General features: G+C 55.3%; 48 protein-coding genes, 1 tRNA gene and 1 pseudogene (1 of these 50 running past the window's edge). 20 read left to right on the top strand and 30 right to left on the bottom strand.

Annotated elements, in window-relative coordinates; translation table 11 throughout:
• The 5 genes from D6851_RS15090 to D6851_RS15070 all read right to left on the bottom strand — a co-directional run.
• Positions 1-629 carry the 5' portion of a histidine kinase gene (locus D6851_RS15090; RefSeq protein ID WP_120325738.1) on the bottom strand. 397 nt of this gene lie to the left of the window's left edge, so the window shows 629 of its 1,026 coding nt (coding positions 1-629); it begins with the start codon at positions 627-629; its stop codon lies off the left edge, out of view.
• Positions 630-1,048: 419 nt separating this feature from the next.
• A complete protein-coding gene (locus D6851_RS15085; protein ID WP_120325737.1) occupies positions 1,049-2,101 on the bottom strand; it encodes an FUSC family protein in 1,053 nt (350 codons plus the stop codon).
• A complete protein-coding gene (locus tag D6851_RS15080; RefSeq protein ID WP_120325736.1) occupies positions 2,098-3,540 on the bottom strand; it encodes a helicase HerA domain-containing protein in 1,443 nt (480 codons plus the stop codon). Before D6851_RS15080 ends, D6851_RS15085 begins: the two co-directional genes overlap by 4 nt.
• Positions 3,541-3,680: 140 nt before the next feature.
• Positions 3,681-5,306, bottom strand: coding sequence for an alkaline phosphatase D family protein (locus tag D6851_RS15075; RefSeq protein ID WP_120325735.1), 1,626 nt, complete (start codon positions 5,304-5,306; stop codon positions 3,681-3,683).
• A gap of 28 nt (positions 5,307-5,334) precedes the next feature.
• Positions 5,335-7,701, bottom strand: a complete 2,367-nt coding sequence (locus D6851_RS15070; protein ID WP_120325734.1) for a TonB-dependent receptor — start codon at positions 7,699-7,701, stop codon at positions 5,335-5,337.
• Positions 7,702-8,002: 301 nt separating this feature from the next.
• Between D6851_RS15070 and D6851_RS15065 the strand changes: the two genes are divergently transcribed.
• The 5 genes from D6851_RS15065 (at position 8,003) to D6851_RS15045 (ending at position 13,282) form a co-directional block, all read left to right on the top strand.
• The gene (locus D6851_RS15065) at positions 8,003-8,701 is read left to right on the top strand and encodes a response regulator (protein WP_120325733.1); all 699 of its coding nucleotides are present in this window, start codon (positions 8,003-8,005) and stop codon (positions 8,699-8,701) included.
• Positions 8,698-10,080, top strand: a complete 1,383-nt coding sequence (locus D6851_RS15060) for a sensor histidine kinase (protein ID WP_120325732.1) — start codon at positions 8,698-8,700, stop codon at positions 10,078-10,080. Before D6851_RS15065 ends, D6851_RS15060 begins: the two co-directional genes overlap by 4 nt.
• A 76-nt stretch (positions 10,081-10,156) precedes the next feature.
• On the top strand, positions 10,157-10,837 hold the full coding sequence (locus tag D6851_RS15055) for a carbonic anhydrase (RefSeq protein WP_120325731.1): 681 nt from the start codon (positions 10,157-10,159) through the stop codon (positions 10,835-10,837).
• A 2-nt stretch (positions 10,838-10,839) separates the two neighbouring features.
• Entirely contained in the window at positions 10,840-12,366 is a 1,527-nt protein-coding gene (locus D6851_RS15050; protein ID WP_120325730.1) for a SulP family inorganic anion transporter, read from the top strand.
• Positions 12,367-12,739: 373 nt separating this feature from the next.
• The gene (locus tag D6851_RS15045; protein ID WP_120325729.1) at positions 12,740-13,282 is read left to right on the top strand and encodes a MarR family winged helix-turn-helix transcriptional regulator; all 543 of its coding nucleotides are present in this window, start codon (positions 12,740-12,742) and stop codon (positions 13,280-13,282) included.
• Between the two features lie 427 nt (positions 13,283-13,709).
• Here D6851_RS15045 and D6851_RS15040 read toward each other — a convergent pair whose 3' ends face one another.
• The gene (locus D6851_RS15040) at positions 13,710-14,261 is read right to left on the bottom strand and encodes a MarR family winged helix-turn-helix transcriptional regulator (RefSeq protein ID WP_183030125.1); all 552 of its coding nucleotides are present in this window, start codon (positions 14,259-14,261) and stop codon (positions 13,710-13,712) included.
• A 159-nt stretch (positions 14,262-14,420) separates the two neighbouring features.
• Here D6851_RS15040 and pobA point away from each other — a divergent pair, with 159 nt between their 5' ends.
• Positions 14,421-15,590 (top strand): 4-hydroxybenzoate 3-monooxygenase, encoded by a 1,170-nt coding sequence (gene pobA, locus D6851_RS15035; protein WP_120325727.1) that lies wholly within the window; start codon positions 14,421-14,423, stop codon positions 15,588-15,590.
• Positions 15,591-15,594: 4 nt separating this feature from the next.
• On the opposite strand, the gene D6851_RS15030 is transcribed toward pobA, so the two are convergent.
• Positions 15,595-16,743 carry a GGDEF domain-containing protein gene (locus D6851_RS15030; RefSeq protein ID WP_120325726.1) on the bottom strand — a complete coding sequence of 383 codons (1,149 nt, stop codon included), beginning with the start codon at positions 16,741-16,743 and terminating at the stop codon, positions 15,595-15,597.
• 173 nt (positions 16,744-16,916) lie between these two features.
• The gene (locus D6851_RS15025; protein WP_120325725.1) at positions 16,917-17,687 is read right to left on the bottom strand and encodes a siderophore-interacting protein; all 771 of its coding nucleotides are present in this window, start codon (positions 17,685-17,687) and stop codon (positions 16,917-16,919) included.
• Between the two features lie 594 nt (positions 17,688-18,281).
• On the opposite strand from D6851_RS15025, the pseudogene D6851_RS15020 reads away from it, so the two are divergent.
• Positions 18,282-19,063 (top strand): annotated as a pseudogene (locus D6851_RS15020) (IS5 family transposase).
• 10 nt (positions 19,064-19,073) lie between these two features.
• Here D6851_RS15020 and D6851_RS15015 read toward each other — a convergent pair.
• Positions 19,074-22,157, bottom strand: coding sequence for a glycoside hydrolase family 2 TIM barrel-domain containing protein (locus tag D6851_RS15015; RefSeq protein ID WP_120325759.1), 3,084 nt, complete (start codon positions 22,155-22,157; stop codon positions 19,074-19,076).
• 273 nt (positions 22,158-22,430) lie between these two features.
• Between D6851_RS15015 and D6851_RS15010 the strand changes: the two genes are divergently transcribed.
• On the top strand, positions 22,431-24,710 hold the full coding sequence (locus tag D6851_RS15010; protein ID WP_120325724.1) for a S9 family peptidase: 2,280 nt from the start codon (positions 22,431-22,433) through the stop codon (positions 24,708-24,710).
• 53 nt (positions 24,711-24,763) lie between these two features.
• Here the strand turns inward: D6851_RS15010 and D6851_RS15005 are convergent, their stop codons facing one another.
• Together D6851_RS15005 and D6851_RS15000 are read right to left on the bottom strand one after the other, a co-directional pair.
• Complete coding sequence (locus tag D6851_RS15005; RefSeq protein ID WP_120325723.1) at positions 24,764-25,432, bottom strand: RlmE family RNA methyltransferase; 669 nt, start codon at positions 25,430-25,432, stop codon at positions 24,764-24,766.
• A gap of 64 nt (positions 25,433-25,496) precedes the next feature.
• Entirely contained in the window at positions 25,497-26,669 is a 1,173-nt protein-coding gene (locus tag D6851_RS15000) for a Ppx/GppA phosphatase family protein (protein WP_120325722.1), read from the bottom strand.
• Positions 26,670-26,843: 174 nt separating this feature from the next.
• On the opposite strand from D6851_RS15000, the gene D6851_RS14995 reads away from it, so the two are divergent.
• Together D6851_RS14995 and D6851_RS14990 are read left to right on the top strand one after the other, a co-directional pair.
• Positions 26,844-26,917: transfer RNA gene (locus tag D6851_RS14995), tRNA-Gln, on the top strand.
• 107 nt (positions 26,918-27,024) lie between these two features.
• Positions 27,025-27,918: an LOG family protein gene (locus tag D6851_RS14990; protein WP_120325721.1), complete on the top strand. Its 894-nt coding sequence runs from the start codon at positions 27,025-27,027 to the stop codon at positions 27,916-27,918.
• A gap of 41 nt (positions 27,919-27,959) precedes the next feature.
• On the opposite strand, the gene thiD is transcribed toward D6851_RS14990, so the two are convergent.
• Positions 27,960-28,733, bottom strand: coding sequence for a bifunctional hydroxymethylpyrimidine kinase/phosphomethylpyrimidine kinase (thiD, locus tag D6851_RS14985; protein ID WP_120325758.1), 774 nt, complete (start codon positions 28,731-28,733; stop codon positions 27,960-27,962).
• A gap of 111 nt (positions 28,734-28,844) precedes the next feature.
• On the bottom strand, positions 28,845-30,185 hold the full coding sequence (gene glmM / locus D6851_RS14980; protein ID WP_120325720.1) for a phosphoglucosamine mutase: 1,341 nt from the start codon (positions 30,183-30,185) through the stop codon (positions 28,845-28,847).
• A 108-nt stretch (positions 30,186-30,293) separates the two neighbouring features.
• Here glmM and D6851_RS14975 point away from each other — a divergent pair, with 108 nt between their 5' ends.
• Together D6851_RS14975 and D6851_RS14970 are read left to right on the top strand one after the other, a co-directional pair.
• The gene (locus D6851_RS14975) at positions 30,294-31,553 is read left to right on the top strand and encodes a dicarboxylate/amino acid:cation symporter (RefSeq protein ID WP_120325719.1); all 1,260 of its coding nucleotides are present in this window, start codon (positions 30,294-30,296) and stop codon (positions 31,551-31,553) included.
• An 84-nt stretch (positions 31,554-31,637) separates the two neighbouring features.
• A complete protein-coding gene (locus D6851_RS14970) occupies positions 31,638-32,249 on the top strand; it encodes a superoxide dismutase (protein WP_120325718.1) in 612 nt (203 codons plus the stop codon).
• A gap of 62 nt (positions 32,250-32,311) precedes the next feature.
• Here the strand turns inward: D6851_RS14970 and D6851_RS14965 are convergent, their stop codons facing one another.
• The 3 genes from D6851_RS14965 to D6851_RS17820 all read right to left on the bottom strand — a co-directional run bounded on the left by D6851_RS14965 (position 32,312) and on the right by D6851_RS17820 (position 34,460).
• Positions 32,312-33,556 (bottom strand): AI-2E family transporter, encoded by a 1,245-nt coding sequence (locus D6851_RS14965; protein WP_238474136.1) that lies wholly within the window; start codon positions 33,554-33,556, stop codon positions 32,312-32,314.
• A gap of 92 nt (positions 33,557-33,648) precedes the next feature.
• A complete protein-coding gene (locus D6851_RS14960) occupies positions 33,649-34,287 on the bottom strand; it encodes a sigma-70 family RNA polymerase sigma factor (RefSeq protein ID WP_238474135.1) in 639 nt (212 codons plus the stop codon).
• Complete coding sequence (locus D6851_RS17820; RefSeq protein WP_183030124.1) at positions 34,287-34,460, bottom strand: NepR family anti-sigma factor; 174 nt, start codon at positions 34,458-34,460, stop codon at positions 34,287-34,289. Before D6851_RS17820 ends, D6851_RS14960 begins: the two co-directional genes overlap by 1 nt.
• 291 nt (positions 34,461-34,751) lie before the next feature.
• On the opposite strand from D6851_RS17820, the gene D6851_RS14950 reads away from it, so the two are divergent.
• Positions 34,752-36,422 carry a CHASE domain-containing protein gene (locus D6851_RS14950; protein WP_120325715.1) on the top strand — a complete coding sequence of 557 codons (1,671 nt, stop codon included), beginning with the start codon at positions 34,752-34,754 and terminating at the stop codon, positions 36,420-36,422.
• 111 nt (positions 36,423-36,533) lie between these two features.
• Here D6851_RS14950 and D6851_RS14945 read toward each other — a convergent pair whose 3' ends face one another.
• The 3 genes from D6851_RS14945 to D6851_RS14935 form a co-directional block, all read right to left on the bottom strand.
• Positions 36,534-37,334 (bottom strand): response regulator, encoded by an 801-nt coding sequence (locus tag D6851_RS14945; protein WP_120325714.1) that lies wholly within the window; start codon positions 37,332-37,334, stop codon positions 36,534-36,536.
• A gap of 410 nt (positions 37,335-37,744) precedes the next feature.
• Positions 37,745-38,176 carry a response regulator gene (locus tag D6851_RS14940; RefSeq protein ID WP_120325713.1) on the bottom strand — a complete coding sequence of 144 codons (432 nt, stop codon included), beginning with the start codon at positions 38,174-38,176 and terminating at the stop codon, positions 37,745-37,747.
• Positions 38,177-38,306: 130 nt separating this feature from the next.
• Positions 38,307-39,458, bottom strand: coding sequence for an N-acetyltransferase (locus D6851_RS14935; protein ID WP_120325712.1), 1,152 nt, complete (start codon positions 39,456-39,458; stop codon positions 38,307-38,309).
• Positions 39,459-39,742: 284 nt separating this feature from the next.
• Here D6851_RS14935 and D6851_RS14930 point away from each other — a divergent pair, with 284 nt between their 5' ends.
• A complete protein-coding gene (locus D6851_RS14930) occupies positions 39,743-40,045 on the top strand; it encodes a hypothetical protein (RefSeq protein WP_238474134.1) in 303 nt (100 codons plus the stop codon).
• Between the two features lie 101 nt (positions 40,046-40,146).
• Here D6851_RS14930 and D6851_RS14925 read toward each other — a convergent pair whose 3' ends face one another.
• From D6851_RS14925 to D6851_RS14895, 7 genes are all read right to left on the bottom strand, one after another.
• Positions 40,147-40,431 (bottom strand): hypothetical protein, encoded by a 285-nt coding sequence (locus tag D6851_RS14925; protein ID WP_120325710.1) that lies wholly within the window; start codon positions 40,429-40,431, stop codon positions 40,147-40,149.
• Between the two features lie 93 nt (positions 40,432-40,524).
• Entirely contained in the window at positions 40,525-40,761 is a 237-nt protein-coding gene (locus tag D6851_RS14920; protein WP_120325709.1) for a nitrite reductase, read from the bottom strand.
• Between the two features lie 62 nt (positions 40,762-40,823).
• Positions 40,824-41,924, bottom strand: coding sequence for an LPS export ABC transporter permease LptG (gene lptG / locus D6851_RS14915; RefSeq protein ID WP_120325708.1), 1,101 nt, complete (start codon positions 41,922-41,924; stop codon positions 40,824-40,826).
• A complete protein-coding gene (locus tag D6851_RS14910) occupies positions 41,914-43,146 on the bottom strand; it encodes an LptF/LptG family permease (protein ID WP_120325707.1) in 1,233 nt (410 codons plus the stop codon). Before D6851_RS14910 ends, lptG begins: the two co-directional genes overlap by 11 nt.
• A gap of 103 nt (positions 43,147-43,249) precedes the next feature.
• Positions 43,250-43,642, bottom strand: a complete 393-nt coding sequence (gene clpS, locus D6851_RS14905) for an ATP-dependent Clp protease adapter ClpS (RefSeq protein ID WP_238474133.1) — start codon at positions 43,640-43,642, stop codon at positions 43,250-43,252.
• A gap of 297 nt (positions 43,643-43,939) precedes the next feature.
• Entirely contained in the window at positions 43,940-44,797 is an 858-nt protein-coding gene (locus D6851_RS14900; protein ID WP_120325706.1) for a phasin family protein, read from the bottom strand.
• Positions 44,798-44,969: 172 nt separating this feature from the next.
• A complete protein-coding gene (locus D6851_RS14895; protein ID WP_238474132.1) occupies positions 44,970-46,877 on the bottom strand; it encodes a PHA/PHB synthase family protein in 1,908 nt (635 codons plus the stop codon).
• 156 nt (positions 46,878-47,033) lie between these two features.
• Between D6851_RS14895 and D6851_RS14890 the strand changes: the two genes are divergently transcribed.
• A complete protein-coding gene (locus tag D6851_RS14890) occupies positions 47,034-48,233 on the top strand; it encodes an LL-diaminopimelate aminotransferase (RefSeq protein ID WP_120325704.1) in 1,200 nt (399 codons plus the stop codon).
• A gap of 120 nt (positions 48,234-48,353) precedes the next feature.
• Positions 48,354-49,784 (top strand): MFS transporter, encoded by a 1,431-nt coding sequence (locus D6851_RS14885; RefSeq protein WP_183030123.1) that lies wholly within the window; start codon positions 48,354-48,356, stop codon positions 49,782-49,784.
• A gap of 6 nt (positions 49,785-49,790) precedes the next feature.
• Here D6851_RS14885 and D6851_RS14880 read toward each other — a convergent pair whose 3' ends face one another.
• The 3 genes from D6851_RS14880 to D6851_RS14870 all read right to left on the bottom strand — a co-directional run bounded on the left by D6851_RS14880 (position 49,791) and on the right by D6851_RS14870 (position 52,564).
• Positions 49,791-50,414, bottom strand: a complete 624-nt coding sequence (locus tag D6851_RS14880; RefSeq protein WP_120325702.1) for a glutathione S-transferase — start codon at positions 50,412-50,414, stop codon at positions 49,791-49,793.
• Positions 50,407-51,375 carry an oxygen-dependent tRNA uridine(34) hydroxylase TrhO gene (trhO, locus tag D6851_RS14875; protein WP_120325701.1) on the bottom strand — a complete coding sequence of 323 codons (969 nt, stop codon included), beginning with the start codon at positions 51,373-51,375 and terminating at the stop codon, positions 50,407-50,409. Before trhO ends, D6851_RS14880 begins: the two co-directional genes overlap by 8 nt.
• Before the next feature lie 157 nt (positions 51,376-51,532).
• Positions 51,533-52,564, bottom strand: coding sequence for a zinc-dependent alcohol dehydrogenase family protein (locus D6851_RS14870; protein ID WP_120325700.1), 1,032 nt, complete (start codon positions 52,562-52,564; stop codon positions 51,533-51,535).
• A gap of 264 nt (positions 52,565-52,828) precedes the next feature.
• Between D6851_RS14870 and D6851_RS14865 the strand changes: the two genes are divergently transcribed.
• Complete coding sequence (locus tag D6851_RS14865) at positions 52,829-53,824, top strand: HNH endonuclease (RefSeq protein WP_238474131.1); 996 nt, start codon at positions 52,829-52,831, stop codon at positions 53,822-53,824.
• A 185-nt stretch (positions 53,825-54,009) separates the two neighbouring features.
• Here the strand turns inward: D6851_RS14865 and D6851_RS14860 are convergent, their stop codons facing one another.
• On the bottom strand, positions 54,010-54,921 hold the full coding sequence (locus D6851_RS14860; RefSeq protein WP_120325698.1) for an SMP-30/gluconolactonase/LRE family protein: 912 nt from the start codon (positions 54,919-54,921) through the stop codon (positions 54,010-54,012).
• Between the two features lie 687 nt (positions 54,922-55,608).
• Here D6851_RS14860 and D6851_RS14850 point away from each other — a divergent pair.
• The 3 genes from D6851_RS14850 to D6851_RS14840 all read left to right on the top strand — a co-directional run bounded on the left by D6851_RS14850 (position 55,609) and on the right by D6851_RS14840 (position 57,525).
• On the top strand, positions 55,609-56,385 hold the full coding sequence (locus tag D6851_RS14850; protein ID WP_120325696.1) for an SDR family oxidoreductase: 777 nt from the start codon (positions 55,609-55,611) through the stop codon (positions 56,383-56,385).
• Positions 56,386-56,393: 8 nt separating this feature from the next.
• Positions 56,394-57,176 carry an SDR family NAD(P)-dependent oxidoreductase gene (locus tag D6851_RS14845; protein ID WP_120325695.1) on the top strand — a complete coding sequence of 261 codons (783 nt, stop codon included), beginning with the start codon at positions 56,394-56,396 and terminating at the stop codon, positions 57,174-57,176.
• Between the two features lie 136 nt (positions 57,177-57,312).
• Positions 57,313-57,525, top strand: coding sequence for a hypothetical protein (locus D6851_RS14840; RefSeq protein WP_120325694.1), 213 nt, complete (start codon positions 57,313-57,315; stop codon positions 57,523-57,525).
• Positions 57,526-57,671 lie beyond the last annotated feature (146 nt).

The following is a 57,671-nucleotide window of genomic DNA, read 5'->3' as shown; positions in this document are numbered from 1 at the left end:
TGATAGGATCGATTGCTTGTCGCCAGAGACATACCGCGACGATCTGCCAGCGGACCGGTACGTGCAATAACGGTTTCAAGCAGAGGGAATAGGGAAAAGGGACGGTGTAGGACTTCGAGAGTCTCGCCTTCCAGTTGAGCGTGCAGTCTTGCGTCTTCCAAAAGACGCAAAAGGTGTCGGGTGGTTAGTTCGAGCTGATCAATATTTCGATCTCGCGCTACTTTACGAGTTTCCTGCCGCATTTGATCGAGCATTTCAGTTATGCCGCTCAGTGGAATGTGTAGCTCCTCATATATCTCTGACATGAGCCTGAGCCGGCGTTGGGCAGTGTCTTGTGCGGTATCGCGTGCCGCATCCATTTGATCTGCGCGCTTATCGGCTTTTGTCAGCAGGCGTTCCCGTAAAGCTTTGTCCTGTTCGATGAGCATCAGAGAGCGAGAAGTCCGAATTGTCGGATCGCCAGGTGCAGAAGTCTTGGCTAGCCCCGCAATGTGTTCTGCATGCTGGGCGATGGCTTCCCACTTACATGCATTGCGGCGAACCAGTCGCATAACGGGAACAAGAACGAAGAAGGACAGCAGAAATATTGTCGCAACGGCAATGAGGAGCGGTGTGGCGCTATTCTGCATTGAACTTCTCAATCCGCCAAACACGATATTTGAAATTGGTTGAACGAGGTGGAAAGCGAAATGTCTGCTAGCTTTGTCATGAAGTATGCGCTGGATCGAAAGGGAGTAAATTCAACCGCAATAGGGTGAGCAGTTTTTCTGAAAAAACGAAACTAGAGATAAAATTCCCACCAATGTTGCCTCTTCCATCTGAATGGCTTGGTTCGATGCATATTCTTTCATTTTCAATTATTTAGAACTTTTTCATTGAGGATGGCATAGTTTGCAACGGATCGATGGATATTTATTAATCAATCGTTACTTTTAAATAAACAACGAAAGTTATTTAAATAACTGATTTTTATCGTATTTCGTGAGATTGCTGCGCGCTTACGGATGAGCACCGCGATAAAAGGTAACTTATCCCGCTGATCAATATGTCAGTTCAGGAAGTGTAAGCGGCGTTTGACAGTGTCATTGTGCATGACCATTGCTCCGGCAAAGCCGATCACTGCCCCAATTAGTGTATCGAGTAGCCGGTCAAACATCAGAGTGGTGATATGGCTGTCATGTAAATTGGGTGCATCGGCCAACAGAATGGTTAGCGGTGTGATGAAGATGACAGCGAAACCATAATGACGCACCACTGCTGTTTCGATACAGAAATTAAGCGCCGCAATGGCGAAGACGATAGCCCATGGATTACTGGCAAAAGGGGCCATCATCCATGTCGCCCCAATACCGATAAGAGTGCCTGCGCTGCGTTGAATCTGCCGATTCCAGACCTTGCGCAGATTGATGCCTTGCATCACTGCAAGGCAACTCACTGGCACCCAATAGGCACGCCCCAGCCCGAACAGTTCGGCAATCTGCAGCGAAAGCGCTACAAACAAACCAGTGAGTAGCGGGATGAACCATGTGATGCGTTGTTCCGTCTTGAGAAAAGGGGTTGCAGGAATGATGCGTTTCACCTGCAGCACATACAGGCTGTAAAGCCAGGCGATGAGACAGGCAAAAACCGCACTGCCGGCGAAAACGGCCACTTTCAAAGGAGTCTGAGCGAGGTCGTGCGGTGCATAGGCGCCGATGGCAGTCGCCATCATAAAAAACAGACTGCCAGGTGGGATCAGCTGGAAGTGGCGGCATAAGGCTGTGGTGACGATTGCTACCAGCGTGATGACTGGTAACGTAAAGTTTGGAACCAGATGGCAGACAAGGCCAAGCGTGTAGCAGAATGTCAACATAGCCGCACAACCGGCGACCGACAGCATTCGGCGGCGCAGATCGAACCTGGGCAGATACAGAAAGGTTAGGGCGCCAAGCGCTCCAACCACGCCCAGATCAAGCCGTTCTAACCAAGCGCCAAATGCTATGGGAACGCCGCTGGCAATGGCTGCACTAACGGGCATTTGCCAGGGGCGATCACTGGGGTTGAAAATGAGCAGCTCCCGGCATTCATGCATTAGCCGTTCAAGAATCACTGTGCGGTTCATCCCGCTGCGGTGGTGACACCGAGTTGCGGTACAGTGATGGTTCGCCGTCCACCAAAATCGGTTCGCATAACGATCAGTCCGTTCTTCTCGAAATGGTCGAGCAGGCGACGGATGCGGCCAGAAGAGCTTGTGCCATAGGCGTAGGCAAGCCGATCGTCATCGGGGCAACTTTCTTCAAGCAATGCTGCTTTTACGATCAGCATGAAGGGAGCAAGCAGGTCTTCCGGCACCGCTTTGCCTAGTCGTTTGGCGCTGTCCTGCCGTGCTTCGTCCAGTTCATGCAGGCCGCCCACTGCATAGGCGAAACGACGATGAAATTCGGTCATGCCCAGCTTGGTACCAGAGACGCGGCGCATCCTGCACCTTACAGTGAAATCCTGATAGAGACCCGATGCTGCCTGATAAGTCGCTCCCTCCTCCTGTGCGAGTTCGCGCAGAACATCGTCTATAATAGACTGGCTTTCCTCGGGCGAAGGCGCGGGACTCTCGGGGTCTTCTTCAATTTGGGCAAAAGAGGTGATGCGCTCCTCCAGTTTCTCGCGGCTTTCCTGCGGTGGCAGTGGCGGAGGAGGCGGTGTAAGTTCTTCCAGTTCGGCCATCAGCAGCGCTTCCATGTCCTTGGTGGAGGAAGAAGGAGGCGGGATAAGGCTTGATGCTACAGCGCGGGAAGACGTTCGTACATCGCCAATCTTTACCGCGACCGGGCGGCGGCAGATGGCCGGCCCGAGTGCGAGGAAACGTCCGCGTTCGAGATCGCGGATCTGTTCGGCCTGTCGCCGTTCCATACCCAGCAGATCGGCAGCGCGCACCATGTCGATATCGAGAAAGGTCCGGCCCATTAGAAAGTTAGAGGCTTCGGCCGCAACATTTTTGGCTAGTTTCGCGAGTCTCTGAGTAGCGATAATTCCGGCCAGTCCGCGCTTGCGCCCGCGGCACATAAGGTTGGTCATCGCAGAAAGCGAAAGCCGCCTGGTTTCTTCGGCCACTTCCCCTCCTGATGCCGGAGCGAACATTTGCGCTTCGTCCACCACCACCAGAACCGGGAACCAATGTTCGCGCGGGGCATCGAACAAAGCGGACAGAAATATCGCTGCACAGCGCATCTGCTGTTCGATTTCCAGTTCATCGAGTGCCAAAATCACGGAAGCGCGATGTTCGCGTATCCTTACGGCCAGCGCTGCAATTTCCCTATCGCCATAGGTTGCGCCGTCGATGACCACATGGCCGAAGGGGTCAGCCAGCGTCACGAAATCACCTTCCGGATCAATCACGACCTGTTGGACCATTTCGGCGCTTTCTTCGAGTAGGCGACGCAGGAGATGCGATTTGCCCGACCCGCTATTGCCCTGGACAAGCAAGCGTGTAGCCAGCAGTTCTTCGATATCGAAGGTGACCTGCTTGCCAGAATTATCCGCACCGATGACGATCGAGGTATCCACGCGAAGCTGATAGCGGCCAATTCGGTCAGGCCCAAGCCACTCCTTGCGGTTTTCCGGAAAAAACGACCGCTCGGGTGTATTAAATAAAGGCGGCCCGTCCTGCGGGAGGAAAGGCCGCCCAGTCTTCAGGGGGATGGGAATCAGATTTCTTCGAGCATGCGGACACCGGGGCGCACGCGCATATTTTTACTGGTATCCAGCGCCAGGTTGTGTTCACGGATAGTGGACATGAAGTGCCAAGTGCCGTCCACTGCGTCGGGTTTGACATCGAGCGAGACATAGCCGCGGCGGCTGGTATCGCAAAAGGCGAGGCCGGGATTGGTTTCTATCAGAGCCTTGGCCGTACGGGTGGGCGAGACCGCTTGGAAGTAAGCTTCATAACCCGGCGATGTGACGCTGTGTCCGGCAAATTCGACACCCACTCTATCCGTGCCGTGAAGGAGATTGTTACCCCATGCGTTATGGCTATCCCCAGCTAGTACGATCAGATCGGCATCAGCGCCCAGTGCTGCTTCATAGAGCCGGTTGCGATCAACTGGATAGCCGTCCCAAGAATCGAAATTGAAAGGCAGTCCGGCTTTGGCTGCTGCTAGGCCGACCATTGCACGCTGGCGCACATAGGCTGGGGCATCGGCAGGCAACCAGTCGGTCAGCGCCGACGGTGCGGAAAGCGGGCCCATTACCACCTGTTGTGCCAATATCTGCCATTGGGTCCCCGACTTTTTGGATTGGGCTAAACCGTCAAACAGCCACTTTTCCTGATCCGCTCCCATTAGTCGATGCGACGGATCAAGCCAGACCGTGTCGCGGAAGCGCGTGAGTGCGGCCTGAATATCGCTTTTACCCTTTAGGGCGGATGCCAGATCGACCTGTTGTGTCCGTGCAGTGAGGCGCGTTTCGGGCAGAAAAATCGTGGCTAGCGTTCCGATCTGATAGCTGTCCCAAGGTCTGTCTGAGACGGGCAGCCATTCACGATAGGCTCTTTCGGCGGCTGCTTTGCGAACTGACCATCCGCCTTCGCTGTCCGGCTGGTGATTTTCGGCACCGCCTTTCCAGCTGTCATTAGCGCTTTCATGATCGTCCCAACGTGCAATCATCGGGAATGCCGCATGGAGCGCTTGCAAATCCTCATCGAGACGATAGGCGGCGTAACGCAACCGATAATCGGCCAGTGTCACCGTTTCATGATCGGGTTGTAGTATGCGCCCCGGAACGGCTTGCGAAGGGTCGGGATATTTGCCGGGATTATATTCGTAAAAGTAATCGCCGACATGAATCATCAGGTCGATATCGTTGCGTTTTGCGGCATGCCCATAGGCGTTGAACCAGCCAAAGCCCATATTGGAGCATGAAAATAAGCCGATGCCGAAGCGACTGACATCGCCTTGCGGCAGGGTACGGGTGCGACCGATACGGCTCATCGATCCGTCGGGCGCGACAAAGCGATAATAGAGCCAGCTATTGGCAGGTAAATCGCCAATCGTGATCTTGGCTGTATGATCGGTTTCGCCACGTGCGGTGACATCGCCGCCGCCAACGATATGCGTAAAGTTTATATCGCGAGCCAATTCGGCACGTAAGCGCGTATCGTTAGCGGCGGCATAGCGCGTCCAGAGAAGCACGCTGTTCTGACTCGGTTCCCCGCTCGCAACACCGTGGGTGAAGCCCTGTGCGGTGAGGATCGCTGCAGTGCCGGGCATGGAAAGCGCTCCGAGTCCCAGAAGACCGGTTTTGACCAGCGCTCTGCGGTCTACCGAGAAATTCATGATTTAGATTCCTTCTGCTCGACAGAATTCAGAAACGCGCGGTCAGTTCTACGCCATAGAAGCGCGGCTCGGCCGGGATAAATGTAGGTACGCCGAAGCTACCGCCAGTATTCCCTGCATCGAGCAGATAGTCCTTATTGGTGATATTGCGTCCGAAAGCGGCCAGTTCGAAACGGTCTTCGGCGAAACTAACCCCTGCACGTGCATTGACGAGTGTCACAGCATCCTGACTGATAAGTTCTGAATTGGGCACTTCGAAGTAAATCTTGCTACGATAGGTGACGGAGGGTGTGGCGAAGAAGCGCATGCCGTTGCCGAGTGGAGCATTGACAGTGAAACCGGCGGCCCATTGCCATTCCGGCTGAAGGCGGAAATGATCACCGGCATAGACGCCGTTTTCCTCCTTATTGTCGATTCCGCCGTCAATATAGCCGAGATTACCGAACAGATTCAGCCACTCAGTCGGGCGGACGGACAATTCGGCCTCGACGCCGAAATTACCTGCTGAGCCGGCACTCTCGGTGATCGAGCGTCCATCAATGATCCGGCTCACCTGGAAATTGTCATACTTCTGGTAATAGACACCAAAGGACGCTGAAACACGTTGGGTTGCTAGTTTAATGCCGCCTTCATAATTCCATACGATTTCTGCGGGAACTTCGTCGAAGACGGGTGTGCCTGAACTGGTCGCTGAGACACTCACTGTGGGCGAACGGCGACCCTTCGAAATTGTCGCATAGACATTCACATCCGGCGTGATGTGATAAAGCGCATTGAAGCGCGGGAGAACTGCCCAATAGCCATCTTCATCGCCGAAAGTGCTGCCTGCTGTATCGCCTAGGCTGGGAATTAGCGGCAGCGGCATGCCCATCGCGCTCAACAGGACGGAGGCGGGGGCTGAAGCGACATAGCCTGAATTGCGTTTTTCGTATAATACGCGTGCACCGGCCGTGAGCTCCAGTGCGGGCATGGGAAGATAGGTTGCATCGGCAAAAACCGAATAGCTGCTGTTGCGACCCTGATTTTCAAAAAAGGCCTGATAGGGCAATTGTTGGATCGGTGTGCCAAGGAAAGCACCGGTCAGCAGTGGAGTCATCTGAGAGGCCGGTACGCTGCCATCGGACGCGACGCAGGCTAGATCGGGCAGCATGGCTTCGATCGCCGGTCTTTGGGCGGCAGGTACAAGGCCAAGCAGCATATTGCGGGCGCATCCAACAAAAGTCCCTTCTTCTGAAGAGAAGGGCACACGAGTGGAACTGTCTTCGTGAAACAGATTCCAGCCCAGAGATGCGCGCAATATATCGCTATCGTAAGTAAAGCGCGTCTCGTGGTTGATCTGCCAGCCCTTGGCTTGCTCGGCGAATTCGAGGAACCAGGCCGCCGAGCCGTCGGCGTCGAAAACTTCGCGTGCGTCGAAATCGCGATAACCATTGACCATGGACATAGTCCAGTTGTCATCAAGAGCAGCCGAGACGGTCAGATTGACATCGTAGACATCGCGATGGAGGCCCAATTCGTCATTGCCAAGCACTTGCTGTGACAGAGGTGAGCCGCTGAGATTGGCATCGCCGAAAGGATTGGCGCGACCTGTAGCGGTCGGGAACGTACCGGAAATAAAAGGCGTGCCGGAATTGCGCTGTCGATCATAGGTGACGATCAGATCGGCGGTGACATCGTCATTCGGCGTGAAACGCAATGATCCGCGAATACCGAGCTGATCCTTGGCATAGAGATCGTCCTGCGTTTCAGACAGATTGTTCACGTAGCCGTCGCGCTTCTGCCATTCGAAGGCAACACGTCCGGCCAGCACGTCATTGCCGGCATTGAGAAAGCCGGACAGGGTGGTGGCATCGTAATTGCCGTAAGAACCGGAGAGTTCTCCGGAAAAGCCTTCGCGCGGCTTGGCGGAGACAAGGCTTACAGCGCCGACAGTGGATGCGGTGCCGAACAAAGTAGCCTGCGGGCCCTTGATGACCTCAATCCGCTCCATATCGTAAATGCCCTGATAGGCTCCGCGCGAGCGGGAAATATCGACGCCATTGTAATATAGCGTGACACGGGCGGCCTGTTGCGATGATCCGCTATCGGAGGTGATACCGCGGATGACGATGCCAGGATTATTGGCGCTTTGTTCCTGAATGTTAAGACCAGGAACATAGTTGGACAATTCATCGAGATCGGTGACGCCCAGTTCTTTCATCTGTTCTCCGCTGGTGGCGGAGATGGTAATAGGCACGTCGATTTCCCGCTGTTCGATTTTCTGTGCGGTTACAATAATCGTATTGTCGTTCGGGGCGAGGTTATCGATAGAATCGGCTGCTGTTGCAGCTTGTACCATGGATGGCAGTACCGAAGCTCCGCACAGCAGAACGGTAGTAGCGGTGAGTCGGCGCATGTGAATTTCCCCCCTGAATGGTGTTGCCACGTCCATTGCGAGCAATTGATTACATCTTGATGGCCTCGCCATGAAATTTGGGTGACGTATTTTTGGCATTGGTGTGACGCTATTTGCACCCAAGTGAAACAATCTGGCCAAAGCCGTCGGGCAAGGGGCCCTTTATCGGTCGATCTGGCGTGATACGAATAGCGGGTTAGCTGAAAAATCGACTGGGCTATCGAGGATTTGATACTGCAAAGCTTGCATTGTGTACTGGAAATGCACAATTCGCTGTCCGACCCAAGCAGTATGGCAGCACATGAAAATTCTGATCGTCGAAGATGATGGCCCCCTTCGCCTGCTAATTGCGCGAACATTGCGCGATCACGGCTTTGAAGTTGTGGGCGTTGCGACGGCGGCAGAAATGCGTCCGATTATCGAGGCAGAAGATGTGCAGCTTGTCGTACTCGATATCATGCTGCCGGGCACGAATGGTCTTGATATTTGTCGTTGGCTGCGTGCTCGCAGTGCGATTCCGATCATTATCATCAGTGCCAGGGCGCAGGAAACCGACCGGATTATCGGGTTGGAACTGGGAGCAGACGATTATCTCTCCAAACCTTTCGGTCCAGATGAACTGGTCGCTAGAGTACGTGCGGTGTTGCGACGTGTGAATGGCGAAGTGGCTTCCGGACCGCGCACCAGTCGCATCCGTTTTGAAGGCTGGACTATCGATCGGGATCGGCGCGAACTGATGACACCTGAAGGAACGCAGGTGCCGCTTTCAGGTGCAGAATATGACCTGCTGCTCACTCTGGCCGAATCTGCGCAGCGTGTGGTGAGCAGGGATTTTCTGCTCGAGCAGTCGCGTGAACGCTTTTCCAGTGCATCAGATCGGAGTGTTGATGTGCTGGTCAGCCGTCTGCGTGCCAAACTGGGGGCTTATGACGGACAGTCTCTTATCAAGACGGTACGCGGGGCGGGGTATATGTTTACTCCCGCGATCGAACGCGAATGAAGCGAATCCGCCTATGGCCGCGTGGTTTGACCGGGCGTGTCATGATTGTTCTGCTGGTGGCCATTCTAGTCGAGTTCGCCGGCACGTTGCTGCTTTTTGGGGAAGCCGAAAGGTTATTGCTGCGAAGCGGGCAGGCGCATCGCGTGGCCGAGCAACTGGTGGTGGCCGATCGAGTTTTACGGCTGACGCCCCGGCATAACCGTCCCTATGTCGCACCGAGCCTGTCCACCCGCCACGTCCGTTTCGCCCTGCAGGACAATGCGCCGAAAGACTGGCGGGCGACACGTCTCTCCGCAGTGGCGGAAAAGGAAATCATGTCATGGGAGCCATCCTTGCAGGGCCGTGTGTTGCAGTTAGGTGTGACTGGGGTGGATGGTGGTAAACCGAACCGGTTGATCGGAGCCTTGCAGATGGAGAATGGCGGCTGGATATATTTCCAGTCCCGCGAAGCGATTAATCGGTGGAATGCCCCGTTTGACTGGCTGGTATCGCTTCTGTTCCTGGTTGCGGCCGTATTATTGGTCTCGGCTTTGCTGGTGCGCACGCTGGGCGCTCCATTACGTGCTCTGTCAGCCGCGACCGACAATATCGGCTTTGCGCGCAGGAAAATCATGATCGAATCGAGTGGACCACAGGAATTGCGACGGCTGGCCGACGCTTTCAACGCCATGCAGGATCGGATCGAGGAATTGTTGGAAAGCCGTACACAGGCTTTGCTGGCGGTGAGCCATGATCTGCGCACTCCGCTTAGTCGCCTGAAATTGCGCTTGCATGGACGAATGCACCCGGAGGATCCTGCCGCGATGCGCGCCGATGTCGAGGAAATGCAGGCGATGCTCGACTCTCTGCTTGAATATCTTGGTGGAGGAGATGGCACTCGTAACGATCCGCCTACCCGGACAAATATCGCCGCACTGATCCAGACTATTGCCAGCAACGCTGAAGAGGCCGGACACGATGTGCGTTGGCAGGGACCGCCCCGGCTGGAAGCGATTATCCAGATCAGTGCGCTGGGCCGGGCAATAACAAACCTGGTGGAGAATGCTGTTAAATATGGTGAGCGCGCGGATATTCATTATTTCCAGAAAAGAGAAGAGGTAGTGATCGAGATTCGGGATCGCGGTCCGGGTATTCCCGAAGATATGTTGCCGCTTGTAACAGAGCCTTTCTTTCGGGCAGATACAGCTCGGGCGCGCGATACAAAGGGGCTGGGGCTGGGTCTCAGCGTTGTGGACCGGATCGTGGCGTTACATGGCGGTTCGCTGGAACTGGAAAATACGCAGAGCGGCCTGATTGCACGGATGAGGCTACCGATTGAAGGGATATCCTTCACCAGTCGCTTAAAAAAAGAGGACGGAAACATTTTGATACGCTTTTGATGCGTTGCAGCAATGTCCGCTTTCTATCTTCCTTTGCACATGCCCGTAATGGGCCGAGAGTAAATGGAGTTGAAAGATGGAGATCATTGGTGGTGTTGCCCGCTTTCAGGGCGATGTGTTTCCCGGACAGCGTGATCTATTTCAGGGGCTCGCCCGGAATGGTCAAAGCCCCAAAACGCTGATGATTAGTTGCGCCGACTCCCGGGTTGTACCCGAACTTATTACGCAATCTGCGCCGGGCGAATTATTTGTCTGCCGCAATGCCGGCAATATCGTACCGCCCTTTGCTATGAAGAATGGCGGGGTTTCTTCTGCGGTCGAATATGCGGTCGTGGCGCTAGGTGTCAGCGATATCATCATTTGCGGCCATTCCGATTGCGGCGCGATGAAGGCGTTCTTCACCCCGGAAGCGCTCGATACGATGCCGAATGTGAAAGCGTGGCTGGCTCATGCGGAGCCAGCCCATGAAGTAGTACGAACCTGTTACGGTCATCTCGATCAGAACGAGCAGGTTCAGGCCATGGTACTGGAAAATGTCGCTATTCAGCTCGTGCATCTTCAGAACCATCCATCGGTCGCCGCAGGTCTTGCAGCAGGGAAACTGAATTTGCACGGATGGTTCTTCGACATTGAAACGGGCACGATAAAAGCGCTCGATGCCAATGGCGAATTTCGCGATGCGGATGATGTGGACAATATCCCTGTTGCCGTCCCCGCGCGCCAGCGCTCGACATCACGTATTACGAAGGCGGCCTGATTATGGCAGCGACAGATATCTCTTCCACAGAACAGACTAAGGGCACGTTCGGTCGCGACTTTGCCGCATCCTTCGTGGTCTTTCTGGTCGCTATGCCACTCTGTCTGGGAATCGCCATCGCTTCGGGGGTGCCGCCTGAACTGGGCCTTGTCACAGGTATTATCGGCGGCATCGTTGTCGGCTGTTTTGCCGGTTCTCCGCTTCAGGTCAGCGGTCCCGCTGCCGGCCTCGCCGTGCTTGTTTTCGATATGGTCCAGCGTCATGGGCTAGTTGCGCTCGGCCCCGTGCTATTGCTGGCAGGCATATTGCAATTCGCCGGTGGCGCGTTGCGTCTCGGGCAGTTTTTCCGCGGCGTTTCACCGGCAGTGATACATGGGATGCTGGCCGGAATCGGCGCGATGATCGTGTTGCAACAGATCCACGTTATGCTTGATGACAGTCCGCGTAGCGATGGTTTGGCCAATCTGGCTGCCATTCCCGGTGCTTTTATGGGGCTTAACGACGATGCTGTGGCTGCACTGGCCGTGGGTGTTGTGACTATAGCAGCCATGATGGGTTGGGACAGGTTTAAGCCCTCGCCATTGAAAATGATTCCGGGAGCTCTGGTCGGAGTGGTCGCCGGTACTGTGCTTGCTATGGGTGGCGATCTCGCCATTCAGCGTATTGAATTGCCGGATAATATTGCCAGTGGCCTGACCCTGACTAGCATGGAAAGCCTGTCGATGCTGTCTGACCCGGCTCTTATCGGTCTCGCCTTTGCTTTCGCTTTCATCGCCAGTGCAGAAACTCTCCTGTCGGCGGCGGCTGTGGACCGGATGCAGGATCGCGTGCAGTCTAGGTTCAACAAGGAACTCAGCGCACAAGGCATCGGTAATTTCTTGTGCGGTCTTGTCGGCGCCTTGCCAATGACGGGTGTGATCGTTCGCAGTTCAGCCAATGTGCAGGCCGGGGCGATGACCCGGTTGTCCACCATCCTGCATGGTGTCTGGATTCTTGCTTTTGTAGTGCTGCTGCCGTTCATTCTGGCAGAAGTGCCGACGGCAGCGCTGGGCGGGGTGCTGGTGATTACAGGTATCAAGCTTGTGAAGCTCCGGGATGTGCAACATCTTTTCACCCATTATGGTGTGTTGCCTGCCTTAATCTGGGCGGTGACTTTCACACTGGTCGTAACGGTGGATCTGCTAACTGGCGTTTTAGCCGGCTTGGCAATGACATTGATCGAACTGCTTCCGCAATTCCGTCGTATGCGCCTCAATATTGAGGAGCGTCAGCATGGCGAAGGCGATCATGAAGTCGCATTGGAAGGCAAGGCTACAGCCATGGCTATTCACAAGGTTGCGGGTTTGCTGGACCGGTTGCCGAATAGTGGTCGGCTCAAGCTTAATCTCTCGCGGCTCGAATTTGTCGATCACACTACGTCTGAATTGTTCTGTGAAGCGCTGACGCGCCGCAAACAAAAGGGCATGGATATCGAAGTCGAGCAAGGCGGGCATGGCCGTCATCAACGAATTGCCAATGCAGTAAATTGAGATCGGAGGGGTGGGAGTGGTCCCCTGCTTCTCCCTTACCCTTTACCCCCCTCCGCTCCTTGTCCGGTGGAACCATGAGGTTCTGCCGGACTTTTTTTATGCGCTAATATGCGCTCGAGAGCTTACATCAATTCGCATATGCAAAATAAATTGGCACAACACTTGATTAATGGAAATAGAGGTAGATTATATCTAGGTTAACATTCGGTAACGATTCGTAATGCAAAGGATTTGGTTTGATAAAATATTCCGTTTTTTGAAGTTCATAATGGTTAATGCGGACGATACGGTTCGTAGCCTGCATCGGTATGAGAGTTAAATTGCCGAATATAATAATCAAACGGCGTCGCGTTTTGTAAAGTGGGGGGAACCTATGGCGGCTACCAAAGGCGAGCCGAATTTTGATGAGTGGGCACTTAATTTCAATCGTTTCTATGAAGCAGGATCACGGGCAGAAAACGAGTTCAGACTGACACATCAACTGGTCATGACTGCCAGGCGATGGACTGCTCTGGTGGATGATGTGGTGCGCGATTTTGCTGGTCAGTCTCGGGCGCGTTGGCAGACCTTGGCAGCAATCGTCTTTTCGGACGGGCCAGTGGCGACGCTTGACCTTTCGCATCGCATGGCGGTGCAGTGGCCGACTTTGATCCGCACATTGAACGAACTGGAGGCTGACGGTTTGGTCAAGCGTGACGTTAATCCCGCGGATCGGCGTTCGCGTCTGATTTCACCGACTGATAAAGGGGTTCGCTTGTTCGAACAGGCACAAAAGGTGCTCGATCCCAGACGCGCTGAGGTGTTGTCCGATTTCACGAAAGAAGAACTGGTAATTGGGGAAAAGCTACTGAACAAACTGTTCGAACGGATTAGCAGCCCGCCGCCTCATTCAAAAAACTTCGCCACCAGCAAGTAAATTTCTATCAAAATACATTGAGAGGGGCGTTTCAGGCTGGCCACAGTTGCTGTGCCACGTCTGCAAATTTCGGTATTGTTGCAGGCCAACAATAAAGTCAGTACCGGACCGCTGTGAGCTCGTCCGGTACTGACTATGTCTTCACACTAACCGTATTTGTAAACCGGCGAACATACCATCTTGCGATCAATTACTGTGCTATAGCCGTTGTGGATCAATATCCCTTATCCACTTTGTTTTTATATTGGCCGGAGCGTTCAGCAGTTTTTTGCATGAAGGCATGCAGTTATCAGACATCCTCTCCCTCTTCGGGCTTTCGCCTCGCTGTCTTCCTTTTTGGCAGTCCAGCTGGTAGGATGCTATTGAACGTTGTGAGTCGGCGCAACGCTTTCTTGCTAAACGATGAACGAAATGCGATGAACTGACCTTAGCTTTCGATCCGCGGTGCGGATATGCGTTTGAGCATATCGAAAAGCACGGCCTTTTCAGCCTCGCTGAGACTAGCTAGTAGCAGACTTTCATGCTGTTCGATCCGTGCGAATCCCTCCGTTAGAATACGTTGCCCGTCATCTGTGAGAAACAGGGCGAGCGCACGCCGGTCCTCCGGGTCTTTGCGCCTTTCAACCCATCCGCGATCAGTCAATTCCGTGATGAGCGCGACCATGTTGGGACGCTGAATATCAAGCACCTTCCCAGCCCGTCCCTGATTGATGCCGGGATTATCCGAAATGAGCGATAGCAGGCTGAAAGAAAGGTGGCGTAAGCCAAGCCCTTCCACGGAAGCGGTGAAATCCTTGCGCAACACTGTCCAGGCGCGTCGTAGCTGATAACCGAACAGATCCTCCAGCGGACCGAAAGAAACGGTCTCCTTGGTTTGTAAACCGTCGCGGATCGATACCTGTGCCTTTGATGTGTGCTGCTCGCTAATGGCTCGTTCCCTTCTTAGTCTATTTCTAACTTTTGAGGGTGGTTTTGCCAAACTTGTTATATCTGTCCTGCTTGCTCTCATATTGCAAAGAAGTTATGTCGCATAACAATAAGGGGATTGCACCAGCTGAGCTCGCGAAAGGAGCGCGGGGCTGCGCATAATTCCTGCAGGTTTAAAGATAAGGGAGCGGGCCGGGACCCGGATGACATCATGAAAACGCAAGTCTGCATTATTGGTGCCGGCCCAGCCGGATTGCTGCTTGGGCATATGCTGCGGGCGGAGGGGGTCGACTGTGTCATTCTCGAAAGGCGGACGCCTGATTATGTGCTGGGCCGAATCCGTGCCGGCGTGCTTGAGCAGACGACGGTATCACTGATGGAGCAGCTTGGTCTCGACCAGCGTCTCAAAGCGGAAGGTTTACCGCATGATGGGTTTAATCTCGCTGACGGGAAACGGCTGATCCATATCGATATGGCCCGGCTCACCGGTAAGCAAGTGGTGGTCTATGGCCAGACTGAACTGACGCGCGACCTGATGGATGCGCGCAGAGAACGTGATCTCCAAGTCATTTATGAAGCGGAGAATGCCGCACTTTTCGACGTTGAGAGCGATCAGCCCTATGTTACCTATCTTAAGGATGGCATGGAGTATCGGGTCGATGCACGAATTATCGTTGGTTGTGATGGGTTTCATGGCCCCAGCCGCCAGGCTATTCCTGCAAAAGTCGGGCAAGAGTTTGAACGAGCCTATCCGTTCGGTTGGTTGGGCATTCTTGCTGATGTGCCGCCCTGCAATCATGAGCTGATCTATGCCAATCATGCGCACGGTTTTGCGCTTGCCTCAATGCGGTCGCAGACGCGTAGCCGTTATTATATCGATGTGCCGCTGACCGAGAAGCTCGAGGATTGGCCTGATGGGCGTATCTGGGATGAGTTGGCAATCCGCCTTGGTCCCGAGGCTGCTGCCCATATCACACGAGGTCCAAGTATTGAAAAAAGTATTGCGCCGCTGCGATCATATGTCTTTGCACCGATGCGCCATGGCAGCCTGATGTTGTGCGGGGACAGTGCCCATATCGTCCCGCCGACCGGTGCCAAAGGTCTTAATCTTGCAGCTTCTGACGTGCATTATGCTGCTGAAGCGCTGATTGCTTTTTTCCGAGGCAATAATACTGATGCGATTTCGGCTTATTCAGACCGTGCTTTGGGCCGTGTATGGAAATCGGAACGGTTTAGCTGGTCATTGACCAGATTGCTGCATCGTTTTCCCGCAGATGGGCCGTTTGAACGCGCGATGCAGGTGGCTGAACTCGATTATATCGCCTCAAGCGAGGCAGCGCAGACCAGCATTGCTGAAAATTATGTTGGTCTGCCGGTATAACTTTTCAGGCAACTTGCCCTAAAGGACTATGCACAGGAGAATCAGTAGCGACTTCGACGCGATTTCTTCCTTTTCGTTTGGCGCAATAAAGCGATTGATCCGCCCGCCGGAATGTATCTGAAAAAATCTCTCCTTTCAGGGCGGCGGCGATACCGAAACTGGCACTGATTCTGTGGTGTGGCGGAATGTCGGGGTAAGATTGTTGCAGCAGTTCGTAGCGTAACTGTTCAGCGATATGGTAGGCTTTGTCTATGTCACCGCCGGGCACGAGAAGCGCGAATTCCTCACCTCCGAAACGGCATGTGGGAAGGCCGGTGTTTATGAGTAATTGTGCAAAGCGGCGTAGTACATCGTCACCCGTCAGATGACCGAACAAATCGTTCACCTGCTTGAAGTGATCCAGATCGCACAAAATGAGAATATCATCGGATCGGCACTTGATGCCTATATAATGTTCGAATGCCGAACGGTTGAGAAGACCGGTCAGGCCATCTGTTTTGGCAACGGTGCGGTATGCCGCGAAATTAGCCTCAACAATGCGGAACACGAGAAGCATTACAATGCCAATGATGCAAATCAGTTTAAGGGCCAGTAATCTGTCTGCGAAAACGGACCCGTTTACTGTTTCGTAAGTAGCGTCGGTCGGAAAGATAATAGGGTAGGCGAATGCACGAAGGGCGAAAACCGACCCTGTTCCGACAATGCATATAGCCAACGCTATATTTAACTGGCTTTCACGGCGGGCACGGAACATCCGCCAGGCGCTTTCGGCCATGCCTAAAGCGCAAACCAACTGGAGAGGAGAGTTTTGCGACAGATAGGGTGCCCCTTGAAAGTACTGGAAGACCGAGAAGCCCGTTAAAACGGCCATAATGGCTCGAAGATCGGTATAGTGGTGGCGATCCTGTAGAAAGGCGGCGACAGCATTGCAGAAACATATGATGGCGACCGGGAGGGTCGCTATCATATAGATCATCACCTCTCTCTCGGGAGCGATTGCTGTAATCAAGAAGCTTTCGAGCCCGGCGATACCCGTAGCGCATACCAGCCAGCCGGCTGCTGCCCGTCGTTGGTGCAGAGCTAGCCAGATAGCTCCGCAGATAATCGCAAATGCTACATAAACTCCGACATGAATGTAACCGACGCCAACCATATTATGCACGGTGAAATTGCCCCCACTTGCAATTTCCGGGCATTATTCCGGACCAAGAGAGCTCCGATTTAACCCGACGAATCTCCCTCCTTGATATTATACTATCGACATGGCGGAAAGGAGTTGATTCTGAAATTTCAAGACAATTTCAACCATGTATAGAAATGGAACGCCTACAATACAGCGCCCACACTCTCCATATACTGGCGTTTAATGTCTTTATGCGAATCTTCGTTGGAGCCTTTCTTCCAGTAGCTGGAAAAATAAATCGCTTCGCGTGTAAGCCCATGCTCTTCCATGAAATAGTTTCGCAGCCCGCGCATAGTTGCGAATTCGCTAGCGGTCCAAGCATAGACTGATCCTGCAGGCCAGTCCTGCTTTTTCAGTGTATTGAGCAGAAGATTGGGCTCTTCTCCGGGGCGCGGATTGACAATCCAGTGAATTGCTACTCCTTCGGGATGGTCTATTGCCTGTCGGTCATCTTCATGCTGAATCTCCAGCAAGGCGATACCAGTGGCACTGGCGGGCAGATTTTCGAGATTGACGCTGATTGCAGGAAGGGCGGACATATCGCCCGTAATGACATAATTGTCGAAGCCCGAGGGGAGTGGTTTGGCGGGCCCTGGTCCGCCGACCATGATGGTCTCGCCCGGAGACGCATTCAGGGCCCATTCGGTAGCCGGACCAGCATGACCTTCGACATCGTGCATTACGAAATCGATATCAAGTTCGTCGGGCCGCTGAGCGCGGATCGTATAGGTGCGCACGATCGGCTTTGATGAGCCTTCGGTTGGATTGAGCATCAGTTTGACATAGCCGCCATCCTGACTTTCAGGAAAACCGGCAAGGCCTTCGCCACCGACGGTGATGCGCAACATATTGGGGGTGATCTGCTGGGAGCCGCGAACTTTAAGTTCGCGCGGAGCGGGACGGCGCTTGGGCATAATCGATCCTTCTGGCTGGCCCCGTAGCGTCGGCCTGACGAGAGGCGCGCCAACAAAAGGGGCGGTCATTGAATTTCTGTGGCTTAGGTAATGCGATAGATTCTCAATAACAAGGGGCGAGGAAGGCGTGATACGAGATGATACAAGTTAGGCAAGAAGGGGGCGGTTTTGCTGTTCGTTTGTCCGCAATTGGTCGATTCGCGTGAAAACAGCATGGTACCGATCAACAAGGTGGTACAAAATCGGGCCCTGTGCAGAGAAGAACTGTCTGCTCTGGCACCGAAAATTGCCGCATCGGATAAGGGACAGGATTCTTATATTTGTATACTAAATCAATTCTAAATTTGGTTTATTCGCGCTTTTTACAAGCGATATTCCAACTGTTCAACCCCATCTCGTACCCCTTTCGAAGCAACAGAAAATGTGAATACGACGCCTTTCGAGTAATACTATGTCTCACTGGTCGAATTGAACATAGACAAAGCAAATGCTGAGTATTGCGATGATTGTATCCAGTATTGCTAGGTCGTGTTGACAAAAGGGATTTCCAAATCTGCCTCCTTCTGATTTAAGACTGCTTTTTGAGGAGCCGCCATGGATCGCGGGGATTTGTCGAACGCGGAGTGGGATCTGATCGGGCCGCTGTTGCCGCCTGGGCGCGGTCGTTGGGCGCGGCCAGCGGGCGATAGCCGGCTCTTCCTCAATGGGATGCTTCACGTGCTGCGGGTCGGCTGCCCTTGGCGCGACATGCACGAGCGCTATGGCAAGTGGAAATCAGTCTATGTGCGCTTCCCTCGCTGGGCCGAACAGGGTGTCCGGGATGACTTGCTGCACACGCTGGTCGATCTCGGGCTCACCGACGACTGGCAACACATGATCGACAGCACCAGCGTTCGCGGCCACGTCTCGGCAGCGGGCGGAAAAGGGGGGCTTGTGCGAACGCTCTTGGTCGATCACAAGGCGGCGTTACGAGCAAAATCCACGCCCGCTGCGACAATCAAGGACTGCCTGTCGGCTTCATCCTGACCGGCGGCGAGGCTTCAGATTACACCGCTGCCGAACCGCTGATGGCGATCCCCGTCGCCACACCCAAGGCGCTGCTTGCGGACAAGGGTTATGATGGTGATCGCTTCCGGCAAAGCCTGCTGGTCCGGGGCATCCTGCCGATCATCCCGCCTCGCTCGAACCGCAAGGTGCCAGAGCATCCCGATTATCGCCGCTACCGGGACCGCAACCGCGTCGAGCGCATGTTCGGCAAGCTCAAACAGCAACGGCGCATCGCCACCCGCTATGACAAAACCCTTCTCTCGTTCGAGAGCTTCCTCAACCTCGCCGCTACGCGACTATGGCTGAAGTCTTTTGTTAACACGGCCTAGCATGGTTGTGTTAGTTTGCCGGTGTAATAATGAAGGAAAAGGTCAGAGGTTTGATTGGGATGCGGTAGGGTATATGCGGGCGCCCATCGAGATTCCATCCTGTGTCACCGCCCACTCCGGCCTGTGCCGCATCGATCAGTAAGGTTCCGCGATCATGCGGCCGAATATCCGAACTATGTGCTTCTCCTGGCTTTCTGAGAGCCAGCTCGCTGTAGGGAAAGGCCAGAGCATTGACCGAGAGTTTCTGGGTTCCTGAAATACGCATACCCAGTCCTTTGCCGCTCAGTTCGAGCCAACGTATATCGGTCTTGTTGCCCGATTCCTGAGGACGGGCATAATCATGATACTGATCCGCAAGCGCTCCGTTCCATTGGGCAATCATCCCGCCGGTTTTACGATCAGCATAGGTTTCTTGAGGGCCGCGGCCATACCACCGGACATAATCGAGCTTTTCAGAGGTTTCGAAAGCGAGGCCGATGCGCAGTGGGTCGGGTAATGTATCGCGTAGCGGATTGAAATGCATTGTGACACCTACGATGCCTTGCGTCGACATCGTCCAGCGTGTTGTTGCATGAACCGAGCCAACGCCCAGATCGTATCGGACAATAATCGCATCGCCTGAGGTTTCGACCGATTCTATACGACGATGGTTGGAAAAATATTTCCACATCGCATGGCTTTGGGGCACGCCCGTCCCGACATCATTGTCGGTTGGTGCACGCCAGAAGTTCGGCATGCCACCAGATAGCAATGTTTCACCCTTACGTGTATAGCCCGTGAGAAGGCCGGTGTGACGATCAATGGTGATTGTGCTGCCCGCCGCGGAAAGGCTAATAGCCTCATCGGTTTCGACCGGTTTTATTGTGTCCGCCGGTAAGCTTGCAAAAACGGGTTTTGAGAGCACGAATTGATCCCAGCCAACTATATGGCCGGCCGACATTAGCGGAATAGCATCAGCGGTCCTTGTTCGGGCACGCAAGATGAGGGTGCGTTCTGTAGCTTTGTCGTCAGATGCGGGGAGTGTAAGATTTAGTGCTGAGCTTTTGCCCGGTTCAATATTCGGTGTGGGGATCTGACCTTTCGCCACAGCCAGGCCATTCTCCAGCAAAGTCCAGTCCAGAGTAAAATGGGAAAGATCTATATGGTCATGACGATTGATGACGCGATAGCCGGTTTCGTCATGTTTGAAAGCGATTGGCGATAAAACTTTAGCCATTTCGAAATATTCAGGATCGGGCGTCCTATCGGATTGGATCACACCATCGCCCACAGGGCTGGTGTCACCATGGACCCCGGGGGCTTCAGGATCAGGATCATAATCGATGCCCTGAGCCCAGTATTCCCGACCAGCTTTATCTTTCTTGAGCATGGTCTGATCGACCCAGTCCCAAATGAAGCCGCCCTGCAGTTTGGGATATTGGCGCATTGTATCCCAATAGGCTTTGAGATCGCCGAGGCTATTGCCCATGGCATGGGCATATTCGCATAGGATGAGAGGCTGAGTGAAACTGCTATCCTCTGCATAATCGATCAGCTTGGGCACATCATCATACATGGGTGCGAAAATATCGACATAGTCATTTACCGGATGGCGCCAGCCGCTCATGCTCCAGCCAAGAAAGCTGATAAGGCGTGAGGGATCTTCTTCCCTGATCCATTTTGCTGCTGCTTCAAAGTTCGGACCGACGCCAGTTTCATTGCCGAGTGACCAGAAGATGACCGAAGGATGATTGCGATCACGTTCGACCATTCGCTCCACGCGGTCGAGATGCGCAGCGCGCCATTTAGGATCGTAGCCGAGCAGATATGCCGGATCATTGTCGTTCTGCTGTGACAGGCTGAGATAGCCGTGACTTTCAATATTTGCCTCATCCATGATGTATAGACCATATTCGTCCGCCAGTTCATACCAGCGCGGATCATTAGGATAATGCGAAGTGCGTACCGCATTCACATTGGCTGCTTTCATCAGCTCGATATCGCGGCGCATGGTTTCTTCTGACACCACATGGAAGGTGTGCGGGTCATGCTCGTGGCGGTTGACGCCGCGGATCATGATTGGTTTGCCGTTTACCTGCACCTGGCCATTGGCGATTTCTACTGTACGAAATCCGATGCGACGACTGGTCGCTTCTATGAGTTGGCCTTGATCATTAAACAATTCGACTAGCAGAGTATAAAGATTGGGCGTTTCGGCTGTCCAGGCACGAATATCGGGCAGGTCTGCAGATAGGGTGGCGGAGGTTGTGTTCGGACCCAGATCGGCTTCTTGGCTGACGAGTCTTCGGCTGCCATCGAGCAGAGTTACTCGAGCAAGCGAGTTGTGTTGTGCTCCACCAAGATCAACTGTTACATCAAGCTGCCCGTCTTTATAATGATTCTCTAGTCCTGCATTCACCACCAGATTGCGAATATGTGTCTGAGGAGCAGCATAGAGCGTAACGCTATGTTCTATACCGTTGACGCGCCAGAAATCCTGATCCTCCAGATAACTGCCATCGGAAAAGCGATAGAGCTCTATAGCGATGACATTGCTTCCCTGATGGGCATAGGAAGTAATGTCGAATTCGGCCGGGAGTTTGGAGTCTTCCGAATAGCCAACGCGCTTGCCGTTGATCCAGAGATAATAGGCTGCTCCTGCGGCTCCGATTGTGAGGAGCAGACGGCGTCCTGCAAATTGTTCCGGAACCGTAAAATTGCGGCGGTAAGAACCGACTTCATTAAGACTATGGTCGATTTTAGGCTGGTTGCGGGGGAAAGGATAGCCACTGCCCACAAAGACGGGCCTGCCATGACCTTCTGCCTGAAGGATGCCGGGAACCACCGTTGTCCCCCAGTTGCTGACATCGAAATCGGGCTGATAGAAACTGGAGGGGCGTTGTTCGGGGGTAGGCGAGAGATGAAACTGCCATTCCCCATCGAGTGACAGATGATAGGGCGAGTGGCTGACATCATGTGACAGTGCTCTTTCGCGTGTTGCGAAACCGTCAAAAGTCGTATGCATGGGTTGAGCACCCTGACGGATAATGTCCGGCTGTTCCCATTCAGGCACTGTGCCGGTCTGCGCGTAAGCAGGAAGAGGCAGTACAGCCATATAAAGCAAAAGGCTGCAAAAGGTCTCTGAAGGGGTAATTTTCCGCAATTGTTTTACTCCCGTTCGTTTGCCGCATGAAATTGGCTCGACCAAATGCCAATATTGTCTGACAATATTCTGGATGCCCGCTTTATGTGCAGGCTGGATTGCTCACAGCTGCATCATAGTATACGATATATGAGAAGTCGAACCCGTTTGTAATGCGAAGGGGTTTAATCAGAGGCGGTGTATTTTTGTCGCCTGAGGCACTGCATCAATGAGGGTTCCCGCTCTATGCATCTGCGTTCCTTGCGCTCCGTCCGTTTTTGTGCCGTGGCTGCTATATGCGGCGTTATAACTTTGCCGGTTTTTGCACAGGCCAAGCCGACATCGGCGGAACTAGAGCGTTCGGTACATTTAAGGGAAAGTTGGGAATATCTCACCCGCGAGATCGCATGGCCGGCAAGCTGGCTTCCCGATGGTAGTGCTTTTACCTATCGCAAGACGGTGGAAGGTGGGTTTCGTTTCGAAACGGTTGACAGAAAAACCCTCGCCAAAACACCGGCTTTCGATCAGGTGCGGCTTGCTCATTCGCTAAGCGAAGTGACCGGAGAAAAAGTGGATGCGTTGCATCTGCCTTTTTCTGAGTTTGACTATGCCGATGACGGGCGAGCGATTTCTTTTTCCATTCATTATAATGGCTGGCGTTGCACGCTGACCGATTATCAATGTAAAGAACAGACCTATCCGGGACGTCCGCGGGGTTTTGGCGTGGTCCGCGATTTGAGTGTTCCCGCCGATAACCACCCACGTATTTCTCCCGATGGCCATTGGGAAGCCTTTGTCGAAGATAACAATCTCGTTGTGCGAAAAGTCGACGATGGTGGCGTTGTCAGACTTAGTCAGGACGGGTCGAAAGGGAATTTCTACGATCCGGAGACAATCGCCTGGTCGCCGGACAGTCGTCATCTTATGATCTATCGCGTCAAGCCGGGCTTTGCTCGTTATGTTCTGAAAGTTGAGGCCGCACCTGACGATCAGCTTCAGCCTGTTTTGCGTCGCCAGCTCTACCCTAAACCGGGCGATGCGATCGATCAGGAACAGCCTGTTCTGTTCGATGTCGCTAAGCAAAGTCAGATCGATATCGATCCGAGCTTGTTTCCCAATCCCTATCAGCTCTCTGCTCCGCGCTGGCGGAAAGACGGCAATAGTGTTGCTTTCGATTATGTGAAACGTGGATTCGGGCAGGCGCGGATCATTTCTGTGAATGCCGATACGGGCAAGGCTCATGCCGCAGTGACCGAAACGGCCAAAACCTTTGTTTATGCCGACCGACGCTTTTCACATGATGTGAATGATATGGGCAAAGAGATTGTCTGGGCTTCGGAGCGTGACGGCTGGAACCACCTCTATTTGATCAATGGCCGTAACGGGAGAGTGAAAAATCAGATTACCAAGGGCCACTGGGTGGTGCGCAAGGTGGTCAAGATCGATGATGAAAAGCGACAGATATGGTTCGCTGCCAGCGGTATGAACCCCGGTGAAGATCCCTATTTCCGACATTATTACCGAGTGGACTTTGATGGCCGCAACCTTATAGCCCTTACGCCCAAGCGAGCCGATCATATCGTCCGGTTTTCTCCGGATATGTCCTATTATGTGGATAATTATTCACGCGTCGACCTCCCGACTGTTAGCGAATTGCATCGCAGCAGTGACGGTCATCTGATTGCGACTATTACCAAGGGAGATATTACTCGCCTGACCGCAGCAGGTTTTCGTTCCCCTGAAGTTTTTAAGGCAAAAGGGCGCGATGGTAAAACCGACATTTGGGGCCTGGTGGTTCGGCCAACCGATTATGATCCGAGCCATAAATACCCTGTGATTGAAAATATTTATGCCGGCCCGCATGACAGTTTTGTGCCCAAGCGGTTCTGGCCTTTTGGCTATCATTCGGGGGGCGACAAAGTGATTGGTATGCAGGCTCTGGCCGATCTCGGCTTCATTGTGGTCCAGATTGACGGCATGGGCACAGCAAATCGCTCCAAAGCTTTTCAGGATGTCGCGTGGAAGAACCTGCAGGATTCTGGTTTTCCAGACCGGATTCTCTGGCATCGTGCACTGGCTGCAAAAGACCCATCCTACGATATTAGCCGTGTAGGGATATACGGCGCTTCAGCAGGTGGGCAAAGTACCCTGAATGCGTTGCTTTTTTACCCAGACTTCTACAAAGTCGGGGTGGCCATGGCAGGCTGTTACGACAACCGTATGGATAAAATTAGCTGGAATGAGCAATGGCTCGGATGGCCGGTGGATGACAGCTATTCTGCGGCTTCCGGTGTAGACAATGCTGCTCGCCTCCAAGGTGATCTGTTCATGATTGTCGGCGGGCAGGATAGCAATGTCGATCCAGCCTCAACCATGCAGGTCGTTGATGCGCTCGTAAAAGCGGATAAGGATTTCGATCTGTTAGTTGTACCGGGCGGCGAACATACCGTCGGACGGTCTACCGGGCCGATCGACTATGTGACCCGGCGTCTGTCCGAATTCTTTATAGGCCACCTGCAGAAATAGTTGCCGGGAAGGAGGAGAGGGCAATTTCTCCCTCTTCCCTTCGAAAACAGGGACTATTTTACTCTTGGTTTGAAACCCTGTGCTACCACATACCATTCGGAGGAGCCCTTGCGGCTGGCTGGGGGCTTGGCATGCTTTACGGTTGTGAAATGAGCCTTGAGCAGTGCAAGCAATTGCGGATCGGTGCCGCCAGCCAGAACCTTTGCAATGAAGGCGCCATTCGTATCCAGTGTCTGGATGGCGAAATCCGCTGCCGTTTCGACCAGCCCCATGGTGCGCAAATGATCAGTCTGTTTGTGACCCACCGTATTCGCCGCCATATCCGACATGACCAGATCGGGAGGGCCATCCAGCGCTTTTTCCAACATGGCGGGAGCGGCATCGTCCATGAAGTCCATCTGGAATATAGTGACCCCTTCAATTGGCTCTGTGGGAAGAAGGTCAATGCCCACAATGGCTGCTTTTGGTTTTTTTTTGCGCACCACCTGGCTCCATCCGCCGGGTGCTATGCCCAGGTCAACGACACGCGAAGCATTTTTGAGCAGGCCAAATTTTTCGTCCAGTTCAATCAGCTTATAAGCAGCACGGCTGCGATAACCGTCTGCCTTGGCCTGTTTCACATATGGGTCGTTCAATTGCCGTTCCAGCCAGCGTGTGGAGGAAGCGCTGCGTTTGCGTGCGGTACGCACACGCTTATCGGGATTGCGTCCTGATCGGGCCATTAGCCTTTAGCTTTCTGCAATGTGGGCAAGGACACTAAACGTCCAGCCAGGAGAGGGAGGGGGATCATGCTTTGCCCCGCTTGAGTTTGTGCAAAGCTGCCTGCGCTTCAACCCCTTCAGTATCTGATGTGATAAGCGAGCGCAGAATACCTTCGCGGATACCGCGATCGGCGACGCCGAGACGAGGGGCCGGCCAGATATCGAGAATGGTTTCGAGAATAGCACACCCACCTACTACCAGATCGGCGCGCTCATTTCCGATACAGGGAAGTTTGCGTCGTTCGCGTGGCGACATGGTGGAAAGGCGCTGTGAAATATCGCGCATGCTGTCTGATGGTACAATCAGGCCGTCTACGGCTTTGCGATCATATTGCGGAAGATCCAGATGAAGACTGGCCAGCGTCGTCACCGTACCACTGGTTCCCAGTAGACGCAGATCGGGTGCGCGTGCTGGTGCGACGCGTTTGGCAAAGTCAGCAAAGCTGTCTGCAACGAGCTGGCGCATTCTGGCATATCGTTCTGCACGAGCGTCAGCACCGGGTAACTCTTCGCCCACCGTTTCCGTGAGCGAGACCACCCCCCAAGGCACTGATTGCCAGTCCAGAATTCGTGGTACGGGGCCGCCTGGTTCGATCAGCACCAATTCAGTCGATCCACCCCCAATATCAAAGATCATGGCTGGCCCGAGCCCGTCTTCGAGCAGGATGTGGCAGCCCAGAACAGCGAGCCGGGCTTCTTCCTGAGCGGAGATGACATCCAGCACGATACCCGTTTCATCTTTTACCCGCTGGATAAACTCCGCCCCATTATCCGCGCGACGGCAGGCTTCCGTCGCAACCGACCGGGCGAGATGGACATTGCGCCGTCGTAGCTTCTCGGCACAAATCTTGAGGGCACCTACAGCGCGATCCATCGCTATATCGCTTAGTCGATTGGTCTGAGCGATACCTTCACCCAGCCGTACGACGCGGCTGAACGCATCGATTACCACGAAATTTTCGCCCGAGGGTCGGGCAATCAGCAAGCGGCAATTATTGGTGCCGAGATCAATCGCGGCATAAGCTTGCCGGAACTGTTTGTGGGGCGGGCGACGCCATGCTTTGGGCATTGCCTGCTCCGCCTCTTGCCTGTCACCGGAAGGGCGGGAATCCTTGGCTGGCGGACGTGGCTTAGACTTCTTGCCACGCGGCTTTTTGCCTTTGTCCCGCTTCCGTTCCGGCGGAGAAGTGTCCGCCATTTCAACTGTACTTTCTTTCTTATCGTTCTGCCCGGTCACAAATCGGGTACCTGATAACCAAGCTAGCGAAGCGATTACCATCGGGCAAGCGCGGCTATGGGCGGAAGGGTAGTCGATGCAAAAGTACCCTCTTGACGACTCGTTTCAGGCCGCCTAGTTGCGCGCCTCACCGGTTGCCCCGTCGTCTAATGGTAAGACTACGGACTCTGACTCCGTCAATTGAGGTTCGAATCCTCACGGGGCATCCAAGTTTTCCGGAACATAACGACCCGCCAGACGCTGCGTCTTTCCATTTTGGTGTGGAAGGCTTAGGGCTGCACGCGGCTGCCACAGGCAGCGTTGAGGAGAATGATGTGTGAGTGAACACGACGGAAAGCACAAAGACAAAGAACGCGATCTGGTCGATCGCAAGTTCTACCGGGCTGAGCAGGAAGCCGGTTTCGTCGAAAAAAATCCTTTAAGCACTCCACAGACAGAACATCCTGCCTATCGTCTGGCGTTCCGAGATACAGAGTTTTTGCTGCGGGAAGAATTGCGCCCGGTTCGCTTTCAGCTTGAATTGATGAAACCGGAAATGCTGCTGGATGAGGCGAGGGTCGGTTCTACGCTGGTCATGTATGGCTCTGCTCGCATCCCGCCACCCGAAGCCGCAGAGGCGGCGTTGGAATCAGACCTGCCCGAAGACCGTAAGCAGGTGGTGCGCAATCTTGTTTCTAAGTCTAAATATTATACCGAAGCATATAGTCTGGCGCGAATGGTGAGTGAAAAATCCATCATTGAAGATGGATTGCGCCAGTTCGTTGTCTGTTCAGGCGGGGGGCCTTCGATCATGGAAGCCGCCAACCGAGGTGCTTCGGAGGCGGGCGCAGAGAGCATCGGGCTCAATATTGTTCTGCCGCATGAGCAGGCGCCGAACCCCTATGTGACACCCTATCTGTCCTTCCAGTTTCATTATTTCGCTCTGCGTAAAATGCATTTTCTGCTGCGAGCCCGTGCGGTAGCGGTCTTTCCCGGCGGTTTTGGGACGTTCGATGAATTTTTCGAACTCCTGACATTGGTACAAACAGGCAAAATGAAACCTATTCCAATCCTGCTTTTCGGTAAGGATTTCTGGAGCCGGGTGATCGATTTTGAAGCTTTGGCGGATGAAGGCACGATCAATCATGACGATCTGAAGCTGTTCCACTGGTGTGAAACCGCGCAGGAAGCATGGCAGCATATTGCCAAGTTCTATGAACTCGACTGGTGAATGGCATGCAACCACTCGTGTATGCTCATGATTTCGGATGATTAGCGGGCGATACGGGATTCAAAGGCCTGATGTCCCATTGGGCCATATCCATTGCCAAAACCGGGCGCTGCCAGCATGATCTCTCTGGTGAACTGACGCGCTTCGCTAATAGCGTTTTCCAGATCGATTCCTTGCCCTAGCAATGTGGCGATTGCGCTGGATAGTGTGCAGCCGGTGCCATGAGTATGGCGTGTGATAATGCGTTCATCCTCCCATACACGCTCATCCAAACCGGGGCAGACAAGGCGGTCGATCACCGTTGGGCCTTCTGCATCGCCACCTTTGGCGAGATAGGTTATATTGCGGGAAGTCATTTTGTCCGCGCCGCCAAGCACTTCGAGTTCGGGAATATTGGGTGTCGTTAATGTAGCTATAGCCATTAAGCGCTCAAAGGCAGCAATCGTGGCTTCGCTGGCCAGAACCGAGCCGCTGGTCGAAACCATGACGGGATCGAAAATGACCGGTGCCGAAACAGCTTCGAGCCGTTCGGCAACGATATGCGCGATGTCTGGGGAGCCGAGCATGCCGATTTTTACTGCATCCACGCCGATATCCTCAATACAGGCATCGATCTGCGCGGCCACCATATCGGGAGAGAGTATTTCGACCCCAGTCACACCACACGTATTTTGTGCCGTAATGGCTGTGATAGCTGTCATGCCATAGCCGCCCAGCATGGTGATGGTTTTGAGATCGGCCTGAATGCCTGCACCACCAGAACTGTCAGAACCGGCGATGGACAATATGCGGGGCGGAGTAGTGGTTTCGTTCATGGATGGCAGATGGTTGGGCGGCGGTGGATTGTCCAGCCCCATACCACCATTCGGTAGCTTATGAGCGCTACTCCTTTTGGATATCTATTAGTGCAGTCATCGCTTTGCATTCTATTCCGCAGCAGTTTTTACGGCAGCGCAAATATCGTCCACAACCTGTTCGACCTGTGTCTTGTCATCACCTTCGGCCATGACGCGGATCTTGGGTTCTGTGCCCGACTTGCGAATGACAAGGCGGCCCTTGCCCGAAAGCGCAGCTTCTGCCTCCGCAATGGCAGATTTGACTTGTGTATCCCCGAGCGGGTCGCCGCCTGAATAGGTAACATTTTTCAGCAATTGAGGCACTGGATCGAAAAGATGGAGCAATTCGCTTGCCCGCTTCCCCGATTGCACCAAAGCTGCCAGCACCTGCAAAGCTGCAATGCATCCATCGCCGGTCGTAGCATGATCCAGTAGAATCATGTGCCCAGATTGCTCCCCACCTACATTATAGCCGCCTTTGCGCATAGCTTCGAGAACATGGCGGTCTCCGACCTTGGTGCGGATAAGGTCGAGGCCTGAATTGGCGAGAAAGCGCTCCAGTCCGAGATTAGACATCACAGTGGCGACGACACCTCCTCCGCGCAGTGCGCCATTGGCAGCGAGCCTGGTACCAATGAGTGCCATAATCTGATCGCCATCGATGGTTTCACCTTTTTCGTCGATCACGATCAGCCGGTCAGCGTCACCATCTAAAGCAATGCCGATATCGGCCTTTTCTTCTACTACACGGGCCTTGATCGCTGCGAGATCGGTCGAGCCGACACCGTCATTGATGTTAAGGCCATTGGGAGAAACGCCCATGGCAATGACCTGCGCGCCCAATTCCCAGATGGCCGAAGGGGCGACATTATAGGCTGCCCCATGTGCGCAGTCGACAACCACTTTGAGGCCGTCCAGACGCACTTCGTCGTGCAGCGTCTGTTTGATGGCATGAATATATCGTCCGCGTGCATCATCTATCCGTCTGGCCCGGCCTATCTGATCGCCCTGCGCCAGCTCCTGCCCTTCATCTAATGCGCGTTCTATGGCTTCTTCATCATCGTCGGATAACTTAAACCCGTCCGGACCGAAGAGTTTGATGCCATTATCGGCAAAAAGATTATGACTGGCAGAAATCATCACACCGATATCGGCGCGCATTTCCCGCGTGAGGAGAGCGATAGCCGGTGTCGGGAGCGGCCCGGTCATGATCACATCCATACCCACGCTGGTGAAGCCGGCAACGAGAGCGGTTTCCATCATATAACCGGAAAGGCGGGTATCTTTTCCAATGACAACACGATGGCGGTGTTGTCCCCGTAGAAAGTGACGCCCTGCAGCCTGACCGACTTTCATCGCAGTCGCGGCTGTCAGCACACCTGCATTGGCGCGTCCGCGAATTCCGTCGGTTCCGAAATAGCTGCGTCCCATGATGATTTATTCTCCTCACGGATAAAGGACAAATGATCGATTGCTCATTTGCCATGACGCTTTCGACGCCCTATGTCACCCGCGAAATCCGGCGGACAGGGGAGTTTGATGGCCGCATCCGGCGTTTCTGACACAGTAGAGGATATCAATCTTCCTGCGGGCTGGACCTTTACAGGTCTCGTTGCCGGATTATTGCTGGGGTGGGCTCTGGCCGGTAGCGCTTTCAGTACGCCTGTTCTGCTGGTTGCCGGCCCGGTTGGCAATCTGTGGCTGCGTGCTCTCCAGATGACAATCATTCCGCTCGTGGCTTCTCTGCTGGTGATCGGTATCGTCAAGATGGTGGATACTGCGCGAGCAGGAGCAATGGCGCGTCGCACGCTAACGAGCTTTATCGCTATTCTGGCTTGCGGAACGATATTGGCGTGCTTTCTGGTTCCGGCATTACTGCATGTTTTCCCCATTCCGGATGGGGCGCGTGGCGCTTTGCAGATATCATCGGTCGAGGCTCAGCAAGTGCCTGGGCTGGGGGCATTCTTTGAATCGCTGGTTGCGCCCAACGTGGTTACAGCAGCCGCGGAAAATGCGATTCTGCCGGTGATTGTCTTTTTTGCGGGGCTGGCAGTGGCAATCGCCCGATTGCCAGTAGCGCAGCGTAATCTGCTGCACGGGTTTTTCCAAGCGCTCGGTAATGCCATGCTGATCGTGATCGGCTGGATTCTCTGGCTGGCACCTGCCGGCGTGTTTGCTCTGGCACTCGGGCTGGCATCACGGGCGGGAAGCGGCGCAGTGGCGACGTTGGGCCACTATGTCCTGCTTGTGTCGAGCCTGGGCTTTATCGTGCTGCTGTCCGCCTATCCGCTGGCGGTATGGATAGGGCGCAAAAGACTGATAGATTTCGGCAGGGAAGTCTTTCCCGCACAGGCTGTTGCCGTGTCCACGCAGAGTTCGCTTGCGAGTCTCCCCGCTATGCTTGCTTCTTGCCGTCGCCTGGGGGTGCAGGACGTATCGGCTGATTTCGTATTGCCTCTGGCAGTAGCAATCTTTCGCGCAACGAGCCCGGCTATGAATATGGCCGTAGCGATCTATGTCGCGCATCTGTCCGGAGTGGAATTGACGCCTGCCGCTTTGGCTGCAGGTGCTGCCGTTGCGATGATTACCACTATGGGCTCGGTCAGCCTGCCTGGTGCGGTCAGTTTTGTCACCTCGATTGGCCCCATTGCTCTGGCGATGGGAGTTCCGATCGGACCGCTGGCCTTGCTCGTTGCAGTAGAAATGTTGCCCGATCTTATGCGCACTATCGGCAACGTGACCATGAATGTAGCTGTCACGTCTGCTATCGACCGACACTCAAATTTGGAACAGGCCTGAGAATCGATTGCAATTGCAACCATGCGCTTTTTCGGACGTTGGGCTCACGAACAACCCCTTTTGTACAATGGAGGACGGAGACTTATGGCTTTTGAACTGATGGCGTTGCCTTTTGATGCGGACGCGCTCGCTCCTGCGATTTCCGCGGAAACGCTTAGCTTTCACCATGGGAAGCACCATAAGGCCTATATCGACAAGACAAATGCTGCGATTGAAGGCACCGACAAGGCTAATGACGATCTGGAAACCGTCATTGCCAAGGCGCGGGGCAGCGAACAGGGTCTTTTCAACAATGCTGCGCAAAGCTGGAATCACGGGTTTTACTGGAAATCCCTCACCGGTGAAACGACCGCGCCGAGCGGCGATCTTGCGACAAAGATCGACGAAGCTTTCGGTTCGTTCGACGGGCTTAAGGAGAAGCTCGCAGCGGCCGGTGCCGGCCACTTCGCAAGTGGTTGGGTCTGGCTGGCAGAGAAGGGTGGCAAGCTTTCACTCGAAGAAACACATGATGGTGACACGCTGGCGGATTCCGATTTCAACCCGCTGCTCACGATCGACCTTTGGGAACATGCTTACTATCTGGACCACCAGAATGCGCGCCCCTCTTATCTGAAAGAAGTAATCGAAAAGAAGCTGAACTGGGATTTCGCTGCTGAAAATCTCGCGCGCGGCTCGGCTTGGAAATATTCTGCCTGATTTTCGTTTGCAGATTGACAAAAGCCCGCCGGATACTTTCCGGCGGGTTTTTTTAATGTCTGTTATTGGGCGACGGACAAGTCATCAGGGGGCGGCGCCGTTAGGGGGTTGGAAGAAAAAAGCGGCTCTCCGAAAATAAACCCTATCAAGTTCGGTTTTCCGAGGTGATCGATCAGTGCGGTGATTGAAAGCAGGATCGGAACGGAAAGAAGTGCGCCTGTTACACCCCAGATCCAGCTGAAATAGCTGAGAGCGATGAGTATCAGCACAGGATTCATAGTGAAGCGGGCGCCGAGAATGGATGGCGTGACCACGTTGGATTCGACTGTATGCAAACATAGATAAGCAGCTGCGGGGACCATACCGACCAGCGGGACATCTGCCGTGCCGAGGCCGAACAATATCAGGAGGGCGATCATCGCCATCGGCCCGATATAGGGCAGGAAGTTGAGTAAGGCGGCAAGGCCGCCCCACATGATCGGAGCGCTCAGGCCCAACGCCCATGCGCCGAGCGCAACGATAATCCCCACACCGGCATTGATGAGGCCCACGGTCAGAATATAGGAAGCAACGCGATCCTGTACATCTCGAATAACACGGGCCGCTTTGAGGCTGGCGCCAAAATGGGCCCGGTCGAGCAGCAGATGATAGCGCATCCGCACTCGCGCCTCGATCATGAAGAATGCCATCAAAAAGGTGAGCAAAACTTCCAGAACGACACTGGGTGTCGCGAAAGCGAGCTGTTCGAGCATTGACGGGCCGGCAAGAACTACGCGATCCTGATTGCTGTCATTGATGATACTGGCAATCTGGCGATTGAGTTCACTAACCCAGTCCAAGCTACCTTTGAGGTGGGAGAAATGTTCTCCAATTCGATCCACCATAGCCGGCACATCGTCAAACATGCGCACAGCCGGTTGCAAAACGGCACCCAGCGCCAGAATGAGAATGGCGAGAAAAAAGAGAAGTGCGAGCAGTGACGACAAAATGTTGGGCAGGCCGATCATGGACATACGGTCTGCCAAGGGAGAGAGAATGATCGTCAGCATCAGAGCTGTGACGAGGGGAAGAAACACTACCGCCCCAATCGACAGGACGAAAGGCAAAGCAAGAAACAGGCCAGTCGCCAGCAGCAGAACAAGAGCGGAAATAAGGCGCAGTTCCTGCGCTGCAAAGGTCATCGCAGGTTGCTGCTCCTCAGCAGCCTCTCCGATAGTGCCGCTGTGTGCCGAATGCGCATAGTCATCGGCCATTTCCGATGATGAAGATGGACTGTCTTTTCTATCAGGCCCCTGTTGCGAACTCATTTTCGCCTCGTCTCCTATTGGCGACTATAAATGGTTCGCAGGCAGGAGCGCTTCAAGCAGCGCTCATGCAATTATGGCTAATGTGCAGCATTTTATTTGCCAGCTGTGGCGGCTTTGCCATTGGCGGCAACATTGTCGAGCTCTTCGAGAATAGCCCGGTGGGCAGAAGGATCGTCAATCGACCGATCTGGAATATCGCCATCTTCGATCATGCTGGTCAGAGCTGCCCGGGCTCGTCCCACGCGGCTCTTGATCGTACCCACCGCACAACCGCAGATATTGGCCGCTTCTTCATAGGAAAAGCCGCCCGCACCGACGAGTAGCAAGGCCTCGCGCCGTTCGGGTGGAAGTGTCAGCAAAGCGCGATGCATATCGGAAAGATGCAGCGGTTCTTCCTGACCCGCCGGAGCCGTCAAAATACGCTCGGCTACAGTTTCATCATATTCGCCGCGGAAGCGATTACGGCGCATGTCTGTGAGATAGGCGTTACGCAGAATAACGAAGGTCCATGCGCGCATACTGGTGCCCGGCTCGAACCGGTCCTGTGCTGCCCATGCCTTTAAGAGTGTTTCCTGTACGAGATCGTCCGCCATATCGGGCCGTCCGCAAAGACCGCGCGCAAAGGCTCGCAGATGCGGGACGACTTCTGTCAGTTCCCGTTTGAAAGAACGTTTGTCCTCCGCGCTGCGTTCAGGCGGCGTGCGTTTGCTGTTCTCTTTTTGATTGCTCATTATTTGTCGCCATCGTCCAGCTTGGCGAGGAGATCCTTGAAATTATCCGGCAAAGGCTCATTGACTACCGAATTATATAACTGTTTCAGGCCGCTGGCCCATTCAGGTTCCTGCCCGTCCTTATTTTTTGCCTTATCGGTGGAGGGTGATGTCTTGTTGTCAGTGCCTGTCATGCGAAATGCGTTTGACCGCCCCATAAATTTGCGTTTTTGCCCCGGATCTCTGACAGGATCTGCCTTGTGAGAATGGAGATGCGGCCTGTCAGATTGCCTCTGATAAATAAGTGTGAGTATGGAACGAATTCGCGTCAGTATGGTTCCCTGCTCACTGTGTTTTGAATTTCTGGTTATCTTTGTGAACCTGAAGGTCAATGCGCTAAGCTAACGGTCTGTCTCCAAGCGATCTCATGACGGGCGCACAGGAGTGCCAGAACACAGATCGGGTGATTGAGGTTGGAGGACAGTTTGGCCGGGTCTGGCAGCAGTACGAAACAGTGGCTGGTCCGGTATCCGCGCGCGGTTCCGCTGACGATTTTCCTCCTTATTGCTGCGATCACTGCTTTAAGCGTCTACGCAATCGAAAGGGGCGAAGATCAGCGCTCGGCGGCGCAATTGCGCACTCGAGCGGCCGCTATTTCCTCTGCTTTGGAACGCCGCGCCAATTCCAGCAGTGCTTATTTGCGAGCCGGTGCCGCCCTGCTGGCTATGATGGATGACGTGCCGGCTTCGCGTTTCCGGCGATTTGTCAGCGAATTGCGTCTTGATGCCGAATATAGGGGAGCCGATGGTATTGGTTGGGCGCAGGTTGTACGCCCCGATGAGGTCGCCGCTTTTAACGAACTGATGCAGCGGGAAGGTCCGGGCAATATCCGGCTTCATCCTCGTCCCGGACCGGCGCAAGCGTTCTCGGCTCCGGTAACATTCCTGCAACCCGATACGCAGCGCAACCGTCTTGCGCTTGGCTTCGATATGTTTTCGGAGCCGGTAAGGCGCGCTGCTATGCTCGAAGCCGAAAGGACCGCACGTCCGACGGCCAGCGGTAAGGTGGTGCTGAAACAGGAGGGGAAGGACCCCGAACCAGGTTTCCTCATTTATATGCCGGTGTTCAAACCTGCGCCGGGCGGGCGGGCATTGAAAGGTTTTATCTATAGCCCCTTCAATGCGCAGGATTTCTTCGCTTCCGCATTGGAGCTGGAAGGGGCCGGAAATTTCAGTGTCAGCGTTTATGATCAAAATGTTGGGCCTCAGTCCCTCCTTGCCCAGATAGACGGTCTCCCAAGAGAAGATTGGGGTATGACCGAGAGGCAGGTGGTGACCATCGCGAACCATCCCTGGGTGCTTGAGCTACATGGCGCACGCACGGATACATTGTCGGGCTTGTCCATGGCGACACTGATCTTCGGCTTCCTGGTAGCCATGCTCCTCACCGTGTTGATACGCATTCTGACGGCACAGGCGATGGAAGATGAGGCCGCTCTGCGCTGGTTGGAAGAACAGGCCTCGATCCGCAATTCACTTACCCGTGAGCTGAACCATCGGGTCAAGAATACGCTGGCCAATGTTCTTTCCATTATCGCGCTGACGCGGCGCAGGGCGGATAATCTCGGTGAATTCGCGGATGGTCTTGACGGGCGTATCCGTGCGCTGTCTGCTACTCATGACCTGCTTACGCAATCGGATTGGGGGACAACACCGGTTCGAGCGGTCGTTCAGGCTGAATTGTTGCCTTATGCGCAATCGGGCGACCATGAGGTCACTCTGGAAGGTGCCGAAGTGCAACTGGCCCCCAATGATGCTCTGTCGCTAGGCCTTGCGATTCATGAGCTGGCCACCAATGCAGCAAAATATGGCGCTTTAAGCCGGACTGGCGGGGTGGTGTCCGTTGTATGGGAAATGCTGGGAGATGATCTGGTACGGATCACCTGGCAGGAACGTGGCGGTCCGCCGGTTCCGCCGAAGCGAGGGCGTGGTTTCGGGATTGATCTGATCGAGAAAATTGTGGCGCATGAAGTCGGTAACCCGGTGGATCTGCGTTTTGAACCAGAAGGTGTGAGTTGTGTTCTGACCATTCCTGTGCGCGAGCCGAAGCGTTTTGCGATGCGCGCACCAAAGCCGGATAGTCTGAAAAATCTTTGAGATATGCTTGCGGTTACAAAAGCCGGGCTGGCTCCCTGAGATATATAGACCGCGCATGAAAATGGCCGCAGGCGAAGCGCTTGCGGCCATTTTTGTTTGCTGCCTGCTTGTTTAATCGAGTGGACGGCTTGATCCGAAGAACAAGGCCTGACTGATCGCGGCGCGCACCGTATCTTCCTGAAAAGGTTTGGTAACCAGATAGGTTGGCTCTGGGCGATCACCGGTCAGGAGGCGCTCGGGATAAGCGGTGATGAAGATTACAGGGACCGATCCGATGGCGAGAATATCATCGACTGCATCGAGGCCTGACGATCCGTCGGCGAGCTGAATATCGGCAAGCACCAGACCGGGCGTATTGTTGGCCACGATTTCCTGTGCCTGTGTACGGGTGGCAGCTGTGCCGCAAATATCATGGCCCAGCGAGCGGACCAGATCTTCGAGCTGCATGGAAATTAGCGGTTCATCCTCGATGATGAGGACGTTGGTGGCGCTTTCGCGATCGATTTCCGCAACGGCTTCCTGCACCAGACTGGTGACTTCATCCTTCTCCAGACTCATGATCTGGGCGGTTTCCGCGGGAGAGAAGTCTTCCACCGTGGTCAGCAAAAGTGCCTGACGGTTGAGCGGTGTGATCCGGCGCAACTGACCCTGTGCGGCGGCTTCATGCGCTGCGGTGGGGAGTGGCTGATCGTCATCGCCGACTTCGAGGTAAGCGCTTGACCAGATCTTGTTGAAAGCGCGGTAAAGCGGCACCCGGCCGCCTTTCAGTGAATTGGCCAGTTCCTCGTCGACAAGAGCGGCTTCCAGCGTTGCCTGAACAAAAGCATCGCCAGTGGACTGAGATCCCGTCAGTGCCCGGGCGTAGCGACGGAGGAATGGGAGATGTGCGGCAACTGCTGCCCCTAATGACATATTATACCTTCCCGATAATTTCGGCGCGCATAAAACGCTTGTGGAGACAAGGAGTTCCTGCCCCGGGTCATTTCCATGGCCGACGTTTACACGCCGCGCCCCTCGGCCATTATCTAGGAAGTATCAGACGGAAAAAAAGGCATAAAATGTCTCGCAAGGGCGGAACCGATCATTCTGCCAGTCATTATCGCTATATCACCGCCGAGCCCCCTCCCGTCCAAAACGGCTGGTGATACGATCCCGAAAGGCCTCTGTTCTGAATTATCAGAGCAGAGGCCTTTTTTTATCAAATTACAATCACTTATTGAAATTTTGAGCGCGTCGCAGGCGCATAGGACAACGGGGCCTGAACGGCACCGAACAGGGCCAGAAAGCGGGCAAAGAGGGCCAGACAAATTGTAAGAGGTGGTTCAGCCGATCGAGGCGCGCAGCCGTGAAAACAGGCCGACCGGTCTGGCAGGGGAAAGCAGGCTAATAAGATCGGCCGGATCGTATGGCTTGGGAAGGATCGTGCCGAGCCCGGCAATTTCGGGAGGAATGACATCGGGTGCGCCGGTCGAAAAAATGATTTTCGGGCGACGCGGCCCCAGCTGATCGACCAGTTCGGCCAGCGCCCAGCCATCATTGCGGTCCGCAAGGTGAATATCGAGCACAATGGCATCGGGCCGGGCTTTTTCGAGCGCGGTCATGGTGCAGGCGAGCGAAGAGCAGATCGCCACATCGCTCGCGCCGTTTTCAAGCAGAGCCGCTTCCAGATCGAGCGCCAGAACGGCATCATCCTCGACCACCAGAATACGCCCCAGATCAGGCCCGGATTTTGCCTTTTTGCCTTTATGCTTCATGGGCGTGCCCTGATCCTGAACCTCTTGAGAACTCAGGAAAATAACGTAGGAAAACGCCGGAAAGTTCCCGGAGGACGGCCAGGGCTGCAAGAGATAGACGTGTTACGGCCGGGTGGCCGGGTAAACCGCCTCAAAGATCCTTCGAATAAATCCGGTATTCGCGATTGATTTTGCTGTCGATAGCATCGGCAATGGCGATCATTCCCTGATTATCATCGAGAATCCAGCCGATTTCACCGCGCGTCGCGCCATAGCGGCTCACCGAATTGCGACGGATATATTCGATCATCATGAAAGCGAGCTGGCTGGCCATGCGACTGTTCTGGAGACGCTGGACCACGCCCATCAGCGGCACGCGCATGGTTTTGACCTGCGGATTTTTGAGCCAGCGCAGCATGGTCAGCCAGCCGAAGGGAAACAGCTTGCCGTTAATCTTCTTAATCGGTTCATTGGCATCGGGCAGGGTAATCATGAAGGCGGCGGGCTCTCCATCCAGTTCGGCAATCATGATGAGATCTTCGCGCACCAGCGGCTTGAGCTTCTTGCCGATATGTTCCTTTTCTTTTTCGGTGAACGGCACGAAGCCCCAGTTTTTCGACCAGGCTTCGTTCAGAATATCGATGATGATCTGCGCTTCGCGGTCGAAATGAGCAATTTCTACCTGCCGGACATTGATCCTCTTATTGCGTTCGCCCGAAGCGATGACCCGCTGAATCAGCGGCGGAAATTCTTCGGTAATATCGAGATCATAAGTGACCAGCGATTTGGCCTTTTCATAGCCGTCACGCTCGATCCATGCCTGATATTTGGGATCGTGATGGCCCATCATCACGGTCGGCGGATGATCGTGCCCTTTCACGAGCAGGCCCGGCTCCTCCCAGATCGACAGGCTGATAGGGGCCAGCACGCGCGTCATGCCCTGTTCGCGCAGCCATTTTTCGGCCCGTGCAATCAGCGCTTTGGCCGTCGCTTCGTCTTCGGCATCGAGCAGGCCCCAATTGCCGGTGCCCGGTCCCATGCCCTGTTCGGATGGCTGCGTGAGAGCCAGTTCATCGATATGGGCAGAGATGCGCCCTGTCACGCGCCCGTCTTTGCGGGCGAGGAACAATTGCATTCGGGCATGGTCGTGAAACGGGTTTTTGCCCGGCGTCAGCAGTTCGACCATTTCGGCTTTGAGCGGCGGCACCCAGTTGGGATCATTCGCATTCAGCCTGTATCCGCAGTCTATAAAGCTCTTGAAATCGCGCTTTGCGGTTACCGGAGTAACGGTCACTTCACCCATTCGAAACGTCCTGTTGACGGCAGCTGGAGCGAAGCCGTGCTGCCTGTAATCCATCAATCATCGGCATACCGGCGAGATCCGGCATGTTGCGGGCATGGTTATCCGACCTTGCCCGATTGTGCTATAGTAACTGGACATCAAATGGCCGTTGGCGATAATCTCACCGTCTGACCTGTCGCGATAAGCGGGCGGAGCGGAATGGGAACCGCGCCTGTTGCTGGTTTCATCAGCCAGAGGCGGCTATAGGGTGAGATGGTATAAAATAGAGAGAGGGTTGGTTGAAAGTGACGATCGAAAAATCAAATCAGCATTACGAATTGAAAGATGTCGGCCTTCGTGCGCAGGCTACCGCGGCCGGGCTGGTTCAGCTTTGCAAGGAATTGCACGGTGCCGGGGTGCTCGACGAAGCTGCGCTTGATCGTATCAAGGCCTCGATTGCCGATGAAATCGCGCTGACCTGTCCGCGGTCCATCCGCCGGGATAAATTCCGCAACGATGTTTGCGACAGGCTGGATTCCTTGTTTTCAGGGGAACTGAAAGTCGGGACCCACGCAGGGCTGGAATACGAAACTGCCGGCGCCGACTGAGAGGCCGACCGGGCCAGGAGCGTCTATAACAGAAATGGGGAGCGCAGCCTGCGGGAAGCGCCCCCCCCGATCCTTACCTTAAACATAGGTGATCGACTGGCTCAGTCGGTTTTAACGCTGGCCGAGACGTCACCGTCATGATCCAGCGAGACTTTATTGCCATCGTCCCGGATTGTGGCCGACACACCGTTTTCATCGATAGTAATCCGGTCTTCATTGTCCTGATCGACAGCGGAATCGCTGCTCATCGGCACGCGATCGGCGGAAGTGTCGTCAGAAGCGGTCTGTTCGCTTTCGCTTTGAGTGCCCGGCGCTTCGGCTTCCGAACAGGCGGCCAGAACAAGCAGGCCGGAAGCGGCGAGCAGAATAGAGTGCTTTTTCATCATCCGTTCCTTTCATTCCTTCACAGGGGCAAAAAGGGCGCATGAAGCCGTTCTCCATGCGCCCTTTTTTGAATTTCATATACGCGGAAGCGCGGATCAGGTGGTTTCTTCTTCCGGTGTCGCTTCATCCATCGGGGCCGCATCGTCGGTGGATGTCGTTTCATCCATCATCGGATCTTCGCCCATGGGATCGGTCGCCATCGTGTCATCGGTCATGGTCGAATCTTCGGTCATCATGGCGTCGTCAGAAGTGGCTTCCTGCGGTTCTCCACCGCAAGCGGCGAGGGCCAGCAGCGTAGCGCCCGACAGGGCGGGAAGAATGATACGTTTCATGGTCGTCTCCTTTGCGGTCATTTACTCACGACGTCCGGAGCCTTGCATGGTTCCCGCAAAAATCACTCTTCAGTCCGTATAAGCACCGTTTCACCGACAAGCAGGAACAAAAAGAAGGGCAGCCACGCGGCCAGAAAAGGAGGGTATCCACCAAAACTGCCCATGGCGAGCGCGGCATTATCCACCACGAAATAGGCAAATCCCAAAGCCATGCCGATCACTGCGCGAACGAAAAGCTGGCCCGAGCGGGCAAGGCCGAAACCGGCCACGGCACCCAGCAGCGGCATCAGTACGGCGGAAAGCGGGCCGGAAATCTTGTGCCACCATTTGCCTTCCAGCTCCGCCGTGGGGCGATTGGCATCGCGCAAAGAAGCGATCGAGGCGGATAATTGCGGCAGCGGCTGGGAATCGGGATCGACCGAACTGATTTCGACCTGCCGCGGCGTCAGCCCCCGTGCGATCAGCAGATCTTCGCCCAGACTGCGTGTATCGGCGGTCTGAACATCGAAAAGCGTCGGGCTTTTGAGGCGCCAGCCGGGATTGGCGTAATGTGCATCCTCGCTGCGCAATTCGCGGGTAATCATCCCCCGCTCGTCACGCTGATAGTAGGTCACGCCACTCATCACGATATTGTCGCCAGATCCGCTGACCACGGCGGCATAGAGAATATCGCCGCCATCGTTCAGATAGACATTGCTGCGTACTGCGCTTTCGGTGGGAACGGGGCCGTAATCGGCTGCGCTCCAGGCTTTGAGCGTGGCGGTGGAGCGCGTCACGATCCGTTCGTTAAAAGTGAAAGACAATCCTGCAATCACCGCTGCGGTTATCAGCAGCGGGGCAAGAATCTGATGCGCCGACATGCCCGCCGATTTCATCGCGATGACTTCGCTGTTCTGATTGAGCGTCGCCAGGGTGATGATCGTCGCCAGCAGCACCGAATAGGGCAGGAAACGGGCGATAAGCTGCGGCACGCGCAGGGTTACATAGGTCCAGAGCTGCGCTTCGCTATTGCCCGGATAGGCCAGAATATCGGCGCTTTCGGTCAGCAGGTCGAGCATTTGCAAAATCGCGACCAGCATGATGAGCACGGCGAAGATGCGCAGGAAAAAAGTTTTGGCGAGATAGATCGTCAGGGTTCGCGAAGGGAAGAAATCAAACAGCATTGTCTTCCTCCTCTTTCGGCGGATGTTCGATCCGGCGCTGATGCTGGCGCAGCAGCTTCCGCATCCATTTGGCGAATTTGGCGAAGACCGATTCCAGCGCGCCGATGGCCTGTCCGCCGGGGACATAGGCGACCCGGTAATACATCCAGCCGATCAGCAGCGAAAAGATGACGAAAGGCCCCCACAGACCCAGCCAGGGATCCACCCGGCCCAGAACGGCGACCGACTGACCGTATTGATTGACCTTGTGATAGGCGACCACCATCACGATGGAGACGAAGACGCCCAGCGCCGATGTCGATCGCTTGGGCGGAATGGCGAGAGCCACGCCCAGCAGCGGCATCATCAGCATCATCACCACTTCCACCATGCGATAGTTGAAATTGGCCAGACTGGCTGTGCGGTCTGCACGCGGGGCTTCCTGGTTCCAGCCGATCTTGAGCAGTTCGGGCAGAATATATTCCCGGTCTCCGCCGCGCTGTCGAAAGCGTTCGATGGCGGGCAGATCGATCGGCAGATCGTGGCGTGTGAAGCTCAGGACGCGCGGGGTCTGGCCGGGCTGGTCCTGAATGATCGTGCCGTCGGCGAGACGCAGGATAATCGTGTTGCGATCCTCGGCATTGGCAAGGAACTGGCCCTCGCGGGCGGAAATGGAGAGGACCTGTCCCTTATCGTTGGCCACGCGGGCGAAAATGCCGACCAGGCGATTGCCGCCATCTTCGCTTTCCTCGATCCGCAGCGCCATCCGGTCTTCCAGCGTGGTGAATTCGCCCACTTTGATCGAGGCGCCCAGTGCGCCCGAGCGCAGATCATATTCGAGCCGTTCATAGGAGTAGCGTGCGATGGGCTGGAGATAGCCGACAATCGCGAAATTGAGCGCCACCATACCCAGCGTGATGAGATAGGGCACGCGCAGCAGACGCGTATAGCTCCAGCCGACCGCGCGCATCACATCCAGCTCGCTCGATGTGGCGAGGCGGCGGAAGGCGAGCAGGATACCCAGCAACAGACCCAGCGGAATGGCCAGGCTGGCATATTCGGGAATCATGTTCAGCAACATGCGGAAGACGACGCCGACCGGGCCGCCTTCATTGGACACCACTTCGAACAGCCGCAGCATCTTGTCGAGCATCAGCAGCGATGCGGCGATGACGAACACGCCCAGCATCGGCATCAGGACGAGCCGGAAAATGTAGCGGTCTGTTGCGGTGATAAAGGGCAAGTGTCAGGCCGTCTGCACGTTGGAATTCAAAAGCGAAACTGGCCTATAGCGACACTTGACGGGCGCGTCATGGCGTTTGTGACGCAGCCGCTGCAAAGCCGTGTCAGGCCTTTTCCAATGTGCACTGGAGCGGGTGCTGGTTTTCCCGCGCGAAATCCATCACCTGATTCACCTTGGTCTCGGCGATTTCGTAAGGAAAAACACCGCATACACCGACCCCGCGCTGATGGACATGAAGCATGACCCGTGTCGCCTGTTCGAGATCCATCCGGAAAAAGCGCTTGAGGACCATCACGACGAATTCCATCGGCGTGTAATCGTCATTGAGCAGCAGCACCTTGTACTGGCTCGGCTTTTTGGGTTTGGCACGGGCTTTGGTGGCAAGGCCGATCTGGCTGTCGCCATCCTGCTCGCCCGGATCGTCTCCCTGTTCGTCATCGGCTATGACGGGCAGCGTCCGGAAAGGGGCCTGATATGGATCGGTAAACCGGTTCATGCTGCCTGAATATCGTATCGAATGCGGTGCCTGCAAGATGTCGGTGGCATCAAAATGGCCATTTATCGCAGATGGCTGGCATTTTGGCATAGTGCGAGCGGGATATAAGGCCGGAAAAGGCGCGGGCAGGGGGGCTTGCTGGCGTGCCGCTCTCCCTTCGTCCCTTCGCGCAAAACAGAAGCGGGCCGGACAGTCTTGCAACTATCCGGCCCGCTCGCTCGCTTGCCGGGAGGGAGAGGGTGAGCTCCCGGCAGCACTATATATGGTGACAGATCATCCGATCCGTCAGGACGCGATTCAGGCGACCTTCGAAAGCTTTTCGCTGGCAACGCTCATGCGGCCGGAAAGCGGCGCGAAAGCGTCATTGGCGAGCTTCATCATGCTTTCGGTGTTCTTCGAACCGTAAGCCATCATCGAATCGAAATTGCGGCGCATCAGCTTGCCCTGGAGCTGGAACAGCTCGGTCGGGCACTTGATGGCGGCCATTTCCTTCATGTCGCTGGTGGCGGTGTCATAGGCCGACTTGCAGTCTTCGACGCAGGTCTTGCCCATTTCCTGCAAACCGCTGGACAGGATCTTGCCCGATTCGACCATGGCTTCGACATTGCCCTTGGTGAAATCGGTCATTTCGCCCATCAGTTCATTGCCTTTTTCATAGGCGGCACCTGCGCGAGACTGCATTTCGTTCATTGCCTCGCTCATGGTTTCGTTAAGATCGGTTTTTTTGGCAGTAGCCATAATCTGTTCCTTCAACTCGCTGATCGTCTTTTGAGGTGCGGCCTCCGTCTTCGAAGACTGGGCTGCGGTGGGAGCGACCTTCGCACTCTTCTTTCCTTGGGCAGCAGACCTGGTTTTCGCCGGGCTTGCTTTCTTCCGGGCGGCCGGTTTCTTATCGGCCGCTTTCACAGCGGTCTTCTTCGGTGTCGGCTTGGCCCTGGCCGTGGTGGCATTCTCGCTCACGGAGGTGGCGGCAGGTGCCGGCTTCTCAACCTCAGTCGGTTTGGGAGCAACCGGTGTCGGCCTGGGAGCAGCCGGAGCAGCTGCTTTGGGCGTCTCCGAGACCGCAGCTTTGCTCTCTTCCTTCCTTGGAGGGGAAGGAGCCGCAGCTTCGGGTTTCTCAGCACTCTGAATGGCTTTGTCCTTCGACTCGTCCATAATTCCTCACTTCCTGCAACAGCGGTTCCCGCAACCACCATTGCTGCGATGCAAAATATGGTTTCAATTGAGTCGAGTCAAGGATTTTGTTGCAGCGCAACATTATCTTGCGATGCTACCTAATTTTTCGCGCTAAACCGGGATCGTCAGCTTTTCTGCCGAAAATAGCGGCTTAGCGCATCTGGACATAACGGCCGGGAGCATCTTCGATCGCTTTGTCACCTCTGCCGCCGGGCTTGCGTTTGCCCCTGGCCGGGACCGTTTCGGGGGCCAGTTCGGTGAGCCATTCGATCCAGTCGGGCCACCAGCTCCCGGCTGTTTCCGTCGCCTTCTTCCGGAAATCGTCCAGTGTCGCGGCAGGTTCGGAGCTGGTCCAATATTGATATTTATTGACCGAAGGCGGGTTGATGACACCGGCGATATGTCCGCTCCCCGCCAGCACGAACCGCACCGGGCCGGACAGATGCGTGGTCATACGGAAGACGCTTTGCGGCGGAGCGATATGATCCTCGATCCCGGCCTGAATATAGCAGGGAGTCTTGATTCGGGTGAGATCGATCGGCGTATTCGCGCCGCTCAGGGCGTCGGGCTTCACCAGCAAATTGTCGCGATAGAGATCGCGCAGATAGGCTTCATGCCATTTGGCGGGCAGATTGGTGACATCGCTGTTCCAGAACAGCAGGTCGAAAGCCGGATAATCCTCCCCCATCAGATAGTGATTGACGACATAGTTCCAGATCAGATCGGCTCCGCGCAGCAGATTGAAAGTCGCGGCCATATAGCGCCCGTCGAGATAACCTTTGCTGCTGGCCTGCCGGACCATTTCGAGCTGGGCATCGTCGATAAAGACTTTCAGATCGCCCGCATTTTCGAAATCGACCTGAGCGGTGAAAAATGTGGCGCTGGCAACCTTGTCGCTTGCCCCGCGCGCCGCCAGCACGGCGAGGGTGGCTGCGAGTGTGGTTCCGGCCACACAATAGCCCGCCGTGTGAACTGAAGGCACATCCAGCCGTTCACGCACCAGATCGATCACATCGAGCTGGGCCTGAATATAATCGTCCCAGCCCACTTCGGCATGGCTTTCATCGGCTGAGCGCCAGCTCACCATAAAGACGGTGAGCCCCTGTTCCACAGCCCAGCGAACGAAACTCTTTTTCGGGTTGAGGTCGAGAATATAGAAGCGATTGATCCAGGGCGGGAAAATCACCAGCGGGGTCGAGAGCACTTTATCGGTCGTCGGCGAATATTGGATCACCTGATACAGGTCGGTTTCGTGAACGACCTTGCCGGGCGTCGCAGCGACATTCTTTCCCAGTTCGAACTGGCTGCGATCCGTATGGGTGAGCTGCCCTTTTTCGAGATCGATTGCGAGCCGTTCCATACCCTTTACGAGATTGGCGCCGCGGGTTTCGATCGTACGTTCGAGCACGGCAGGGTTGACCAGCGGATAATTGGCCGGGCTCATCGCATCGAGCACGCAGCGGGTGGCAAAGCGTAACTGATCGCGCTCCTGTGGTGCTATGCCGTCGACATCATCGACCATTTCCTGCACCCGCTCGGCGAGCAGCAGGTAGGTCTGGTGCAGCAGAGCGAAGGCGGGATGTTCGCTCCAGGCCGGATCGGTGAAGCGCCGGTCCTTGCGCGGAAATTCGGGTTCCAGCGTGGTGGCATGGCTGCCATGAGGTCCAAGGCCGTACTGGTCGAGAATATTCTCCCACAGAACGATGCCTTCTTCCCATAATTTCTGCTGCCGGGCGGGATCGACCACCGGGAACTGATCGTACCAGACCTTCATCAGTTTCATCCATTCGGACGGATCGGCAAAGAAGGGAATCGGGCTCAGTGGAACGGCTTGCCGGCGGTTGAATTCGAGCCACATCTGCTGAATCTTTGCAGTCGCTTCGCTCCATTCGGACAGGCTGTCCTCATCGGTGAGCGAAGAGAGCATTTCAGGCAGGATCGTATCCAGCAATTGGCGCGCAGCTTCGCTTTGCAAACGCAGCATCTCGGTGAACAGTTGAGCAGCTTTCCCGGGAAAATCGAGTGAGCTGTCTGACGGAATGGAATCGTTCTTGCTCATCGAAACAAGCATACGTTCTTTTACGACAATTGTGAGTAGGGTTTTCGAAAAAAGTCGTCATATGAAAAGGGCCGCATTGCGTGAATCTTGCCTTTCCGTCACAATTGTCTGTGGCGTAGCAATCAGGCTGCGTCATTTCAGGAATAGTTAGAGGTCATGGAAGAAGAGTTTTACCGCATTAAGCGCCTGCCGCCTTATGTCATCGCTGAAGTCAATGCGATGCGTCACGCGGCCCGCGTGGAAGGGCGGGACATCATCGACCTTGGCATGGGCAATCCGGATCTTCCCCCGCCCCCACATGTGATTGACAAATTGTGCGAAGTGGCTCGCAAGCCCGACGCGCATGGCTACTCGCAGTCCAAGGGCATTCCCGGATTGCGCCGAGCCCAGGCGAATTATTACGAACGCCGTTTCGGGGTGGATCTCGATCCCGAAACCGAAGTGGTCGTCACATTGGGATCGAAAGAAGGGCTGGCCACGCTGGCAAGCGCGATCACCGCGCCCGGCGATACGATTCTGGCGCCCAATCCCAGCTATCCGATTCACACTTTCGGTTTCATCATTGCCGGGGCGTCTATCCGCTCGGTCCCCACGACGCCCGATGAGCAATATTGGGATGCGCTGGAAAAGGCGATGCGCTTTACCGTGCCGCGCCCGACCATTCTGATCGTGAATTACCCTTCCAACCCGACAGCGGAAACGGTCGATCTGGCTTTCTATGAAAGGCTTGTCGCCTGGGCGAAGGAAAACAAGGTCTGGATCCTGTCCGATCTGGCCTATTCCGAACTTTATTATGATGGCAATCCGACCCCTTCGATCTTGCAGGTGCCGGGGGCCAAGGACGTTGCGGTCGAATTTACCTCTCTGTCCAAAACCTATTCCATGGCCGGCTGGCGCATGGGTTTCGCGGTCGGCAACAAGAAGCTGATTGCGGCGCTGACACGCGTAAAATCCTATATCGATTATGGCGCATTCACACCGATTCAGGCGGCGGCCTGTGCGGCGCTCAATGGCCCGCAAGAAATCGTCGATACCAATCGCGAACTTTATCACAAAAGGCGCGATGTGATGATCGAGGCATTCGGGCGGGCAGGCTGGGAGATACCCGCCCCCAAGGCATCTATGTTCGCCTGGGCTCCGCTTCCGCCCGAGCTCGTTCATATGGGCAGTCTCGAATTTTCCAAGGAACTGCTCACGCAGGCTGAAGTCGCTGTGGCACCGGGTGTGGGCTATGGCGAGGATGGCGAAGGTTTCGTGCGCATCGCCATGGTCGAAAATGAACAGCGCCTGCGGCAGGCTGCACGTAACGTGAAACGCTATCTCCAGAGTAAAGGCGTCAATCGCGTTGCTGCCTGAACGGCTGGATGCGACGTTTCAAGGGGGGCGGCCTTTCGGGGCCGCCCTTTCTTTTGAGGCAGTATGATAAAACGATAGCAAGCTAGCATTCTTCTGCTATAAGGGATGCGGGAGAATGACATGTCTGAAGACACTTGCGACAGCCGGATTCCATCCGGCCGGTTCGACGTGGCGGCTTTTCTGGATGCGCTTCACTTCACCCCCTTTCACAAATTGCTGATCGGGCTGTCCTGTCTCGTCACCTTGTTCGACGGGCTGGATTTTTTGCTGATTTCCTACACCGTGCCTTACATTCGGGACGAAATGGGTCTGGCGGATTCGATGATCGGGATGGTCATCTCGGCCGGAGTTGCGGGGCAGATGATCGGGGCGCTGGGCTGTTCCTTCATTGCCGACCGGATCGGGCGCAAGCCGGTCATCGCCATATGCACTTTCTTTTGTGCCATTCTCACATTCCTCACCGGTTTTGCCACCAGTGCCGAAGCGCTGATGATTATCCGCTTTTTTGGCGGGTTGATGATTGGCGGGCTGCTGCCGGTTGCCTGGGCGCTCAATATCGAAGCGATGCCACCGGGCCGCCGGGCAACCGCCGTGGCCGTTATCATGTTCGGTTTCAGCCTCGGCGGATCGCTGGCCGGGCCGGTGACCAATCTGCTGGCGCCCGATTATGGCTGGCATATGGTCTATTTCGCATCCGGGGTGGCGACGCTGATCGTTTCGCTGATCCTGATTGCCGCCTTGCCCGAATCGGTGCGTTTTCTTGTAACGCGCGGGGCACACAGGGCGCGTGTCGAAAAGGCGCTGCGGCGCTTTGCCCCGACTTTCGACGGATCGCAGGTGGAGCGATATGTCCTGGGCGATGAACGGACCGAAGCGGGAAGTCGCTCGCTGGCCGCCATATTCCGCGAATTGTTTCGCGGGCCGCTGGCCGTTATGACGCCGCTGATCTGGGCGGCCTACTTCGCCAGTTCCATCGCCATTTTTCTCAAAAGCAGCCTTGGCGCGGTGTTTCTCGAAGAACTGGGCATTGCGCGCCAGAGCGCTGCCTGGATCGGCGCAGTCGGGGGCCTTTCAGGCGCGATCGCCGGTGTGCTGCTGCTGCGCTTTACCGAAAGCAAGGGGCCGAAATGGATTGCCATTTTTCCGGCGCTTGCCATTCCCTTTCTGCTCGCCGTCGGTCTGGGGCTGGATAGCGGGCCGCTCTTTATACCGGTCATCCTGATCGGCTCTATCCTTGTCGGCGGTGGCCATGCCTCGGTCATTTCGATTGCGAGCATCTATTATCCGAGCGCCATCCGTTCCAGTGCCGGGGGCTGGGCCAGCTTCATTGCCAAGATCGGTGCGACGCTGGCACCGATGATCGGTTCGCTGTTTCTCTCCAGCAGCGCGAATGTCTTGCGTGCCTATATTCTGTCCGCCGGCTGTATGGTCGGCATTGTCCTGTGCATCCTGGGGCTGGCCCATTTCGCCAGACGGTTGAAACCGGGCGATGTGCCCGCTGCCGAAGCGAACAGGGCGGAAGATCCTGAGGCAGAAGCCGTTGCGGCCTGACCGCGTTCAGAACAGCGCTTCGCCCGGTGTACCGGGCTGCCATTGCGCGCGTTTGACCATCACACTTGCGAACAGCTCAGATTGCAGAAACGCATCCAGCCAGGCTTGCAGGCGGGGCAGCGGCTGAGCATTGAACCATTCCCGGTCGGTCGCCGCGAATTGCCGGATAAAGGGGCGGATCGCCATATCGGTAAGTGTTTCTTTTTTACCGCACAGATAGGGTTGCGCAGCCAGCCGCTCTTCGAGCTGTTGCAGGATGGCGAGCGCGGCGCGGCGATGTTCGATCGGATCGCTATTATGCCGGGTTTCATATTTGTAGCGGTCGAGATGATGTTTGAACGGCCCGTCATTGGCGGTGAGCAATTCGGTATCGTCTCCCTCCAGCCAGCCTTGCGGATCGTTCCGCGCAAGCGCCCAGCGCATGATCTCGATACTCTCATCCACCACCGTTCCATCGCCGAGGATCAAAACCGGGACGGTTCCTTTGGGCGAGGCTTCGAGCATGGCTTCGGGCTTGTCGCGCAGCAGAATTTCGCGGACTTCGCATTGTGTCTCGCTGACATGCAAAGCGAGCCGGGCACGCATGGCATAGGGGCAGCGACGAAAGCTGTAGAGGATCGGTTCAGTCATCGGCCTTATGAGAAAGCTCCTGGTCAGCGGCGGCGGCGATATGGGTCATGCCGCGCTGTTCGGCCAGTTCGGTCTGGCGCTGGCGTTCGGCATAACGCCGGCGCTGCTCATCGGTCCGTTCTTCATGGCAATAGGGGCAGCTTACCCCTTCCTCATAAAGATCGGATTCGCATTCTTCCCGGGTCAGCGGCATGCGGCAGGCGCGGCACAAAGCGTAATCGCCCAGATGGAGCCCGTGTTTCACACTCACTCTTTCATCGAACACGAAACAATCGCCTTCCCATGTGGATCGTTCTTCGGGTACTTGTTCGAGATAAGCGAGAATGCCGCCTTTGAGGTGGTAGACGTCGTCCAGTCCCTGCGCTTTGACATAAGCGGTGGCCTTTTCGCAGCGAATGCCGCCGGTGCAGAACATCGCGATTTTCGGCTGTTTGCCGTCTTTTGCGAATTCCGCGCGGTGCTGCTGGAACCATTCGGGAAATTCGCGGAAGGATTTCGTTTTCGGGTCGATCGCCCCTTTGAAAGTGCCGATAGCCACTTCATAATCGTTGCGCGTATCGATCACAATCGTGTCCGGGTCTTCGATCAGCGCATTCCATTCATCGGGTGCGACATAAGCACCGACACCTTCCACCGGATCGATATCCGGTTCGCCCATAGTGACGATTTCTTTCTTCAGCCGCACCTTCATCCGGTAGAAAGGCATTTCCAGTGCCCGCGATATCTTTACCTCTATCGCCGCGCAGCCGGGCAGGGTGCGGATATAATCGAGCGTCGCCTCGATCCCGGCATCGGAGCCGGCAATCGTTCCGTTAATACCTTCATGGGCCAGCAGCAATGTGCCTTTGACCCCTTGCGCAAGACAGGCATCGAGCAGCGGCTGTTGAAGCGCTGCATGATCGTCAAAGGGCGTAAACTGATAGAGTGCCGCAACACAGATCGGCAGATTCGCCTTGGTCACTTGTCCGAACTTTCCCAAATGTCATGGCCCGTCGGCCCCTAAACGGGCGCCTTTATCAGAAAGCGCGCCCGCCGTCATGCCGCCAGATCACTTCATCGGGTGGCGTGCGCAGAATAGGGAGCAGTCAGCCGGGGTCGCGCAGCGCAGCCTGTTCGGGTTACGGACGAATCAGGACTTTGAGTGACTGGCGTTCATTCATCGCCCGATAGCCCTCGGGCACGCCATCGAGGCCGATCGTGCTGTCGAACACCTTGCCCGGCTGGATTTTGCCGGACATGACATCGGGCAGCAGCTCATCGATATAAGCGCGTGCCGGGGCGGGGCCGCCTGAGACCGTCACATTCCGATAAAACGTATCCTGACCGGGCAATGTGTCGTAATGAGCGACGCCGACACGGCCGACGGCGCCACCCGGGCGAACCACGCCGAGCGCGGTGTTCATCGCCTGCTCGCTGCCCACGCATTCGAGCACCGATTTGACGCCGAAACCGCCTGTCAGTTCATGGACGCGCTCGCTGGCGGCATCACCTCTTTCGCGCACCACATCGGTTGCGCCGAATTCTTGCGCCAGTGCGATGCGATCCTCATGATGGCCCATAATGATAATCTGTTCGGCACCGAGCTTCCTGGCGGCGATCACACCGCACAGGCCGACGGCACCGTCACCCACCACGGCGACTGTATGACCCGGCCCGACCTGTGCGCTGACAGCGGCGTGATAGCCGGTGCCCATCACATCGGAAAGGCTGAGAAGCGATGGCATAAGCGCATCGTCGGGATCGACATTCAGCGGATATAACGTGCCGTCGGCATAAGGAATGCGCAGTGCTTCGGCCTGCGCTCCCGCCGCCTCTCCACCGACACCGAAAGTGCCGCCATGGACGCAGGCCGTTTGCAGGCCTTCATCGCAGAACAAACAGGAGCCGTCGGAGTAGACGAAGGGCATGATAACGAGCTGGCCCGGCCTGATCGTCTGAACCGCGCTGCCAACATCTTCCACAATGCCGATCGCTTCATGGCCCATGGCCTGATGATCGACCGCAGGCCCGTCTTTATAAAACCACAAATCGCTGCCGCAAATGCAGGCGCGGGTAATGCGAATAACCGCGTCGGTCGGATCCTTGATGGCTGCATCGGGGACATTTTCGATGCCGACTTCATGAGGGCCGTACATGATGGTGGCACGCATCTTCAATTCTCCTTCCGGTTGAATGCAATATCGCGCGGCGCCAATAGGCGGGGGGCGAAGAGAGCAGGTGTATATGCGACGTCTGTACCTGCCCCGGTGGTCGGTCGGATGAGACTTAATCCGGTGACCAGACGCAGGCTGCACGCCACCTGTCCCTTCATGGAACCTGTTTAGAGAATATGAGGTTCCGGTAATACCGCCTTATGTGCACATGGCGCGTTGAATAAAACTCAGTGTAATGCCGGGAACTCTTGAAGTGTGTAAATGTTTATGCGGTCTTGTTCTTGTTCTGCACCGCGCAACAAATGGATTTTCTTCCGCGCTTACCCTCGTTACTTCTCTTATATGGGTAAAGGCGTATTCATCCATCGGCCCGATTCTGTTTATAAGGATGTTCCAGCGGAACGATATCAGTTCCCGCCGCAATATTTGCAGCGGGTACGCGCCTGCATCGGGGACTGGATCGTTTATTATGAGCCCAGCAAGATCCGCCAAACGCGCGGATATTTCGCGGTCGCCAAGATAGAACAGGTTGTCCCTGACCCTGAAACGGATGGCATGTATCTCGCCTTGATTGAGCGCGGTAGCTATCTCGATTTTATTAACCCGGTCCCTTTCAACGGTCCTGAAGGGGTGCTTGAACAAGGCGTTCTGAATGAAAGGGGTGTTATTTCAGGCAGGGCACAATCGGCCGTACGATCTTTATCGAATGCGGATTTCAATCGCATCGTCGATCGCGGCCTTGCCGAGCTGGGTGATTTCCTGCCCCGGCTGGATCAACCCGTTTTCGAAGATGATGGACCCGGAAACAGACTTCGGGAGGACCATCAGCCTTTTATCCATGAAGTCGCGCGCGATCGTATGGCCTGTCTGGGCTCGCGCCTTGTGCGTGACCGCCTGTTTCGGCAGCGTGTCGTTATGGCGTATGATGCGCGATGTGCCATCACCGGTCTCAAACTCATCAATGGAGGCGGGCGGGCGGAGGTGGAGGCTGCGCATATCCGCCCTGTGGCCAGTGACGGGCCGGATAGTGTGAATAATGGTATTGCGCTGTCAGGTACTGTCCACTGGATGTTCGATCGTGGTCTGATCGGCTTGCAGAACGATCTGACAATTCTTGTCAGCCGGCAGGCCAACGATCAGGACAGTATCCGCGCCATGCTCAATCCAACCGGACGGGCCATCGTGCCGGTCAAACCGGGAGACCGGCCACATCCCGCCTATCTCACCTGGCACAGGGAACATTGTTACAAACATTAGTCTGAGCGGATGATCTCCTCCGTTTGATGTTAAACCGCGCTTTGCTCTCAGACTTCCGAAGATTATAGCTTTCCAACCGAAATTTAGAGCTGCAAGCACGCCAACATAACCATATTGGCGTGCTTGCAGAAAGTTAGTCGCCTATATCGCTCGCCATTGCGAGCTGGTCTGGGGTGTTATTACTTTCAGTAAAGTCCGTAGTTGAGTTTAAGGCCGGGCTCTTTCCATCGCATACGTATAATTCTGCCACTGGCCGACAGCGTAATATAGGCTGAGCGCATGTCCTCACCGCCAAATGCGATGTTGGTGGTGTATTCGTCCGGCAGGTGGAGATAGTCCATGGTACCGTCCTGGCGGACCGTTGTGATCCCTCCTCGATAGAGTGTGGCCACGCAGACGGCCCCGGAAGCCGTAACGGCAAGGCTGTCGACACCACAGTCTCCGGGGATAGTGGCCATTAATTCACCTGTTTTGGGGCTGCCGGCACGCATGGCGTGGCCTGCCGGTTCGAGCTGGCCGGGCGCTTCGACCGGTATGGACCATAAGCGAGACGTGGTAGTGGACGATGTATAGAGTGTCTTGCCGTCGGGAGCGAGGCCCACGCCATTCAGAGCGACTGCCGGATAACGTCCGCAACTAATCAGCGAACCATCTGCTTTACCATAATACAGGCCGCCATATTCACGATGGCGCGCGAAATCTTTGCCGAGATCGGTGAGCCAGAAACCGCCGTCATCGTCGAAAACAAGATCGTCGGGTGCGGAGAGTGGCTGCCCATCGCAACTGTCGTAGAGACGCTCGAATGTCCCATTTGTCAGATCGACACGTTCCACGCGCCCCTCATTGCCAGGGCCGTCCAGTGCATCCATTGTCGACATATCCATGCCACCCAGATTGGCTACATAGACTGCGCCATCCGGGCCTAAAGCGGCACCGGCCGGGCAGCCACCCAGTTCGGCAATGGTTTCGATTTTTCCGTTGCCCCAGCTGCGCGATAATCTTCCTGCCGCCAGTTCTACGAAGATGACAGAACCATCGGGCATAACCACTGGCCCTTCCGGGAAGTGCAACCCTTCAGCTATTACATCCAGCTCCATATCCTGCTCCTTTTATTGATTAATTTTGGTTCGGTTTCCTGCCTGTGCCGGGGAGTGGTTTTCCCCTGACGCCGGGTGGGAACTCACTGGCGAGGTGTCTGCAGCAGACCTGGGTTGGTTCATTACCAGGGCAATAAAGCTGACAGCCTGTACATGCCGATGCCGGTCAATAACATTCTATATAGAACTATATCGATAATGTCGGTGGTCGGACTGTCAAGAGTGGATAGTTAAGCGGTCAGGTGGCAGCAGTTTTATGAGGTTTTGCTGAAGGAGCATAAGATTATCATCTCCTCATATGTATATCTTATGTCCTACAAAATAAATTTGCAGCTTTCTTGGAGGTGATAATTTTTAGCTGAAAAAGGCAATATATCGAGGAGATGTTCGGTTATTAAATGCATGGCTTGCTTTTTTAATACTCGGATCGTAGGACAAATGGAGAGGAGAAAAGATGCAGAAGCAAATAGGCAGAAGCCGAAAATCGGCTCAACGATGGTATGCGTTCGTGGCGGGTTGGGCCTGCTCAAATGAACGCCTTTCCCAGCTGGAGGCGGAGCGGACGCGCTTCTGCAAAGGCTGTTTCGCAGCCGATCCGCACAGGTCGATTGCGCGGGCAGAAGACCATTGGAAGCTGATCCCGCTGGCCGGTGACGGGCCTTTGCAGAAGCACGAGGTTTTTTCCGCATGAATGGTCGCGTTGCAGGCAAGAAAGTACTGATCACCGGTGCCGGGCAGGGGATCGGTGCAGCTGTCGCTCATCTGCTGGCGCAGGAAGGTGCGCAGGTTTTGATGACCGATGTGAATGATGCTGCTGCGCAGGATCAGGCGGCGGCGATCAATGCCGATCTGGGCAGGGAGGCGGCCCTTTCTTTCCGTCTTGATGTAACCCGGGAGGACGAATGGATTGCCGCATTGCAGTTTGCGCGTCAGGCGATGGGCGGCCTTTCGGTGCTGGTCAACAATGCCGGGGTGGTGCTCAACGGCTCAGTAGAGGATTTCGATCTCGACGAATGGCACAGGGGTATGTCGATCAATGTCGACAGTGTGTTCCTGGGCTGTAAACACGCCATTCCCTTGCTGCGCGAAAATCAGCCGGGCTCGATCGTCAATCTTTCCTCGATCGCCGGTCTGATCGCCTCGGCGGGGTTTGCCAATTACAATGCGTCAAAAGCGGCGGTGTGGCTGCTGTCCAAGTCGGTGGCGCTGCACTGCGCGCGCAAGGGGTGGGATGTGCGCTGCAATTCGGTGCACCCGACTTTCATCCGCACCCCGATCCTGCAGGATTTGGTCGGCGACAAAGAAGAGGCCACCGTCCTGGCCAAGCTGGAAAAGCAGGTTCCGCTGGGGCGCCTGGGCGAAGCGGAAGAAGTGGCGCAGGCCGTTCTCTATCTGGCATCGGACGAAAGCCGTTTCGTGACGGCTTCCGAGCTGAAGATAGATGGCGGCATATCGGCGATGTGAGGGATGGCATGACGCAACCTATGTTTAGCCTCGAAGGAAAAACCTCCATCGTAACGGGGGCTACCCGTGGTATCGGGCGGGCCATTGCAGAAGCCTATGCGGCGGCCGGCGCTAACGTCATGGTATCCTCCCGCAAGCAGGACGCTTGCGATAAAGTCGCCGAGGAGATCAATAGGCGAGGGGCAGGCAGAGCCGTGCCTTTTGCGGCCAATGTCGGTTCGCGCGATGCGGTGGAAGCGCTTGTGACCGAGACGCGCAAGCAGTTAGGGCCGGTTGATGTGCTTGTCTGCAATGCGGCAGCCAATCCCTATTACGGACCGATGGCGGGGATCAGTGATGAGCAGTTTGAAAAGATTCTGCGCACAAATCTGCTGTCCAGTCACTGGCTCACCACTCTGGTAGCGCCTGATATGGAGCATAGGGGTGGGGGGCGTATCGTTCTGATATCCTCCATGGGCGGTTTGCGAGGATCGGCAACGATCGGCGCTTACAACATTTCCAAAGCGGCGGATTTCCAGCTCGCCCGTAATCTGGCTGTGGAATACGGAACCCGGAATATCTGTGTAAATTGTATTGCGCCTGGCCTGATCCGCACGGATTTCTCGCGTGCATTGTGGGAAGACGGGAGCAATCGGAAAAAGGCTCTGGCCGGTGTGCCACTGGGGCGTATCGGTGAACCGGATGACATAGCCGGAGCGGCTGTGTTTCTCGCCTCCAATGCAGGCCAATATATCACCGGGCAGACGATTATCGTCGATGGCGGGATGACCGTCACGGTGCCGGGAATCTGATCAGAAATGACGTGCGGACAAGTTCCCTTTTCCTCCATTCCTGCGGTCTGGCAGCAACACGGAATATGGAACAGCTTCATTAAGAGCAACACTGTCGGGCAAGCATATACAATTCGGTATTCAGGACATCGCTTTCATGACAGATATCATTAACCGTCTCGATTTGACTTTCATGTTGCGGGACTGGCTCCATATCGAAGAGCTGTTCGAGGCAGAGCATTTTTCCGCGCATTCATTCGAAACAACCGAAGCGATGCTCGACATTGCCGAGAAGGTCGGCAGAGAGGTGGACAGCCGCAATAACCATGAGTTTGGTGGCATGATTGGCCGGTTTTCGTCTGCGGCGTGAGCGGTGCCATTTCTGGTGTGGCGGCGGGCTTTCACAGGTCCTTCTTCATCGCTTTTCAGGCTGATGGCTGATTTCAGGCGCAGCTATCCAGTGGCTGCACGCCGTTCGTGGAAGATCAGGCGATCAAAGTTGTAGACCAGATTGGC

Origin of the sequence: Altericroceibacterium spongiae, from assembly GCF_003610805.1 — a bacterium.
Classification (GTDB): domain Bacteria; phylum Pseudomonadota; class Alphaproteobacteria; order Sphingomonadales; family Sphingomonadaceae; genus Altericroceibacterium; species Altericroceibacterium spongiae.
This window is presented reverse-complemented; position numbering and strand designations above follow the sequence as displayed.

Coding starts and splice junctions, on each gene's coding strand:
- D6851_RS14850 (WP_120325696.1), top strand. CDS start 55,609: ATGAATGGTCGCGTTGCAGGCAAGAAAGTACTGATCACCGGTGCCGGG.
- D6851_RS14900 (WP_120325706.1), bottom strand. CDS start 44,797: ATGGACGAGTCGAAGGACAAAGCCATTCAGAGTGCTGAGAAACCCGAA.
- D6851_RS14870 (WP_120325700.1), bottom strand. CDS start 52,564: ATGCGTGCCACCATCATGTACGGCCCTCATGAAGTCGGCATCGAAAAT.
- D6851_RS14945 (WP_120325714.1), bottom strand. CDS start 37,334: ATGTCATTAGGGGCAGCAGTTGCCGCACATCTCCCATTCCTCCGTCGC.
- D6851_RS15060 (WP_120325732.1), top strand. CDS start 8,698: ATGAAGCGAATCCGCCTATGGCCGCGTGGTTTGACCGGGCGTGTCATG.
- D6851_RS15085 (WP_120325737.1), bottom strand. CDS start 2,101: ATGAACCGCACAGTGATTCTTGAACGGCTAATGCATGAATGCCGGGAG.
- D6851_RS15070 (WP_120325734.1), bottom strand. CDS start 7,701: ATGCGCCGACTCACCGCTACTACCGTTCTGCTGTGCGGAGCTTCGGTA.
- D6851_RS14920 (WP_120325709.1), bottom strand. CDS start 40,761: ATGAAACGTATCATTCTTCCCGCCCTGTCGGGCGCTACGCTGCTGGCC.
- D6851_RS14845 (WP_120325695.1), top strand. CDS start 56,394: ATGACGCAACCTATGTTTAGCCTCGAAGGAAAAACCTCCATCGTAACG.
- D6851_RS15015 (WP_120325759.1), bottom strand. CDS start 22,157: ATGGCTGTACTGCCTCTTCCTGCTTACGCGCAGACCGGCACAGTGCCT.
- D6851_RS14885 (WP_183030123.1), top strand. CDS start 48,354: ATGTCTGAAGACACTTGCGACAGCCGGATTCCATCCGGCCGGTTCGAC.
- D6851_RS15030 (WP_120325726.1), bottom strand. CDS start 16,743: ATGGTTGGCGTCGGTTACATTCATGTCGGAGTTTATGTAGCATTTGCG.
- D6851_RS15005 (WP_120325723.1), bottom strand. CDS start 25,432: ATGGCCCGATCAGGACGCAATCCCGATAAGCGTGTGCGTACCGCACGC.
- D6851_RS14865 (WP_238474131.1), top strand. CDS start 52,829: ATGTTTATGCGGTCTTGTTCTTGTTCTGCACCGCGCAACAAATGGATT.
- glmM (WP_120325720.1), bottom strand. CDS start 30,185: ATGGGACGCAGCTATTTCGGAACCGACGGAATTCGCGGACGCGCCAAT.
- D6851_RS14895 (WP_238474132.1), bottom strand. CDS start 46,877: ATGAGCAAGAACGATTCCATTCCGTCAGACAGCTCACTCGATTTTCCC.
- D6851_RS15025 (WP_120325725.1), bottom strand. CDS start 17,687: ATGCCCAAGCGCCGTCCCGCTCCGCGCGAACTTAAAGTTCGCGGCTCC.
- D6851_RS14960 (WP_238474135.1), bottom strand. CDS start 34,287: ATGAGCAATCAAAAAGAGAACAGCAAACGCACGCCGCCTGAACGCAGC.
- D6851_RS15000 (WP_120325722.1), bottom strand. CDS start 26,669: ATGGCGGACACTTCTCCGCCGGAACGGAAGCGGGACAAAGGCAAAAAG.
- D6851_RS14965 (WP_238474136.1), bottom strand. CDS start 33,556: ATGAGTTCGCAACAGGGGCCTGATAGAAAAGACAGTCCATCTTCATCA.
- D6851_RS15050 (WP_120325730.1), top strand. CDS start 10,840: ATGGCAGCGACAGATATCTCTTCCACAGAACAGACTAAGGGCACGTTC.
- D6851_RS15045 (WP_120325729.1), top strand. CDS start 12,740: ATGGCGGCTACCAAAGGCGAGCCGAATTTTGATGAGTGGGCACTTAAT.
- D6851_RS15055 (WP_120325731.1), top strand. CDS start 10,157: ATGGAGATCATTGGTGGTGTTGCCCGCTTTCAGGGCGATGTGTTTCCC.
- D6851_RS14880 (WP_120325702.1), bottom strand. CDS start 50,414: ATGACTGAACCGATCCTCTACAGCTTTCGTCGCTGCCCCTATGCCATG.
- D6851_RS14840 (WP_120325694.1), top strand. CDS start 57,313: ATGACAGATATCATTAACCGTCTCGATTTGACTTTCATGTTGCGGGAC.
- D6851_RS14970 (WP_120325718.1), top strand. CDS start 31,638: ATGGCTTTTGAACTGATGGCGTTGCCTTTTGATGCGGACGCGCTCGCT.
- D6851_RS14975 (WP_120325719.1), top strand. CDS start 30,294: ATGGCCGCATCCGGCGTTTCTGACACAGTAGAGGATATCAATCTTCCT.
- D6851_RS15075 (WP_120325735.1), bottom strand. CDS start 5,306: ATGAATTTCTCGGTAGACCGCAGAGCGCTGGTCAAAACCGGTCTTCTG.
- D6851_RS15065 (WP_120325733.1), top strand. CDS start 8,003: ATGAAAATTCTGATCGTCGAAGATGATGGCCCCCTTCGCCTGCTAATT.
- D6851_RS17820 (WP_183030124.1), bottom strand. CDS start 34,460: ATGACAGGCACTGACAACAAGACATCACCCTCCACCGATAAGGCAAAA.
- pobA (WP_120325727.1), top strand. CDS start 14,421: ATGAAAACGCAAGTCTGCATTATTGGTGCCGGCCCAGCCGGATTGCTG.
- clpS (WP_238474133.1), bottom strand. CDS start 43,642: ATGAACCGGTTTACCGATCCATATCAGGCCCCTTTCCGGACGCTGCCC.
- D6851_RS14935 (WP_120325712.1), bottom strand. CDS start 39,458: ATGGGTGAAGTGACCGTTACTCCGGTAACCGCAAAGCGCGATTTCAAG.
- D6851_RS15010 (WP_120325724.1), top strand. CDS start 22,431: ATGCATCTGCGTTCCTTGCGCTCCGTCCGTTTTTGTGCCGTGGCTGCT.
- D6851_RS14925 (WP_120325710.1), bottom strand. CDS start 40,431: ATGATGAAAAAGCACTCTATTCTGCTCGCCGCTTCCGGCCTGCTTGTT.
- thiD (WP_120325758.1), bottom strand. CDS start 28,733: ATGAACGAAACCACTACTCCGCCCCGCATATTGTCCATCGCCGGTTCT.
- D6851_RS14940 (WP_120325713.1), bottom strand. CDS start 38,176: ATGAAGCATAAAGGCAAAAAGGCAAAATCCGGGCCTGATCTGGGGCGT.
- lptG (WP_120325708.1), bottom strand. CDS start 41,924: ATGCTGTTTGATTTCTTCCCTTCGCGAACCCTGACGATCTATCTCGCC.
- D6851_RS14890 (WP_120325704.1), top strand. CDS start 47,034: ATGGAAGAAGAGTTTTACCGCATTAAGCGCCTGCCGCCTTATGTCATC.
- D6851_RS14860 (WP_120325698.1), bottom strand. CDS start 54,921: ATGGAGCTGGATGTAATAGCTGAAGGGTTGCACTTCCCGGAAGGGCCA.